Annotated in this window: 57 protein-coding genes and 6 tRNA genes (2 of these 63 cut by a window edge); 22 read left to right on the top strand and 41 right to left on the bottom strand. The window is 52.2% G+C overall.

The features are described from left to right. The 3 genes in view from ABLV07_RS05020 to cmoB are tightly spaced (at most 39 nt apart) and all read left to right on the top strand, a layout consistent with a single transcriptional unit that may run on beyond the window. Positions 1-210 carry the 3' portion of an MAPEG family protein gene (locus ABLV07_RS05020; RefSeq protein ID WP_015365982.1) on the top strand. It extends 186 nt beyond the left edge of the window, so the window shows 210 of its 396 coding nt (coding positions 187-396); the start codon falls outside the window, past its left edge; it ends in the stop codon at positions 208-210. Between the two features lie 39 nt (positions 211-249). Next, complete coding sequence (cmoA, locus tag ABLV07_RS05015; RefSeq protein ID WP_015365981.1) at positions 250-993, top strand: carboxy-S-adenosyl-L-methionine synthase CmoA; 744 nt, start codon at positions 250-252, stop codon at positions 991-993. Next, the gene (gene cmoB / locus ABLV07_RS05010) at positions 990-2,006 is read left to right on the top strand and encodes a tRNA 5-methoxyuridine(34)/uridine 5-oxyacetic acid(34) synthase CmoB (protein ID WP_047055866.1); all 1,017 of its coding nucleotides are present in this window, start codon (positions 990-992) and stop codon (positions 2,004-2,006) included. Before cmoA ends, cmoB begins: the two co-directional genes overlap by 4 nt. A gap of 128 nt (positions 2,007-2,134) precedes the next feature. Here cmoB and cutC read toward each other — a convergent pair whose 3' ends face one another. Continuing rightward, on the bottom strand, positions 2,135-2,875 hold the full coding sequence (cutC, locus tag ABLV07_RS05005; protein WP_015365979.1) for a copper homeostasis protein CutC: 741 nt from the start codon (positions 2,873-2,875) through the stop codon (positions 2,135-2,137). Positions 2,876-2,954: 79 nt separating this feature from the next. Then, positions 2,955-3,524 (bottom strand): VOC family protein, encoded by a 570-nt coding sequence (locus ABLV07_RS05000; protein ID WP_015365978.1) that lies wholly within the window; start codon positions 3,522-3,524, stop codon positions 2,955-2,957. A 229-nt stretch (positions 3,525-3,753) separates the two neighbouring features. Between ABLV07_RS05000 and argS the strand changes: the two genes are divergently transcribed. Next, positions 3,754-5,487, top strand: a complete 1,734-nt coding sequence (gene argS / locus ABLV07_RS04995) for an arginine--tRNA ligase (RefSeq protein ID WP_015365977.1) — start codon at positions 3,754-3,756, stop codon at positions 5,485-5,487. A gap of 80 nt (positions 5,488-5,567) precedes the next feature. Here argS and ABLV07_RS04990 read toward each other — a convergent pair whose 3' ends face one another. Further along, entirely contained in the window at positions 5,568-6,707 is a 1,140-nt protein-coding gene (locus ABLV07_RS04990; protein WP_042893377.1) for a glycoside hydrolase family 105 protein, read from the bottom strand. 4 nt (positions 6,708-6,711) lie between these two features. Further along, positions 6,712-8,295, bottom strand: coding sequence for an MFS transporter (locus tag ABLV07_RS04985; RefSeq protein ID WP_042893375.1), 1,584 nt, complete (start codon positions 8,293-8,295; stop codon positions 6,712-6,714). A 357-nt stretch (positions 8,296-8,652) separates the two neighbouring features. Between ABLV07_RS04985 and uspC the strand changes: the two genes are divergently transcribed. Then, positions 8,653-9,075 carry a universal stress protein UspC gene (gene uspC, locus ABLV07_RS04980; RefSeq protein ID WP_015705964.1) on the top strand — a complete coding sequence of 141 codons (423 nt, stop codon included), beginning with the start codon at positions 8,653-8,655 and terminating at the stop codon, positions 9,073-9,075. A gap of 28 nt (positions 9,076-9,103) precedes the next feature. On the opposite strand, the gene otsA is transcribed toward uspC, so the two are convergent. The 5 genes from otsA to ABLV07_RS04955 all read right to left on the bottom strand — a co-directional run bounded on the left by otsA (position 9,104) and on the right by ABLV07_RS04955 (position 15,010). Beyond that, a complete protein-coding gene (otsA, locus tag ABLV07_RS04975) occupies positions 9,104-10,519 on the bottom strand; it encodes an alpha,alpha-trehalose-phosphate synthase (RefSeq protein ID WP_015705965.1) in 1,416 nt (471 codons plus the stop codon). Continuing rightward, the gene (otsB, locus tag ABLV07_RS04970; RefSeq protein ID WP_348853568.1) at positions 10,494-11,297 is read right to left on the bottom strand and encodes a trehalose-phosphatase; all 804 of its coding nucleotides are present in this window, start codon (positions 11,295-11,297) and stop codon (positions 10,494-10,496) included. The genes otsA and otsB overlap by 26 nt, the downstream gene beginning before the upstream one ends. A 161-nt stretch (positions 11,298-11,458) precedes the next feature. Beyond that, the gene (gene araH, locus ABLV07_RS04965; protein ID WP_015365969.1) at positions 11,459-12,439 is read right to left on the bottom strand and encodes an L-arabinose ABC transporter permease AraH; all 981 of its coding nucleotides are present in this window, start codon (positions 12,437-12,439) and stop codon (positions 11,459-11,461) included. A 14-nt stretch (positions 12,440-12,453) separates the two neighbouring features. Continuing rightward, positions 12,454-13,968 (bottom strand): L-arabinose ABC transporter ATP-binding protein AraG, encoded by a 1,515-nt coding sequence (araG, locus tag ABLV07_RS04960; RefSeq protein ID WP_032714840.1) that lies wholly within the window; start codon positions 13,966-13,968, stop codon positions 12,454-12,456. A gap of 61 nt (positions 13,969-14,029) precedes the next feature. Then, positions 14,030-15,010 carry an arabinose ABC transporter substrate-binding protein gene (locus ABLV07_RS04955; protein WP_015705967.1) on the bottom strand — a complete coding sequence of 327 codons (981 nt, stop codon included), beginning with the start codon at positions 15,008-15,010 and terminating at the stop codon, positions 14,030-14,032. 779 nt (positions 15,011-15,789) lie between these two features. Between ABLV07_RS04955 and ABLV07_RS04950 the strand changes: the two genes are divergently transcribed. Beyond that, positions 15,790-16,293 carry a non-heme ferritin-like protein gene (locus tag ABLV07_RS04950; protein ID WP_032711938.1) on the top strand — a complete coding sequence of 168 codons (504 nt, stop codon included), beginning with the start codon at positions 15,790-15,792 and terminating at the stop codon, positions 16,291-16,293. 57 nt (positions 16,294-16,350) lie between these two features. Here the strand turns inward: ABLV07_RS04950 and ABLV07_RS04945 are convergent, their stop codons facing one another. Further along, positions 16,351-16,602 carry a DUF2766 family protein gene (locus tag ABLV07_RS04945; protein ID WP_015365964.1) on the bottom strand — a complete coding sequence of 84 codons (252 nt, stop codon included), beginning with the start codon at positions 16,600-16,602 and terminating at the stop codon, positions 16,351-16,353. Positions 16,603-16,729: 127 nt separating this feature from the next. On the opposite strand from ABLV07_RS04945, the gene ABLV07_RS04940 reads away from it, so the two are divergent. Then, on the top strand, positions 16,730-18,154 hold the full coding sequence (locus tag ABLV07_RS04940) for an MFS transporter (protein ID WP_026612266.1): 1,425 nt from the start codon (positions 16,730-16,732) through the stop codon (positions 18,152-18,154). Positions 18,155-18,198: 44 nt separating this feature from the next. On the opposite strand, the gene ABLV07_RS04935 is transcribed toward ABLV07_RS04940, so the two are convergent. Then, positions 18,199-18,837, bottom strand: a complete 639-nt coding sequence (locus ABLV07_RS04935) for an RpiB/LacA/LacB family sugar-phosphate isomerase (RefSeq protein WP_015705970.1) — start codon at positions 18,835-18,837, stop codon at positions 18,199-18,201. A 384-nt stretch (positions 18,838-19,221) separates the two neighbouring features. On the opposite strand from ABLV07_RS04935, the gene ftnA reads away from it, so the two are divergent. Then, positions 19,222-19,719, top strand: a complete 498-nt coding sequence (ftnA, locus tag ABLV07_RS04930) for a non-heme ferritin (RefSeq protein WP_015365960.1) — start codon at positions 19,222-19,224, stop codon at positions 19,717-19,719. 35 nt (positions 19,720-19,754) lie between these two features. Here the strand turns inward: ftnA and ABLV07_RS04925 are convergent, their stop codons facing one another. Continuing rightward, the gene (locus ABLV07_RS04925) at positions 19,755-19,994 is read right to left on the bottom strand and encodes a YecH family metal-binding protein (protein WP_015365959.1); all 240 of its coding nucleotides are present in this window, start codon (positions 19,992-19,994) and stop codon (positions 19,755-19,757) included. 192 nt (positions 19,995-20,186) lie between these two features. On the opposite strand from ABLV07_RS04925, the gene tyrP reads away from it, so the two are divergent. Further along, entirely contained in the window at positions 20,187-21,398 is a 1,212-nt protein-coding gene (gene tyrP / locus ABLV07_RS04920) for a tyrosine transporter TyrP (RefSeq protein WP_032714843.1), read from the top strand. A 28-nt stretch (positions 21,399-21,426) separates the two neighbouring features. On the opposite strand, the gene ABLV07_RS04915 is transcribed toward tyrP, so the two are convergent. The 9 genes from ABLV07_RS04915 to uvrY all read right to left on the bottom strand — a co-directional run bounded on the left by ABLV07_RS04915 (position 21,427) and on the right by uvrY (position 27,571). Then, complete coding sequence (locus ABLV07_RS04915) at positions 21,427-22,095, bottom strand: YecA family protein (protein WP_348853567.1); 669 nt, start codon at positions 22,093-22,095, stop codon at positions 21,427-21,429. A gap of 120 nt (positions 22,096-22,215) precedes the next feature. Beyond that, complete coding sequence (locus ABLV07_RS04910) at positions 22,216-22,782, bottom strand: DUF805 domain-containing protein (protein WP_015705974.1); 567 nt, start codon at positions 22,780-22,782, stop codon at positions 22,216-22,218. Positions 22,783-22,931: 149 nt separating this feature from the next. Next, positions 22,932-23,816, bottom strand: a complete 885-nt coding sequence (locus ABLV07_RS04905; protein WP_045365628.1) for a dihydrodipicolinate synthase family protein — start codon at positions 23,814-23,816, stop codon at positions 22,932-22,934. Between the two features lie 222 nt (positions 23,817-24,038). Then, a tRNA-Leu gene (locus ABLV07_RS04900) sits at positions 24,039-24,125 on the bottom strand. A 13-nt stretch (positions 24,126-24,138) separates the two neighbouring features. Then, a tRNA-Cys gene (locus tag ABLV07_RS04895) sits at positions 24,139-24,212 on the bottom strand. Between the two features lie 40 nt (positions 24,213-24,252). Beyond that, positions 24,253-24,328, bottom strand: a tRNA-Gly gene (locus tag ABLV07_RS04890). Between the two features lie 151 nt (positions 24,329-24,479). Beyond that, positions 24,480-25,028, bottom strand: a complete 549-nt coding sequence (gene pgsA, locus ABLV07_RS04885; RefSeq protein WP_015365912.1) for a CDP-diacylglycerol--glycerol-3-phosphate 3-phosphatidyltransferase — start codon at positions 25,026-25,028, stop codon at positions 24,480-24,482. Positions 25,029-25,085: 57 nt separating this feature from the next. Continuing rightward, the gene (gene uvrC, locus ABLV07_RS04880) at positions 25,086-26,918 is read right to left on the bottom strand and encodes an excinuclease ABC subunit UvrC (protein ID WP_015705977.1); all 1,833 of its coding nucleotides are present in this window, start codon (positions 26,916-26,918) and stop codon (positions 25,086-25,088) included. Further along, positions 26,915-27,571 carry a UvrY/SirA/GacA family response regulator transcription factor gene (gene uvrY / locus ABLV07_RS04875; protein ID WP_015705978.1) on the bottom strand — a complete coding sequence of 219 codons (657 nt, stop codon included), beginning with the start codon at positions 27,569-27,571 and terminating at the stop codon, positions 26,915-26,917. The genes uvrC and uvrY overlap by 4 nt, the downstream gene beginning before the upstream one ends. Before the next feature lie 465 nt (positions 27,572-28,036). Between uvrY and ABLV07_RS04870 the strand changes: the two genes are divergently transcribed. Then, the gene (locus ABLV07_RS04870; protein ID WP_015365908.1) at positions 28,037-28,261 is read left to right on the top strand and encodes a DUF2594 family protein; all 225 of its coding nucleotides are present in this window, start codon (positions 28,037-28,039) and stop codon (positions 28,259-28,261) included. A 68-nt stretch (positions 28,262-28,329) separates the two neighbouring features. Here ABLV07_RS04870 and sdiA read toward each other — a convergent pair whose 3' ends face one another. From sdiA to tcyJ, 5 genes are all read right to left on the bottom strand, one after another. Further along, positions 28,330-29,052 carry a transcriptional regulator SdiA gene (gene sdiA, locus ABLV07_RS04865; protein WP_020078446.1) on the bottom strand — a complete coding sequence of 241 codons (723 nt, stop codon included), beginning with the start codon at positions 29,050-29,052 and terminating at the stop codon, positions 28,330-28,332. Positions 29,053-29,287: 235 nt separating this feature from the next. After that, a complete protein-coding gene (gene tcyN, locus ABLV07_RS04860; protein ID WP_032708677.1) occupies positions 29,288-30,040 on the bottom strand; it encodes an L-cystine ABC transporter ATP-binding protein TcyN in 753 nt (250 codons plus the stop codon). Beyond that, on the bottom strand, positions 30,037-30,705 hold the full coding sequence (tcyL, locus tag ABLV07_RS04855) for a cystine ABC transporter permease (RefSeq protein WP_059304996.1): 669 nt from the start codon (positions 30,703-30,705) through the stop codon (positions 30,037-30,039). Before tcyL ends, tcyN begins: the two co-directional genes overlap by 4 nt. Before the next feature lie 15 nt (positions 30,706-30,720). Continuing rightward, on the bottom strand, positions 30,721-31,707 hold the full coding sequence (gene dcyD / locus ABLV07_RS04850; protein ID WP_015365903.1) for a D-cysteine desulfhydrase: 987 nt from the start codon (positions 31,705-31,707) through the stop codon (positions 30,721-30,723). Positions 31,708-31,801: 94 nt separating this feature from the next. Next, a complete protein-coding gene (tcyJ, locus tag ABLV07_RS04845; RefSeq protein ID WP_015365902.1) occupies positions 31,802-32,602 on the bottom strand; it encodes a cystine ABC transporter substrate-binding protein in 801 nt (266 codons plus the stop codon). Positions 32,603-32,803: 201 nt separating this feature from the next. Between tcyJ and amyA the strand changes: the two genes are divergently transcribed. Next, complete coding sequence (gene amyA / locus ABLV07_RS04840; RefSeq protein WP_047739425.1) at positions 32,804-34,291, top strand: alpha-amylase; 1,488 nt, start codon at positions 32,804-32,806, stop codon at positions 34,289-34,291. Positions 34,292-34,331: 40 nt separating this feature from the next. On the opposite strand, the gene yedD is transcribed toward amyA, so the two are convergent. Continuing rightward, the gene (gene yedD, locus ABLV07_RS04835) at positions 34,332-34,751 is read right to left on the bottom strand and encodes a lipoprotein YedD (RefSeq protein WP_162184289.1); all 420 of its coding nucleotides are present in this window, start codon (positions 34,749-34,751) and stop codon (positions 34,332-34,334) included. Between the two features lie 454 nt (positions 34,752-35,205). Between yedD and rcsA the strand changes: the two genes are divergently transcribed. Beyond that, complete coding sequence (gene rcsA, locus ABLV07_RS04830) at positions 35,206-35,838, top strand: transcriptional regulator RcsA (protein WP_015365899.1); 633 nt, start codon at positions 35,206-35,208, stop codon at positions 35,836-35,838. Positions 35,839-35,880: 42 nt separating this feature from the next. Here rcsA and dsrB read toward each other — a convergent pair whose 3' ends face one another. After that, positions 35,881-36,069: a protein DsrB gene (gene dsrB, locus ABLV07_RS04825; RefSeq protein ID WP_015365898.1), complete on the bottom strand. Its 189-nt coding sequence runs from the start codon at positions 36,067-36,069 to the stop codon at positions 35,881-35,883. A gap of 134 nt (positions 36,070-36,203) precedes the next feature. On the opposite strand from dsrB, the gene yodD reads away from it, so the two are divergent. Then, positions 36,204-36,431, top strand: a complete 228-nt coding sequence (gene yodD, locus ABLV07_RS04820; protein ID WP_015705984.1) for a YodD family peroxide/acid resistance protein — start codon at positions 36,204-36,206, stop codon at positions 36,429-36,431. A 326-nt stretch (positions 36,432-36,757) separates the two neighbouring features. Here the strand turns inward: yodD and dgcQ are convergent, their stop codons facing one another. The 3 genes from dgcQ to ABLV07_RS04805 all read right to left on the bottom strand — a co-directional run bounded on the left by dgcQ (position 36,758) and on the right by ABLV07_RS04805 (position 39,692). After that, on the bottom strand, positions 36,758-38,425 hold the full coding sequence (dgcQ, locus tag ABLV07_RS04815; protein ID WP_015365896.1) for a cellulose biosynthesis regulator diguanylate cyclase DgcQ: 1,668 nt from the start codon (positions 38,423-38,425) through the stop codon (positions 36,758-36,760). Between the two features lie 99 nt (positions 38,426-38,524). Next, positions 38,525-38,704, bottom strand: a complete 180-nt coding sequence (locus ABLV07_RS04810; protein WP_015365895.1) for a DUF2158 domain-containing protein — start codon at positions 38,702-38,704, stop codon at positions 38,525-38,527. Between the two features lie 76 nt (positions 38,705-38,780). Then, positions 38,781-39,692, bottom strand: coding sequence for a DUF808 family protein (locus tag ABLV07_RS04805; protein ID WP_015705985.1), 912 nt, complete (start codon positions 39,690-39,692; stop codon positions 38,781-38,783). Between the two features lie 183 nt (positions 39,693-39,875). Between ABLV07_RS04805 and yedA the strand changes: the two genes are divergently transcribed. Beyond that, entirely contained in the window at positions 39,876-40,787 is a 912-nt protein-coding gene (yedA, locus tag ABLV07_RS04800; RefSeq protein ID WP_032711950.1) for a drug/metabolite exporter YedA, read from the top strand. Here yedA and ABLV07_RS04795 read toward each other — a convergent pair. Genes ABLV07_RS04795 through drpB form a run of 4 tightly spaced genes read right to left on the bottom strand, consistent with a single transcriptional unit; the run spans position 40,762 to position 43,730 of the window. Continuing rightward, complete coding sequence (locus tag ABLV07_RS04795; RefSeq protein ID WP_047040777.1) at positions 40,762-41,247, bottom strand: very short patch repair endonuclease; 486 nt, start codon at positions 41,245-41,247, stop codon at positions 40,762-40,764. The genes yedA and ABLV07_RS04795 overlap by 26 nt on opposite strands. Then, complete coding sequence (locus ABLV07_RS04790) at positions 41,231-42,652, bottom strand: DNA cytosine methyltransferase (protein WP_015705987.1); 1,422 nt, start codon at positions 42,650-42,652, stop codon at positions 41,231-41,233. The genes ABLV07_RS04795 and ABLV07_RS04790 overlap by 17 nt, the downstream gene beginning before the upstream one ends. Before the next feature lie 57 nt (positions 42,653-42,709). Continuing rightward, positions 42,710-43,405, bottom strand: a complete 696-nt coding sequence (locus ABLV07_RS04785) for a phosphohydrolase (RefSeq protein ID WP_058675532.1) — start codon at positions 43,403-43,405, stop codon at positions 42,710-42,712. Between the two features lie 43 nt (positions 43,406-43,448). After that, positions 43,449-43,730: a cell division protein DrpB gene (drpB, locus tag ABLV07_RS04780; protein WP_015705988.1), complete on the bottom strand. Its 282-nt coding sequence runs from the start codon at positions 43,728-43,730 to the stop codon at positions 43,449-43,451. A gap of 547 nt (positions 43,731-44,277) precedes the next feature. Here drpB and ompC point away from each other — a divergent pair. Then, entirely contained in the window at positions 44,278-45,420 is a 1,143-nt protein-coding gene (gene ompC, locus ABLV07_RS04775) for a porin OmpC (protein ID WP_032711953.1), read from the top strand. 320 nt (positions 45,421-45,740) lie between these two features. Here ompC and ABLV07_RS04770 read toward each other — a convergent pair. Next, positions 45,741-45,830: transfer RNA gene (locus tag ABLV07_RS04770), tRNA-Ser, on the bottom strand. Between the two features lie 90 nt (positions 45,831-45,920). Here ABLV07_RS04770 and mtfA point away from each other — a divergent pair. Continuing rightward, positions 45,921-46,721 (top strand): DgsA anti-repressor MtfA, encoded by an 801-nt coding sequence (gene mtfA, locus ABLV07_RS04765; RefSeq protein WP_020078434.1) that lies wholly within the window; start codon positions 45,921-45,923, stop codon positions 46,719-46,721. Between the two features lie 100 nt (positions 46,722-46,821). After that, positions 46,822-46,897, top strand: a tRNA-Asn gene (locus tag ABLV07_RS04760). Between the two features lie 54 nt (positions 46,898-46,951). Here ABLV07_RS04760 and ldtA read toward each other — a convergent pair. From ldtA to nac, 3 genes are all read right to left on the bottom strand, one after another. Continuing rightward, complete coding sequence (gene ldtA, locus ABLV07_RS04755; protein WP_015365885.1) at positions 46,952-47,893, bottom strand: L,D-transpeptidase; 942 nt, start codon at positions 47,891-47,893, stop codon at positions 46,952-46,954. Between the two features lie 76 nt (positions 47,894-47,969). Beyond that, positions 47,970-48,920, bottom strand: a complete 951-nt coding sequence (cbl, locus tag ABLV07_RS04750; RefSeq protein ID WP_015705998.1) for an HTH-type transcriptional regulator Cbl — start codon at positions 48,918-48,920, stop codon at positions 47,970-47,972. Between the two features lie 106 nt (positions 48,921-49,026). After that, positions 49,027-49,944: a nitrogen assimilation transcriptional regulator NAC gene (nac, locus tag ABLV07_RS04745; protein WP_015365883.1), complete on the bottom strand. Its 918-nt coding sequence runs from the start codon at positions 49,942-49,944 to the stop codon at positions 49,027-49,029. A 314-nt stretch (positions 49,945-50,258) separates the two neighbouring features. Between nac and ABLV07_RS04740 the strand changes: the two genes are divergently transcribed. The 3 genes from ABLV07_RS04740 to ABLV07_RS04730 all read left to right on the top strand — a co-directional run bounded on the left by ABLV07_RS04740 (position 50,259) and on the right by ABLV07_RS04730 (position 52,167). Next, positions 50,259-50,334: transfer RNA gene (locus ABLV07_RS04740), tRNA-Asn, on the top strand. Positions 50,335-50,453: 119 nt separating this feature from the next. Continuing rightward, on the top strand, positions 50,454-51,167 hold the full coding sequence (locus ABLV07_RS04735) for a 4'-phosphopantetheinyl transferase superfamily protein (RefSeq protein ID WP_338319456.1): 714 nt from the start codon (positions 50,454-50,456) through the stop codon (positions 51,165-51,167). Between the two features lie 67 nt (positions 51,168-51,234). After that, positions 51,235-52,167 (top strand): nucleoside recognition domain-containing protein, encoded by a 933-nt coding sequence (locus ABLV07_RS04730; protein ID WP_020078391.1) that lies wholly within the window; start codon positions 51,235-51,237, stop codon positions 52,165-52,167. Here ABLV07_RS04730 and ABLV07_RS04725 read toward each other — a convergent pair. Continuing rightward, positions 52,078-53,646: an alpha/beta hydrolase gene (locus tag ABLV07_RS04725; RefSeq protein WP_032706255.1), complete on the bottom strand. Its 1,569-nt coding sequence runs from the start codon at positions 53,644-53,646 to the stop codon at positions 52,078-52,080. The genes ABLV07_RS04730 and ABLV07_RS04725 overlap by 90 nt on opposite strands. Positions 53,647-53,803: 157 nt before the next feature. Here ABLV07_RS04725 and ABLV07_RS04720 point away from each other — a divergent pair, with 157 nt between their 5' ends. After that, a complete protein-coding gene (locus tag ABLV07_RS04720) occupies positions 53,804-54,043 on the top strand; it encodes a histidine kinase (RefSeq protein ID WP_071647701.1) in 240 nt (79 codons plus the stop codon). A 128-nt stretch (positions 54,044-54,171) separates the two neighbouring features. Further along, the gene (locus tag ABLV07_RS04715) at positions 54,172-55,626 is read left to right on the top strand and encodes an AMP nucleosidase (protein WP_015365878.1); all 1,455 of its coding nucleotides are present in this window, start codon (positions 54,172-54,174) and stop codon (positions 55,624-55,626) included. Between the two features lie 50 nt (positions 55,627-55,676). Here the strand turns inward: ABLV07_RS04715 and ABLV07_RS04710 are convergent, their stop codons facing one another. Beyond that, a protein-coding gene (locus tag ABLV07_RS04710) for an MFS transporter (RefSeq protein WP_032711956.1) crosses the window boundary here: on the bottom strand, positions 55,677-56,329 show its 3' portion. The gene runs 556 nt beyond the window's last position; 653 of the gene's 1,209 nt are visible here — the last part of the coding sequence; its start codon lies beyond the right edge, outside the window; its stop codon occupies positions 55,677-55,679.

The raw sequence follows: 56,329 nt of genomic DNA, 5'->3' as shown, positions 1-56,329 counted from the left end.
TTCATGGAAATGAACGGCGCGCTAACCTGGATGGTGCACGTTTGCGGTATTTTGCTGATTGCCGGACGCCTGATGCACTCGTACGGTTTCCATCATCGCCTGTTCCGCTGGCGGCGTTCCGGAATGAGCGCCACCTGGTGCTCGCTGTTGCTGATGGTGCTGGCTAACCTGTGGTATATGCCCTGGGAGTTGGTTTTCTCCCTGCGTTAGCGCACAATACGCCGTTTTCGTTTTTTCGGGTTTAACGTTATGTCTCACCGCGACACGCTTTTTTCCGCGCCGATCGCCAGTCTCGGCGACTGGACCTTTGATGAACGGGTAGCCGAAGTCTTCCCGGATATGATCCAGCGCTCTGTTCCTGGTTACTCCAATATTATTTCGATGATCGGCATGCTGGCTGAGCGTTTTGTTCAGCCAAACACTCAGGTTTACGATCTCGGCTGCTCGCTCGGCGCCGCGACGCTTTCCGTGCGTCGCAATATCGCGCATCCGGGATGCAAAATTATCGCCATTGATAACTCCCCGGCGATGGTAGAACGCTGCCGTCGTCATATTGATGCCTATAAAGCGCCGACGCCGGTTGAGGTTATTGAGGGCGATATTCGCCATATCGCCATTGAAAATGCCTCCATGGTCGTGCTGAACTTCACTATTCAGTTCCTCGAGCCGAGCGAACGTCAGGCGATCCTGGATAAAGTCTATCAAGGGCTCAATCCGGGCGGCGCGCTGGTGCTTTCCGAAAAATTCAGCTTTGAAGATGCCAACGTCGGCGAACTGCTGTTTAACATGCACCATGACTTCAAACGCGCCAATGGCTATAGCGAACTGGAAATCAGCCAGAAGCGCAGCATGCTGGAAAACGTCATGCTGACGGATTCAGTGGAAACCCACAAAGCACGACTGCGCCAGGCGGGGTTTGAACATGCCGAACTGTGGTTCCAGTGCTTTAATTTTGGTTCATTGGTGGCGGTTAAATCCGAGGAACGGGCATGATCGACTTCAGTAATTTTTATCAGTTGATCGCGAAAGGACCGCTCTCCCACTGGCTGGAAACGCTGCCCGCTCAGGTCGCGGCCTGGCAACGCGAAGCGCTGCACGGCAAGTTTCGCGAATGGGAACGCGCCGTTGAGTTTCTGCCCGAGCTGGCGCCCTGGCGTCTCGATCTATTGCATAGCGTCACGGCGGAAAGCGAAACGCCACTCAGCGAAGGCCACCAGCTGCGAATTGAGAATCTGCTGCGAAACCTGATGCCGTGGCGTAAAGGCCCTTATTCGCTGTATGGCATTAATATCGATACCGAATGGCGTTCCGACCTGAAATGGGAACGCGTGCTGCCGCATCTTTCCGATCTCACCGGTCGTACTATCCTCGATGTCGGCTGCGGCAGTGGTTATCACATGTGGCGGATGATTGGCGCCGGCGCGCATCTGGCGGTCGGTATCGATCCAACCCAGCTGTTCTTATGCCAGTTTGAAGCGGTACGCAAACTCATCGGCAACGATCAGCGCGCGCATCTGCTGCCGCTCGGCATCGAACAACTGCCGGCGCTGGAAGCCTTTGATACCGTCTTTTCGATGGGCGTGCTCTATCACCGCCGTTCCCCGCTGGATCATCTGTGGCAGCTCAAAGATCAGTTAGCCCCCGGCGGCGAGCTGGTACTGGAGACGCTGGTCATTGAAGGTGATGAGAACACCGTGCTGGTGCCCGGCGACCGCTACGCGCAAATGCGTAACGTTTATTTCATTCCTTCCGCCGCCGCGCTAAAACAGTGGCTGGAGAAGTGCGGATTCATCGATGTGCGCATTGTTGATACCTGCATCACCACCAGCGAAGAGCAGCGCCGCACCGAATGGATGACGACGGAATCACTCGCCGACTTCCTCGATCCACATGACAGCAGCAAAACGCTGGAAGGTTATCCCGCGCCGCTGCGCGCGGTGATCGTCGCCACTAAACCAGAGACGCAGCAGTCACTGGCGAAAAAAGCAGCCGCGGCCAGAGCGTAATTGACCTCGAGCGACTACTGACGCTCGCGGGATAAAAAAAGGCCCCTGTTGAAATTGCAGGGGCCTGGTACGGGCAATCATCATATTGGGCGACATGATGTGCAGCAAAAAACGGTTAGCTTCGCGGGCTAATCCCGCGCGGCAGAAATAATTTGTTTCATTTCCGCCACCGCCTCGCCGTTAACGGCATAGCGGCAATATTCATCGGCATCTGCGTCGGTGGACATCGATAACCCCGGATTACGAAAGCGCATCGGCGATGGCAACCACTGCCCCGCTGAGCTATGCACCTCTTTGAGGCCTGCCTGCAGAAACTTTTGCAGATTGGCAGCCCGCACTCCCGCTCCGGCCATAATGATTGGAGTATCGCCCAGCGCAATTAGTTCCATAATTTTTGCAAGACCTTGCTCCGCCGTTGGCCGTTGTCCAGAAGTGAGGATACGCGCAACCCCCAGTTCAGCAAGCGAATGCCATGCCTGACGCGGGTCGGCGCACATATCAAAGGCCCGGTGGAAGGTCACCGCCAGCGGCCCCGCCGCCGCCATAATTTTTTGCATGCGGGGGATATCCACCTGGCCGTCAGCATCGAGTACGCCGATCACCAGACCAGCAAAACCCAGATCTCTGACCGTCGCTACATCATCCAGCATGGCGGCAAACTCGCCGTCGGTGTAACAAAAATCGCCGCCGCGCGGACGGATAATCGGATGAACCGGAATCGAGATATTGTTTCGCACCGAACGCAGCACGCCCAACGACGGCGTTAACCCGCCCTCCTGCGGCGCGGCGCAAAGTTCAATGCGATCGGCGCCGCAACGCTGCGCCTCCAGCGCGCATTCCATGCTATAGCAGCAAACTTCCAGTAACATCGATTCCTTCTCCATTTTCATCACGGGCAACACAGCATGTCACGATTTTTCCCCGCAGACGCCGCGCGGCTTCACACTGTTAAGTATCGGATCGCTCGCTGGCGACGATTTGCTCGATCGACCAGGGGTGGAATTTAATGGTCACTTTGCCGTCCGTGACCGCCAGCGTCGGGTTCGGCAAACGTTCACGCTCCCCTTTCGGCGAACTGGTTTTCACGAAAATCCCCGGCTGGCTGAGTCCATCATCGGAAAGCAAGGCCAGCGCGCGAGCATTGAGGGTTTCCGGGTCACCCGGCAGAACGATTTCGATATGTTCCCAGCCTTCGTGCGGGTAACGTTTTTCACCCGGCCAGGGCAACTCCACAACCGTAAAGCGCCAGTGGGCGACACAGATAGGTTCGGCAAGCTTAAATAAGCAAATGGGGCGGCCATTAATGATATTTTCCGATAGTAACGTGCCGCAACGCTCCAGCCCCTGCCGCCAGCGCTCCGCCGTCGTATTTTGATGACAACGCAGCGAAATATGGTCGGCGTCCAGCGGCGCAAGCTCCAATCCCAACCGTTCGGCCAGCGCTTGCAGCGCATCGCTAAAACGCGGTAAATCCGCCGAAATATCATTCAGTTCATCAATTTGCTGCCAGTTCGCCATCTTGCGCCTCGGTGATCGCTAAAAAGGCTAATTTATCCTGTTTCGCCGCCCCGACCAACCGCCAATCCGCGCGCCGAAACAACGAATGGTTATTGATTAAGCGTGCTGCCCGGCAACTTACGTGTGGTGCTGACGACGGGGCGCAAATGCAGTATACTCCCGCCTTAATTTGTCCATGTTCCGGCGCCGCCCCACAGGGGTTCTCGCGCCTTAAAAGTAAGGTATTCCGGTGAATATTCAGGCTCTTCTCTCAGAAAAAGTCAGCCAGGCCCTGATCGCGGCAGGCGCGCCTGCCGATTGCGAACCTCAGGTCCGCCAGTCAGCAAAAGTTCAGTTCGGCGACTATCAGGCCAATGGCGTGATGGCGGTGGCCAAAAAACTGGGCATGGCGCCGCGACAACTTGCAGAGCAGGTACTGTCTCATCTCGATCTGAACGGCATTGCCAATAAAGTCGAAATCGCCGGACCGGGCTTTATCAATATTTTCCTCGATCCAGCCTTCCTGGCGGACAACGTCAATCTCGCGCTGCAGTCCGAGCGCCTGGGCGTGGCGAAACCACAGCCGCAGACCATCGTTGTTGACTACTCCGCGCCGAACGTGGCGAAAGAGATGCACGTCGGCCATCTGCGTTCAACCATCATCGGCGATGCCTCGGTACGTACTCTGGAATTCCTCGGCCATCGCGTTATCCGCGCCAACCACGTTGGTGACTGGGGTACCCAGTTCGGGATGCTGATCGCTTATCTGGAAAAGCAGCAGCAGGAAAACGCCGGCGAAATGGCGCTGGCCGACCTCGAAGGTTTCTACCGCGAAGCGAAAAAACACTATGACGAAGACGAAGCATTCGCCGAGCGCGCGCGTAGCTACGTGGTTAAGCTGCAGGGTGGCGACGAGTACTTCCTGCAGATGTGGCGCAAACTGGTCGACATCACCATGTCGCAAAACCAGATCACCTACGATCGCCTGAATGTCACCCTGACCCGCGATGATGTGATGGGTGAAAGCCTGTACAACCCGATGCTGCCGGGGATCGTTGCCGATCTGAAAGCAAAAGGCATGGCCGTCGAGAGCGAAGGCGCGACCGTGGTCTTCCTTGATGAATACAAAAACAAAGAAGGCGAACCGATGGGCGTCATCATCCAGAAAAAGGATGGCGGCTACCTCTACACGACTACCGATATCGCCTGCGCAAAATACCGTTATGAAACGCTGCATGCCGACCGCGTGCTCTACTACATCGACTCTCGTCAGCATCAGCATCTGATGCAGGCGTGGACTATCGTCCGTAAAGCAGGCTATGTACCGGAATCCGTACCGCTGGAACATCACATGTTCGGCATGATGCTCGGTAAAGACGGTAAACCGTTCAAAACACGCGCCGGCGGTACCGTCAAACTGGCCGATCTGCTGGACGAAGCGCTGGAGCGCGCACGCCGCCTGGTGGCTGAGAAGAACCCGGATATGCCGGCCGATGAGCTGGAAAAACTGGCCAATGCGGTGGGTATTGGCGCGGTGAAATATGCCGATCTGTCGAAAAACCGCACTACCGATTACATTTTCGACTGGGACAACATGCTGGCGTTCGAAGGTAATACCGCGCCTTACATGCAGTATGCCTATACCCGTGTGCTGTCGGTGTTCCGTAAAGCCGGTATCGACGAAAGCGCGCTGGCTGCCGCGCCGGTAGTTATTAGTGAAGATCGCGAAGCGCAGTTGGCTGCCCGCCTGCTGCAGTTCGAAGAAACGCTGGCCGTCGTCGCCCGTGAAGGTACTCCGCACGTAATGTGCGCCTACCTGTACGATCTGGCCGGTCTGTTCTCTGGTTTCTACGAACACTGCCCGATCCTCAGCGCCGAAAGCGAAGAGGCCCGTAATAGCCGCCTGAAACTGGCGCTGCTGACGGCGAAGACGCTGAAGTTGGGCCTCGATACTCTGGGTATTGAGACCGTAGAGCGGATGTAAAAAACAAACCCGGTGAAAGCCGGGTTTGTTTTATTAGTCGCCCCGGTACGCGCAACGCGGCCGGGGAATCTATGCCGCTATCAGAAATATTTGCGCAGATACTCCGTCAGACAAAGAATCGCCATCGCCTGGCCGTACGGCATAGAGGTGAGCGGAATTTGCCGGTAAAAATCGAGATCGGAGCCCATCCCGGTACCAAACGAGGTTTGCAGCAGTTCCCCCTCTGGTGAAATATTTCGCACAATCCCGCGTATCGCCTTTTCGGCAACCTCGGTGTACTCCGCCCCGACATAACGCTTACGTATCGCTTTCAGGATGCCGTAAGCGAAGCCCGCCGTCGCCGACGCTTCAAGATAGGAATGCGGATCGTCGAGCAGGGTATGCCAGAGCCCACTCTCATCCTGACATTTCGCTAACGCGGCAATTTGCGCATTCAGTACCTGTAGCAGATAGCGGCGCACCGCACTCCCCTCTGGCAAATCCACCAGCTCAAGGAAGTCCGGGATCACGATGGTGAGCCAGCTGTTACCTCGCGCCCAGCGCGCACGCGCAAAGTTGTGTCGGCCGTCATAACTCCAGCCGTGGAACCACAGGCCTGTCTCTTTGTCCATCAGGTTCTGTACATGCAGCAAGAACTGATAGGTTGCTTCTTCAATGTATTGCGGACGATTTAGTAATTTACCGATTTTGGCTAGCGGCAGCACCGTCATCATTAGCGTGTCATCCCACATCTGCTGATGGTTCTCTTCCGCCAGGGTAATGTGCTGCATGCCTCCCTGCTCGGTGCGCGGCATCTCATGCATCGCCCATTCGGCCCAGCTATCGAGCCACGGTAGATACTCCTGGCGCCCGGTCTCTTCATAGCGATAAGCCAGCGTCAAAAACGGCGCCATGGTATTAACGTTTTTGGTGGTTGCACCTTCGGCGAAGCGATCGGCGAACCAGCCGTCAATGATATCGCGCATCGCGGTATCGCCGGTTTGTTGATAATACTGGTAGATGCCGTACAGCCCAACGCCGTGGGTCCACTCCCAACCGGCCCAACCTTTGGTATCGATGACTCGCCCATCGTCCAGCCGCAGTAAAAACTGCCCGTTGTCATCCTTAATATTCACCAGGTTTTGCGTCACATTACGGATCAATGCCTGAAGCTCGCTGCGAGCGATAAAGCGCTCAGGCTGACGCAGTAATGGGCTATGTTTGACCGGCCAAACTTTCATGTTCTTAACCTCTGGTATATGTCGAATTCAAAGTGCCGCCCTGATTCAGCGCCGGGGCGGCAGGTTTATTGCGATTCAGGTAGCCAATGTTGTTATTACCCCACAGGCAGTCGTAAGGCATCCCCGCCAGCAGCTCAACCACCGCGCGGTTTTCGGCAGTCGTCTGCTCGGGCTGTGCGTAACCGATATCACGCATCACCATCGTCTCGGCGCGGAGCACGCTGTGCGTATGCAGATTGAGTTTAAAGCGCAGGGAGACCAGGAAGCCGCAGGCCAGCACCACCAAAGTACCGACGCTTAGGATCAACAGAATGGTATGACTGACGCCTGCCGGCTGAATTTTTTGCCCGGAGACAAAGCCCGATAGTTGCATGATAATGCCAACCAGCATCACCGCCCCCGCCTGCGACGCTTTGCGGGTCAGCGTCATGATTCCGGCGAAAATGCCCTCCCGACGCTGGCCGGTAATGACTTCGTCGACATCGGCAATATAGGTGTAAGTATTCCACGGCACGTAATTAATGCCGCCGCGCCCCAGACCCGCGATAGCGGAAATGAGCAGTAATAATGAATAGACGTCGCTTAGCCCCGCGTAATAGAGCACCGCATAAGAGAGAGAGCTCAAACCAAACAGCACCACTACCATGCGATATGAAGGCGCCGGGCCAAAGCGAATGCATAGCGGGATCATGGCGATAACCGCGATGAACTGGAAGATAGCCATCGTGCCGAGTAAGTTAGAGGCGACAGAAGCGTCCTGCATCAGCACAAAGACCACGTAATAGGTAAACACGGCGTTGAACACGTCCTGCGCGATATAACCGCCCAGATACATACCAAGATGTTGGCGGAAGATTTTAATTCGCAGCGTAGAGCTGAGCTCAATAAACAGACGATTAAGACTCTGCGCGAGCGTTAAGTTGCGCTTTTCTTCTTCCGCGCGTAACGCTGCTTCAGACCACGCTTCCCGCGGACGTTCCCAGGTGAAAAACCAGACGAAGGTCAGCATTAGCGCGCACAGGACCGAAAAGACCAGGCTCGCGTAAAAAAATGAGCTGGCGTTATCTTTACCCAGTTGGGTGAGCAGGATCCCCGGTAAAAACGAGGCTAATATCGCCGACATTTGCGCCATGGAAATACGCGCGCCGGAAAATTTGGTCTTCTGTTTGAAATCATCGGTCATCTCCGGTACCAGCGTCTCGTAGGGCACCAGAATCATGGTATAGACAATATCAAACAGCAGATAAGTTGCGAGGTAGTACCAGAACCCCATATCGCCTACCCACATCATTGAGTAGCTAAAAACGCAGGGAATACCGAGCAAAATAAAAAATTTGCGTCTGCCGAACCGCTTACCCAGCCAGGTAGAGCCAAAGTTATCGGTTAAGAAGCCCATCAGCGGGCTGACGACCGCGTCGAGCACGCGCGCGGTGGCGAAAATGAGCGTCGCCTCAATGGGCGATAGCCCGCAGAAGGTGGTGTAAAAATAGAGTAGCCATGCTGCGGTCAGCGCGGTGGTTCCCGCGCCGAGAAAATCGCCGGAACCATAGGCGAGATAATTAGCCAAACCGATTTTTCGTGTTTTCATCGCCGTAAATCCTGTCTCTTTTTATTAGATAACTTCGGCCTTACCACGGGCTATACCGAAGTTTTGCGGATACATGGCTACAGTAAGATCATGAAAACCGGCTTACCTTTGCGTTTTTGCCAGTACCAATCATTCAGTGGCAAAAAAACAAAGGGGCGGGCAACATGCGTCACCGATTTATAAAACAGCGTTTCTTTTAAAGCAAAAGAGAGAATCATTTTTGCGAGTCGGCTGCCAGAATCTGATACCACACGATCAGAGAAAGGCGTTTTTAACCGCGCGAATAACCCTTGTGGAAAAATGGAATTAGGAGTAAAGAAGGAAGAAAGGTCCCGTTGCGTATCTCAAGGAGGCTAGATGCCCTACTCTCATCTGTTAGTCGCCGTCGCCCCAACGCCGGAAAGCCGCATGTTGGTTAATAAAGCGGTGTCTATCGCACGTCCGTCCAATGCGCAGGTCAGCCTGATCACGCTGGCGACAGATCCGGAAATGTATAATCAGTTCGCCGCGCCGATGATGGAAAATTTGCGAGAGATAATGCAGGAGGAGACCCGTAGTTTTCTTAATGAACTCGCCGCCCAGGCGGACTACCCTATCAGCAAAATGACCATCGCCAGCGGCGAACTTTGCCACCACGTGAAGGATTTTTGCCTACAGCATCACGTCGACCTGGTCATCTGCGGCAACCATAACCAGAGCCTGTTTTCCCGCGCTACCTGTTCAGCGAAGAATATCGTCGGCAGCAGCGGAGTCGATGTGCTGTTGGTTTCCCTGGAATAAGCTGATGCCGAAGCATCAGCCGTTTTGACTACGCGGAGGGAGTAACTACGGTTGGCTGCTGGCAGCTATCTTCAGGCGACTTTACCCGCTTTAGATCGGCAACGAACTGCGCCTGCCAGTTATCAATATCATTACTCTCGATCGCCTTGAGCATTTTGCCATGGCGAATAATTCGCTCGGCAAGCGGCATCGTTAGCGCGCGATCCAGCGCCGCCGCCACTTCATCGCGATCGTAGGGGTTGACGATGAGCGCGGAAGTCAGTTCATTCGCCGCGCCAGCGAACTGCGATAACACCAGCACCCCAGGGTTTTCAGGGTCCTGTGCGGCGACAAACTCCTTGGCCACGAGGTTCATGCCGTCGCGTAGCGGTGTGACCAGGCCCACGTCGGAATAACGAAATACCTTCATGAGCAGTTTGCGATCGAAGTGCTGATTCAGATAATACAGCGGCGTCCACCCCAATTGACCATAGTGGCCGTTGATGCGTCCCGCGGCGGTTTCCAGTTGGTGGCGGATATCCTGATAAGCCTGTACATCCCCCCGCGAAGTGGGCGCTATCTGGGTATAGCGAATTTTCCCACGATGCTGGGGGTAGTTTTCCAGCAGCGCTTCGTAAGCCTGAAAACGCTCTGGCAACCCCTTGGAGTAATCCAGGCGCTCAACAGAAAAAATATTCTTCACCCCTTTCAGTTCAGCTTTCAACTGAGCCAGCTTCGGCGGCAATGGTCCGCTGGCGCTGCGTGCGACCTCTTGCGGCTCAATGCTAATCGGGTAGACGGCAGTACGGAACGTCTTGCCCCAGGCGCGATATTGTTGGTGGCCCACTTCGCTTAATGTGGTTTGCTGGGCAACGCAGTCAACAAACGCCTGCCGGTCGTTTTCGGTTTGAAAGCCCAAAAGGTCATAATCACACAGCTGCTCAAGTAGTTCGGCATGCGGGGGCAACGCATTGAATATTTCAGGCGTTGGAAACGGAATATGTAAGAAGAAACCAATGCGGTTCTTCACACCGTTTTTGCGTAATTCGCTGGCAAATGGCAACAGATGATAATCATGAACCCATACCATATCGTCATCGGCTAGCAGCGGCAGCAGCTTTTGCGCCACGGCGGCATTAACCCGCAGATACCCCTCCCACGCCGGACGCTGAAAATTGACTAAGTCGAGACGATAGTGAAATGCGGGCCATAGCACCGCATTGGAAAACTGATTGTAGTAGAGCTCGTGATCTTCTTCGCTAAGGTTGAATGAGGCCCACGAAATATCCCCTTTACTCACCTTCTTCAACGGCTGGCTATCATCACCGATTTCCCCACTCCAACCAAACCACGTGCCGCCGCTCGCTTTCAGCGCACCTAAAATACCCACCGCCAGGCCGCCTGCGCTGGCCTTTTTATCATTTGGCGTTGCAATACGGTTAGATACTACGACTAAACGACTCATGGTCATCCCTCCCGTTAGTGAATACATCCAGGCTTTGCATATTGCCGACAACATGGCGTAACCACTTATGTACGGCGGCAACATTCGCCAGCCGCCAGCGCGCCTGTGTGTCGCCTTGTCCAACTTTAATCGATACTCCGCCTAATTGATTAACCATAGTAAAACCCGCCTCATCAGTCAGGTCATCGCCGATAAATACCGGCTTTCGTCCCGCAAAAGGCGCTTCCCGCATAAACGCGGCGATTGCTTCACCTTTGTTAATGCCACGTGGTTTGATCTCAACGACACACTTCCCTTGCTGAATGGCCAGAATCGGATAACGCTGCACGATATCCTGCGCCAGCGCCAGGATGGCGCTCTGGTGTTGTGGTGCCTGACGGTAATGCAGCGCAAAAGCGATGCCTTTATCCTCCAGTTCGCTGCCAGGCAGCGCCTGTAGCGCCGAAGTTAATGCTTCGCCGACCTCACGGCTCAATGCCGGCGGCAGTGATACATCGTGCCTTTTTCCATTGATATCGCGGCGTTCAGCCCCGTGGACGCCGGCAAGCGGCAGTCTCCAGTGACGGGTTAGTTCATCAAGCTCTGTTAGTGAGCGCCCTGAAATCAATGCCACAGCATCATGTTGTCGCTGTGCCAGTAATCGCAACATCTGAAGGACGTCTTCGGGGATAACAACCTGATCGGGATGAGGTTTGATATCGGCAAGCGTGCCGTCAAGATCCAGAAAAAATGCGTGGTTTCCGGTTAGCTCAGGCGGTACAGATATCTGGTCAGCCACCCTGTGTTCCTCCTTATCATGGCCAGCATTACGCTGGTTGTTAACTAATTGTTAGCCATGTAAGTATAGACAGTGTGACCAGCCTCGCCATTTTGATAGTCACCGCCAGCGCAGCGGGCGCCGGCGGCACATTATGATGTAGACTTAAAAGTTGCGCGCAATTAAACCGCACGTTTCGCTTTTTGCTTGTATCGGTCGAAGATAACCGCTGCCAGCAATATTACCCCGCGGACTACATATTGTGAGAATGGCGAAATGTTCAGCAGGTTCATCGCGTTCTCCACGGTACCCAGGATTAGGATCCCGGCCACCACATAAGAGATCTTACCGATCCCGCCTTTTAGCGATACGCCGCCCAGGACACATGCCGAGATCACAATCAGTTCATAACCAATTGAGGTCATAGGCTGCCCGCTGGTCATGCGCGAAGCCAGGATAATCCCCGCCGCCGCCGATACCAGACCTGAAAGAACAAAGATGATGATCTTGGTACGAACAACCGGCACCCCTGCAAGTCGCGCCGCCTCCTCATTGCCCCCTATGGCCAGCGTGTTGCGGCCAAAGGTGGTTTTATTCAGCAGCAGTCCAAAGACGATCAGGCAGGCAACCGTCAGCCAGATTGGCGCTGGCAGCCCCAACCAGTTGGCATAACCCAGAGTAAAGAAACGTTCATCCTCAATGCCAACCGCTTTACCATCGGAAATAATATAGGCCAGCCCACGGACGATTTGCATGGTAGCCAGAGTTGTGATCAGCGCGTTGATCTTCAAACGCGCAATAACAAAACCATTTACCAACCCGCTGACAGCACCCAGCAAAAGCCCGGCGGCAATGCCAATCCATAAGCTTTCGGTCAGGTTAATCACTACCGCCGTCGTCACACCGGCGCAGGCAATGACCGAAGCGACTGACAAATCAAAATCCCCGGAGGCCAGGCAGAACAACATGCCGCAGGCCACCATTCCCGACATGGAAATCGCCAGCCCCAGCCCTTTCATATTGACGAAAGAGGCAAAGTTGGGAACAAAGATCACGCAGCCGATGAACAACACGGCGAAGACCACCAGCATACCAAACTGATCCCAGATTCGGCCGAAGCTGAAGGAGGATCGTGCGGCGCTCGGCGTAGTTACAGATGACATCATTCACTCCTTACTCAGGCTACGGCCTGGCTGACTTTAGGCATCGCAAGGCTCAGCGCCTGCTGTTCATTCGCATCTTCATGCAGCAATTCACCGGCCACTTCACCTTCACGCATCACCACGATGCGGTCGGCGACGCCGAGCACCTCTGGCAGGTCGCTGGAGGCAAAAACAACCGCCACGCCAGAAGCTGCCAGCGCATAGATAACGTTGTAGATTTCATGCTTTGCGCCGACATCAATGCCGCGGGTCGGTTCATCAAGCAGAATCACCTTCATCTCTTCCGACAACCAGCGGCCCAGAATGGCTTTTTGCTGATTACCACCGGAGAGATTCATAATTAACTGCTCAGCTCCAGGGGTTTTGATATTGAGCGATTTGATATGTTGTTCGGCATTACTCGCTTCCCAGGCATTGTTAATCAGGCAGCCGGCATGAATATGCTTACGCCGCGCGCTGATATTGATGTTGTCACGCACCGAATGTACCGGAATGATGCCCTCGGCTTTACGATCCTCCGGACACAGCATCATGCCCGCCTGAATCGCCTGCGCCGGTTTGCGAATATTTATCGCCTGACCATCAATATAGACCTGACCGCTGGTAATTCTGCTGCCGCCAAACAGCCCCTTCATTAGTTCGCTGCGCCCGGCGCCGACCAGACCAAACAGGCCGACAATTTCACCGCTGCGTACCGATAAACTGATTGGCATTCTGACACCTGGCGCTTTAACCTGATCCAGTCGCAGCCGCTCGCTGCCATATTCACGCGCTTTCCAGCCATAGATATCGCCAAGATTACGCCCCACCATCGCCTGCACGAGAGCATCGTGATCCACCAGCCGCATGTCGTCAAAGGTCCGCACATAGCGGCCATCTTTAAACACGGTAATGGCATCGCTGAGGGCGAAAATTTCCTCCATACGGTGCGAGACGTAAATAATCACTCGCCCTTCTTCACGCAGCTCGCGAATCACGCGAAAAAGGTTGTCGATTTCGCGCGCAGAGAGTGAGCTGGTTGGTTCATCAAACGCAATAATCTTCGCGTTACGCGCCAGCGCCTTGGCGATCTCCACCATCTGCCACTGGCCGATCGACAAATACTTCAGCGGCGTTTCCGGGTCGATATCCAGCCCCAGATGTTCCAGCTGCAGCCGCGCTTCATAATTCAATAAAGACCGATTCACAATGCCGCCTTTATGCGGCAACTGACCAAGATAGATATTCTCGGCAACGGTCATTTCCGGGATCAGATGAAGTTCCTGATAAATAATCGCTACACCAGCATTTAGCGCAGCGGTAGTATTCGTAAATGCTATTTGCTGACCATCAATTTGCAGATGCCCGGCAGTTGGAATGTAGTTACCGCTGAGAATTTTTAAGAGGGTGGACTTCCCGGCGCCGTTTTCACCCATCAACGCGTGGATCTGCCCGCGATAGCAGTCAAAGCTGATGTCAGACAGTGCTTTAACGCCCGGGAACGTCATGGTGATACCGCGAAATGAGAGATAAGGGATAGATTGTTGCATAACGACTCCGCTCTTCTACGCATAACCTCCCGCCAGAGCGGGAGGCAGAATGAACCCGGCCTTACAGCCCTTTCTTCGCCAACTCTTGTTTAAAGTTGTCGCGGGTAATCAGCACCACGTCAGTCACGGCGGTAAATTTCGGCGGCTCGGTGCCTTTGGTCACCCAGTTGTAGAGCATCTCACTGGTTTTATAGCCATGGATATCCGGGCTTGGCAGCAGAGATCCATAGAACCCCGTCGGCTGGGCTTTCGAAAGCTCATTCACCGCGTCGACACCGTTAATACCGATGCCGATAACATCCGGCGCTTTAAAGCCCTGGCCTTCAGTTGCCCTTACGCCGCCCAGCACGGTGTTATCGTTCATACCCACGATTAACCAATGCTTAACCTGTGGATGCTGCACCAACATGGAGTTACCGGCATCGAACGCTCCTGGAATGTCGTTAGATTTGGTCGGTACACGATAGATCTGTTTTTCCGGGAACCCCGCTGCTTTCAGCGCGTCAATCGAGCCAGTGGTACGGCGTCGGGCAGTATCCAGTTCATCGGCAGTAATCGCCATCACGCCGGTATCTTTCACGTCCCAGCCGCGTTTTTGCATCTCTTTATACAATTCCTGCCCCTGACGAGCGCCGATTTCGCTTGCGGCCATCATGACCAGCGGCACGCTCTCCATCGGCTTACCTTTGGCATTAACAAACTGATCGTCAACGGTGATAACTTTCATGTCATAGCCGCGAGCCTTCGCAACAATCGCCGACCCCAGTTTTGGGTCCGGCGTGCAGATGACAAATCCCTTCGCGCCGCTGGCGGCGAGACTGTCGATCGCATTAAGCGTCTTTTCACCATCTGGCACCGCGATTTTAATCACCTCAAAGCCCAAATCCTTACCGGCTTTATCAGCAAATTTCCACTCGGTCTGGAACCAGGGCTCCTCCGGTTGCTTCACCAGGAAACCGAGCTTGAGGTTTTCAGCCATAGCTGATTGTGACATAACCGCCGCGAGGCCAATGGCCGCCAGCGCTTTAGTAAATTTGTGCATGGTAAACTCCAGCTTTAATTCGCTTTTCTGTAGGGGAAAATCGGACTTAAATTTTTTATCGGTCTTAAAACAAGGCATTAGAAAAATCGCAATCAACATTGCCGTTGTTAAAATAGTTTTAACTGGAAATTATTTATCCATACGAGAGCGTCATCACACCGCAGAATTACAGTAGTTGCGTACATAAATTCAGCAAAAAATGACATAAAAAAAACGCTAATTGTCAGACAATTAGCGTTATGCGTGGCACAATAATCCATATCACCAGCAGACTTATCCTTGTAGGTTCGCTAACGCCATCCCGGGCTACTCTGTCCTGCGATTTGCCGCCAGCTTATATGTTATTCTTCCACTTCTAACAAAAGATGATCTATCACAAGTTCATTATCCTCTCGCTATTTTCGAATAATGAATAAGCTATGATCGATATATGAATTTACCGTTAAATCAACTTCATTAATACAAATTTACTAGCCCTACGAACCCTTAAATATAACCATTTAAATTCAATACATTACGATTTAAAAACCACAAAAAAGACAATTAAAACAAGCAGTAAAACTGATGTTGTAACAAATCGTAAATAACGCATATTGAGAGTTTTCTTATTCGGAACATAAGGGTATTCTTGATGTATCGGCAGATATAAATAAATAGTCACGTGCAAATGGATTGCACCGTGTTTATTTCCTGCCTATTGCGTTGCGCTTGCAAAACTCGCCTGTGCGTGGCGATGGTAGCGCGTCATACTTCCCTTGCGGATAAATAAGGATATTGTTATGGCAGTTCCAGGAATGGTTCAGAAATTAAATACCCAGATTAATCTTGAGTTTCACGCATCAAATGTTTATCTACATTTAGGTGAATGGTGCGCGCAACAGCGTCTCAACGGCACAGCAACCTTCTTGCGCACCCGTGCGCAATCCAGCGTGACGTTAATGATGCAGGTTTTTGACTATATGAAAAAGGCCGGCGCCTGGCCAATTGTCAAAGCCGACGAAAGCTATCCCCCGCAATGCACAACGCTTGAAGAAGTGTTTGCCAAAACTCTCGAAGAGTATCAGCAACGTAGCAGCATGCTGTCCGGCCTGGCGCAGGAAGCAAAAGCGCAGCGCGATGACACGACGTGGCGTTTTTTGACCCTGCTGGAGAAAGAGCAGCAGCAAGATGGGCTGTTACTGCAAACCGTCCTTGAAGAAATACGCACTGCTGATAAAGCCGGGCTCGGTATGGAGCAGACAGACCGTCGACTACTTAATCTCATCTCGCCACAACAGCACTAGCTGAATTTGGCCGTTCCAGACTGGAACGGCCAGACAATCAACTTCTCAGAGTTAGAGCTAGTGCGCTTCACCCTGCGGGGTAAATTTCAGTTCAATCAGTGCAATTGCTTTTTGTACTGCGCGCAGCGTCACCGGATCCGCCGAAGCAGGGTTACTCGCAAAATCAATCGCTTTTAACTGCGTCGCCATTTTTTCGCGCACTTCGACCGGGGCGATAACGTCAATCACATCAAGGATCTGTTTGATGACCAGCTGGCATGCGACGACATCGGAAACCAACTCATCTTGTTCAGTGAAAGGTTGAGACATTTTTTACTCCTATTTTCAGGAGCGTAATAGTAACCTAAATCGCACCAGATAAAAAAACATGTGCGGGAGCGGCGAAAAGAAAACGTACCGCAAAGATACTTATTCATTTTGCTATGGCAACGACACAATGGGTACAACAACAATTACGCCAAAAACAGGCGCTTTTTCCGCCCCGGCATTATTGGTGGCTGGCGCTTTCTTTATGGAATTTCTCGATGGCACGGTCATCGCTACCGCCCTGCCTGATATGGCGAAGGATTTTGGCGTAGCGGCGGTCGCGCTCAATATTGGCATCAGCGCCTACCTGATCACCCTCGCGGTACTGATCCCCGCCAGCGGCTGGATCGCCGACCGCTTCGGCGCGCGGAAAGTGTTTACTCTGGCCCTCGCCATTTTTACCCTCGCCTCCGTATTCTGCGGTTTATCGCGCAACATCGAAAGCTTTGTGACAATGCGCATTCTACAGGGCGTTGGCGGCGCGCTGATGGTCCCCGTCGGGCGCCTGGCGGTATTGCGCACCACTCCCAAAGATCAGCTCATCAAGGCAATAGCCACGCTGACCTGGCCGGCATTGGTCGCACCGATAATCGGCCCGCCGCTCGGGGGTTTCATTACCAGTTACGCCAGCTGGCACTGGATCTTTTTTATTAACGTGCCGCTCGGGCTACTGGCGATGGCGCTCTCGCTACGCATCATTCCCAATATCCGTGAAGAAGAACGCCGCCCCTTCGATCTACCCGGTTTTCTGACGACGTCACTGGCGATGATAAGCCTGGTGGCAGCGATGGAACGACTCGGCGACCGACAGCCACAGAGCTGGCAAACGCTGGCGCTCATGGCGACAGGTATCGGCTGTATGTTTTTCGCTCTACGCCATTTCCGCCGCGCCGCCTGGCCAATGGTACGGTTGGACGCTTTGCAGGTTCCTACATTCCGGGTAACCATGTACGGCGGTTCACTGTTTCGCGCGTCGATAAGCGCCGTCCCATTCCTGCTTCCATTGCTATTCCAGGTGGGTTTCGGCATGGATCCTTTTCATTCTGGACTGCTGGTGCTGGCCGTTTTTGTCGGCAATCTCACTATCAAGCCTGCAACCACGCCGCTCATCCGCTGGTTGGGGTTTCGCCGCTTATTGCTGATTAACGGTGCGCTGAATGTCGCCTCGCTACTTGCCTGCGCGCTGTTAACGCCGCAAACGCCGGTATGGCTGATAATGTTGATCCTCTATCTTGGCGGGGTGTTCCGTTCCATCCAATTTACCGGCGTCAGTACGCTCGCTTTTGCCGACGTTCCTTCCGCGCAGATGAGTTATGCCAATACGCTGTTCAGCACCGCTTCACAGCTGGCGGTTGGGCTCGGTATCACTCTCGGCGCCATCGGCATCCGCATCGGTGAACAGTTGAGCGAGTGGTTGAATCTGACGACTCTACCGGGAATTAGCTTCCGCTTGGCGTTTGTCTTTATTGCGCTGATTTGTTTGGTAGGGATGATTGATACGCTACATCTTACGCGAGATGCCGGCAGCACGGTATCCAGTAAAACACGACCATAACAAACAGGCCCGCGTAGTGATGCAGGCCTGTTTGAAAAGCCCTATTAGCCTATAATCTGGCGTACGAAAGCTTCGATTTCTTTATCCTGGCAGTTTTCGAAGAAGCATTGCTGGAACCGCGGCCCGGAAACGGCGGTTTTTACCAGTTCCGGATCGATAGCTCGTAAGGTATCAAGATAATTTTCTTTCACCACCGCCGCTTTCACTTTATTCAGGATCCCGGCATTGCGGACCTGCGGCTCTTTACGTTCCGGCGGATACCCCTCCCCATTACGGCCGGTGAACGCCTTCTCAAAAATAAAGCGCACGTTCAATTCCGCCCCCCAGCCAAAGCCTTTAGCAAAAGGCAGAGACAACGCGTTACCGTTGTTGATTTGGGCAAACAGGAAGGCATCCGCAGGGTCAATACAATAACCACAGACCACTCCCGGATGGATATTCAATGACATCAGCGCCCCCTGGCCAGTGCCGCAACCGGTCACCACGAAATCGACCGCTTTAGAATTCAGCAGGATGCTGGCCATGATTCCCAGATGGATATAGGTGAGATGATGATCGTGCTCATCGCTCATTCCTACGTTGTAAACCGGGAAGCCTTTTTCATCGGCAACGGCGTTTAACTCGTTGAGGATGATGGCATTTTTGCTGGCCTGGCTGTTTTCCATCATCAGTGCGATTTTCATGCTTCACTCTCCTGAATGCTCTGCGGGCACGGCCCGATAGTTCGTTAGCGTTAACAGGACTCTACTACTTCATAAATGCGTTTTCAAACTTTATGAAAAGCTGTTTTACAAAAATCTTAGCGCGTCACATTTTGAGCCTCCCTCAGCCCAGTTTTCCCCTTTCAGGTTCAGAACATTAAATATTCGTCGTTTCGCTTCACGCGATAATTTACGAAATAAATATCAAATTAAAACCATTCTCATTTATTATTATATTGCCAATGCGTTTTATTCCCATTTGCATTTTTAATAATTAATTTTTTAATTTACTTTTTGCAAATAAATTACTAACAAATTATAGTGACGGCACATTATGATTTAATCTTTATTTCCGGAGTGGACGCCATGCTGAAAGCAGAAATGATCGAAAAACTTAATGAGCAAATGAATCTTGAGCTTTATTCTTCTTTGCTTTATCAGCAGATGAGCGCATGGTGCAGCTACCATAGCTTTGAAGGTGCAGCCGCCTTTCTCCGCCGCCACGCGCAGGAAGAAATGACGCACATGCAGCGCCTGTTCGACTATTTGACCGATACCGGCAGCCTGCCGCGTATTAACGCCATTAGCTCGCCGTTTGCCGAATATGCTTCACTTGATGAACTGTTCCGCCAGACCTATGAACATGAACAGTTAATTACGCAAAAAATTAATGAACTGGCGCATGCCGCGATGACTAATCAGGATTACCCGACCTTTAATTTCCTGCAATGGTACGTAGCAGAACAGCATGAAGAAGAGAAATTATTCAAATCTGTTATTGATAAACTGACCCTTGCCGGTAAAAGCGGTGAAGGCCTGTACTTTATCGATAAAGAACTGGCAACCCTCGACACGCAAAACTAATTCCCACAGCGGCGGCCGCCCTGGCCGCCGCGCGCTCAATGACGGCAAATTTTACTCTCGCTGGTATTGAAACCCTCTTCCACCGCAATGAATTTACCTTTCTGCTGCAAAAACGTCACCAGCTGCGCCGCGTCCAGATCCTGCGCCGAGCAGGTGTGAAAGCGAGCATCTTCGCCAAATTGCCTCTTAATGGCCGCTTCGAGACTGGCAACGCTGTACGACTCGCCCGATGCGATCATCATCTGTAATACTTCATGACCGTGAATAGATGACATAACTCCTCCTGTAAAGCAGGCAGCATATATCAGCATGCGCCTGGCGGCTTTGCGCCAACGCAGTCTTTTCTGCCCTCCAGAGACGTAAAGATATAATTACACCACTTGTAACCATCATTTGACGAAATCACTCATTTCACATACTCTGCGCGACATAATTATTCGTTCCTTCCTTCATAGATAGAGAAAAGCGTGAAGAACCGCACTCTGGGTAGTATTTTAATCGTTGCCGGCACCACCATTGGCGCCGGTATGTTGGCGATGCCGCTCGCTTCGGCGGGAGTCGGTTTTGGCGTCACCCTGGTATTACTGATCTCGCTGTGGGCGCTGATGTGCTATACCGCCCTGCTGCTGCTGGAAGTCTATCAGCATGTCCCTGCGGATATGGGGTTAGGCTCACTGGCGGCGCGCTATCTCGGCCGCTACGGCCAATGGGTCACCGGTTTCTGTATGCTTTTTCTGATGTATGCGCTTACGGCGGCCTATATCAGCGGCGCTGGGGAGCTGCTGGCCTCCAGTCTGAATCAGTGGCTGAACTGGAACCTACCGCCTTCTGCCGGCGTATTGCTCTTTACCGGCATTGGTGGCGCGGTGGTGTGCATAGGGACTTCTCTGGTCGATCTGTTTAACCGCTTTTTATTCAGCGCCAAAATTATCTTCCTCGCGGTGATGCTGGTGCTGCTGCTGCCGCATATTCACCAGATAAATCTCCTGACTCTGCCGCTACAGCAGGGCCTGGCGCTGTCCGCTATTCCGGTGATTTTCACCTCGTTTGGTTTTCACGGTAGTATTCCCAGCATCGTTAGCTATCTGAATGGCGATATTCGTAAGCTGCGCCGCGTCTTTATCATCGGTAGCTTTATTCCGCTGGTCGCCTATATTTTCTGGCAACTCGCCACGCTTGGCAGCATCGACTCTCCGGCCTTTACCGCCGTGCTAGCGCAGAATTCCGGCCTGAACGGCCTGCTGGCAGCAATCCGCGACGTTGTCGCCTCGCCGCATGTAGAGGTGGCGGTACATCTGTTCGCCGACTTCGCTCTGGCGACGTCTTTTCTCGGCGTCGCATTAGGTTTGTTTGATTACCTGGCAGATTTGTTTCAGCGTAAAAACACCCCTGCCGGACGTATACAGAGCGGCGTCATCACTTTCCTGCCGCCGCTGGCCTTCGCCCTGTTTTATCCGCGAGGTTTCGTGATGGCGCTGGGCTACGCCGGCGTGGCGCTCGCCGTACTGGCGCTGATGTTGCCATCATTATTAGTAATGAAAAGCCGAAAACTGCACCCACAGGCAACCTGGCGTGTTCCGGGCGGCTCGATTGCGCTCTGGCTGGTATTGGGCTGTGGAGTGGCGATAGTGGCCATTCAATTCTGCATTGTGGCAGGATTATTACCCGCTGTGGGGTAAACAAAAGGGGCCTGGTTGGCCCCTTTTGTTATTTAGCTAAACAACACTGCTTATACTTTTTGCCGCTACCGCAGGGGCAAGGATCATTACGCCCCACCTTGGTCTCATTTCTTACCGGTTGCTGCACTGCCGTCGGCTGAGCGTTCTCCATCCAGTAATTATATAAAGCCAGCGCGGCGGGCTTGATGCTATCAACGCTTTCGACAAATTCATCCGCGGTCAGCGTATCGAGCGCTTCGAAACGTTCTTCCGTTCCGTGTAACGCAATGGCATCAAGCTGTGGCTGCAGTTCCGCAGGTAACGTCGACCAGTCGCAGAGGGCAACGCCACGCATATAGCCGAAGCACCACTCTTCAACAATGGTCAGTTCCTGGCCTTCAAACTCGCGGATGCCAAACAGCGGATCAAACTGCTCCGGATAGTCAGCCAGGCGTTCGGCGATGTCGCTCATATGCTGCAGCGTCAGGTTAACGAAACGGTCGCGCTCGCGATCGTTAGCCCAGCGCGGTACATTATCCGCCCCGCCCCAGATAGCAAGCAGCCACTGCGCTGGTTCGATTTCGCTCGGCCCGGATAAGATAGCCGTTAACAGACCATCAAGTTCGGAGACATCAAGGATGGCGCCCTCGGTGGCATATTTCGACAGGATCTCATCCAGCCACTCAAGTTCACTTTCGTTCAGGGGTCCGGTTTTCATTACAGGCTCATGATGGTAGAAAAATGGCGCTTACAGTAGCGAAAATGGGAGGAGAAAACCACCCGCTCTCGCTCACACAGGTGAATTTATTAACGCCGGGCAAGCCCGGCGGCGGATCGGTTACATATCTTTAATGATATTAGCACGCATCACTTCGTATTCACTTGCGCTAATAACGCCGTCATCAAGCATTTTCTTAGCCTGTGCCAGGCGCTCTCTGACATCATCCGCGGCAGAACTCTTGCCCATCGTATTACCGCCGCTGTTGTCATCGTTCTGTTCATCACCAAAGCGGTTGCTGCCAACGGTACCACGGGTAAAAATCATCCAAATCGACATTACCAACGCGGCCAGGCCGCCCAGCGCGATCACCCATACCCATACTGCGGCTCTACCCTCTTCGACGGTAGCGGCAATACCAATCAGACCGATCAGCATAATGCCGTAGGGCGCCAGCAACCACCAGCCGGATTTGTTGAGATCGTGCAAACGACGCACCGCAACCGCGATCCCCGGAATGATAATAATTAACCCGAAGATACCGCCAACGACGGGGATCAATCCCAGGATCGCGGACAATATAAAGTTAGCAATGGTAAAAACCACATATTCCTGGCGCGCGGATCGGCCGCGGAAAGTGGCATATTTTCGAAAACAGTTCCCGTAGCTTTCAAGCAACGTGGCCATAAGATCCCTCATATATAGTTATCATTGCCATAAAGGCATCACATCCCCAAAGAATATCAATACAGCGTTAACATTAACGCCAGTGATATATTACCTTAAATGGCTTGCGGATTTCCTGATAAACATAGGTAAGGGAAAGGCGGTAAACTTCAGCGTAGATCCAGCTTATCCATGACCGATTTGACATCGTTAATGGCCTCCGCGGAGAGCGGGGCCAACGGTCGCGGTAAACACTCTACTTCGGCTAGTTCAAGAATAGAGGCGGCAGCGGCAATCACTTTGAGACTACCGTGCTGTCTGAACAATGCCCATAATGGCTCCAGCCGTTCGCTTAGTGCCGATGCCTGCTGCCGCTCGCCGCTCAACGCTGCTGCGGTAATATTTTGGGCAATTTGCGGGAACAGACCGGCGCAAACGGAATACCACAGATTACAGCCGCCGTTTAACCCTGCTGCGGCAAAAGCGTCGCCGCTGACGCCAATACTCACTCGCTGCGGCAATCGCTGACGAAGCGTCGCCACTCTGACGCCAGCCTGGTCGGCCGGCAAACCGGGGATCTTGATTGATGCGATATTGGATAACGAAGCAATACGCTCAACAAGCGCATCAGAAAAGGCTCTGTGGGTGGTGCGCGGGTTATCATAGATACAAATAGGTACCGACACATGGCGGTTAACCGTCTGGAACAGTGTAAACACCTCATCATCCGTCAGAGGCTGATAGTTCAGCACTGGTAGCAGCACAGCATTCGCCCCCGCCTGCTGAGCATCCTCAGCAAGACGTAGAATCATATCCGTCGCCATCGCGCCTATCCCAACCATCATCGGGACCCCTTGCGCATGCTGTTTTGCCGCCAGGACCACCATTTTGCGCTGCTCGCGGCTCAAATAGGCGTAGCTGCCGGTTGAGCCCAGAATGCCCAGCGAATCAACTCGCGCCGAGACCAGACGTTCGATGATTTTTATTAGCGCGCGACTATCTACTTCATTGTTGCGCATCGGCGTCAGCGGAAAAGCACACAATCCGGTAAACATATTTCCCCTACTCCTGTTGCCTGGTTCGAAAATCCCGTTAAGCGTAGCAAGCACCGCAGGTTTTGTCATAGGACAAATAACGTTTATAGCACTCAGAGTCTATCTCTGCAGGTGGAGTATATTAGGAATGATGTCAGGAAATGACGCTTCGGAAATGAAAAAACCACCCGGAGGTGGTTTCACGACACTGCTTATTGCTTTGATTATTCTACTTTATCCCAATGGTACCCGGAGTGGGACTTGAACCCACACAGCGCGAACGCCGAGGGATTTTAAATCCCTTGTGTCTACCGATTCCACCATCCGGGCTCGGGATATAAAGTGGAGGCGCGTTCCGGAGTCGAACCGGACTAGACGGATTTGCAATCCGCTACATAACCGCTTTGCTAACGCGCCTTTAATACCTGAACACCCGCTACTGCCGATGCTTTTAATTTGGAGCGGGAAACGAGACTCGAACTCGCGACCCCGACCTTGGCAAGGTCGTGCTCTACCAACTGAGCTATTCCCGCATCATCAAGTAGATTAGCTAATCACTTGATTTTGTTATCGTCTGGAAGACTGTGCCGCCGTTCGATGCGTTGCATTCTACTTATCTCACGCGGTGAGTCAACGGTATTTTTCGCTACTTCGTGTCGTTTGCTGAAATTTGCGTCGAAACGATCACTGTTCAAGCAAATCGCCGCGCGCAGCGTTCAAATATTGTAACATTGACCACAGCGTCAACACCGCAGCAACCATGAACAGAACGATACCAGCCCACTCCACCCACACATTAGGCCGCCACAGCATCCAGACCAGCGCCGCCATCTGGGCCGTCGTTTTCACTTTACCAATCCATGATACGGCTACGCTGCTGCGTTTACCCAGCTCAGCCATCCACTCGCGCAGAGCAGAAATAATAATTTCACGCGCGATCATTGTCGCTGCCGGCAAAGTCACCCACCAGGTATGATAGTGTTCTGCGACCAACACCATGGCAATAGCCACCATCACTTTATCCGCAACCGGATCAAGGAAGGCGCCAAAGCGAGTGCTCTGGTTCCAGCGACGCGCCAGATAGCCATCAAACCAATCGGTAACAGCGGCAACAAAGAAAATCAATGCGCAGACAAAAGGCGCCCAGCTAAAAGGCAGATAGAACGCCAGCACAAAAAACGGTATCAGAATAACGCGAAACAGAGTGAGCAACGTCGGAATATTAAATCGCATGGTAACGGGTAACTGTATGTTGTAAGTGTTAATTAGCCCTATGGTGCTACAGAGCCCCTAATGTTTCAACGAGTAGTAGATCTTTTCTGCCAGTCCGTGAGATATACCCGGTACTTGCGCAATTTCCTCTACGCTAGCTTTCTGCAACCCCTGCAGGCCGCCCATATATTTCAACAACATTTGTCGGCGTTTCGGGCCAACACCTTCAATCGTCTCAAGTGTACTGGTACTTTTCACCTTCGCCCGTTTTTTACGATGCCCTGAGATAGCGTGATCGTGTGATTCGTCGCGAATGTGCTGGATAACATGCAGAGCAGGAGAATCCGGCGGCAGACTAAAGCCCTCACCTTCTGGCTCAAAGAATAACGTCTCCAACCCGGCTTTACGATCGCTCCCCTTCGCCACCCCCAGCAGTAGCGGATGATTTTTATCCCATGGCACATCCAGTTCGGCAAACACGGCTTTGGCCTGACCAAGCTGGCCCTTACCGCCGTCTATCAGGATAACGTCCGGGATTTTATTCTCTTCAATTGCTTTACCGTACCGGCGTCGTAATACCTGATTCATGGCCGCGTAATCATCACCAGGGGTAATACCGGTAATATTGTAGCGACGGTATTCCGCCCGTAGCGGACCATTGCTATCGAACACCACGCAGGATGCGACGGTTTGCTCCCCCATGGTATGGCTGATATCAAAGCACTCCATCCGCGTCACCGCCGGCAGCTTAAGTAGTGTCGCCAGAGCCTGCAGACGTTGGCTGACCGTTGATTGTTGCGACAGTTTGGTAGTAAGCGCAACGGCGGCGTTGGTGCGCGCCAGCTTCAGATAACGCGCGCGATCGCCGCGGGGTTTAGTCTGCACATTCACCCGACGACCGGCCAGCTCGGACAACGAATCCGCAAGCAGGGTTTTATCGCTCAAGTTGAAATCGAGTAAAATTTCCCCCGGTAAGGTTCGCATCTGGCTGCCCTGTAGATAGAACTGCCCCACAAAGGTTTCCACTACCTCACCCAACTCAGTGCCACCCGGAACTTTCGGGAAATAACTGCGGCTACCGAGAACCTTACCCTGGCGAATAAACAGCACATGCACACAGGCCATTCCGGCATCAAAAGCCACGCCGATAACATCCAGATCGTCACCATTATTGGAAACGAACTGTTTCTCCGTCACCCGACGTACCGCCTGGATCTGATCGCGGATGCGGGCGGCTTCTTCAAATTCAAGCGCCTGGCTGGCCTTTTCCATCCGGGCAATCAGTTGCGTCAATACCTGATCGTCTTTCCCGGCGAGAAACAGCCGCACGTATTCTACCTGCTGCTGGTACTCTTCTTCACTTACAAGTCCGGCGACGCACGGTCCTAAACAACGGCCAATTTGATATTGCAGACAGGGACGAGAGCGATTGCGGTAGACGCTATTTTCACATTGGCGAATGGGGAAAATTTTTTGCAGCAGCGCGAGCGTTTCGCGAACGGCATAGCCGTTAGGGAATGGGCCAAAATATTCGCCTTTGGCGTGTTTAGCGCCACGGTGCATCGCCAGTCGTGGATGGGTATCGCCGCTGAGGAAAATAAAGGGATAGGATTTATCGTCACGCAGCAGCACGTTATAACGCGGTTGATACAGCTTGATGTAGTTATGCTCAAGCAGCAGCGCTTCCGTTTCGGTATGGGTAACGGTCACGTCAATTTGCGCGATCAACGCCACCAGAGCCTCGGTTTTACGCGAAGCCAGGTTGCTGCGAAAATAGCTGCTAAGGCGCTTTTTCAGATCTTTTGCTTTGCCAACATAAATGACGGTACCACCAGCATCATACATACGATAGACGCCCGGTTGGCTGGTCACCGTCTTGAGGAAAGCTTTTGCGTCAAAAACATCACTCACTGACTTGCTAACGACTCCGCATTGCACAGGCCATGGCGAATTGCCAGGTGAGTTAGCTCCACATCGCCATGAATGTTTAATTTGCTGAACATTCGATAACGATAGCTATTCACCGTCTTGGGACTCAGATTTAATTGTTCTGAGATCTCATTGACCTTTTGGCCCTTAGTGATCATCAGCATAATCTGCAACTCACGTTCAGACAAACTGGCAAACGGTGATTCCGTTTTTTCCGGTTCAATCTGACTGAGCGCCATCTGTTGGGCGATATCGGAAGCGATATAACGTTGACCCGAAGCAACACAACGAATCGCATTTACCACTTCCTGCGGGGCAGCGCCTTTACTTAAGTAACCGGCGGCGCCAGCCTGCATGACCTTCGCAGGCAGCGGATTTTCAGTATGCACGGTCAACATGATCACTTTGGTATCGACAATGGAGCGCGCGATTTTTCGTGTCGCTTCAAGCCCCCCAATACCAGGCATGTTCATATCCATCAGGACGACGTCCACAGGATTCGCACGGCACCACTTAACGGCATCCTCGCCGCAGCAGGCCTCACCGACAACTTTAATCCCTTTTATATCTTCCAGAATGCGTCGTATCCCTGCGCGCACTAGTTCGTGGTCATCAACAAGAAGTACGTTGATCAAAGGAATAATCTCCAGAATTAGGGATAACGCTACTGATAGTTTATCTCCCATATATTACCGGGTTTTATCGTAACTTTAAAAGCCCAAAAAGTGTCCTGAAGAAGATTTCCCTCCCATTTATGGCAATTTGTCTCCACACCAGGTGGAAACCTATACAGAACATATAGTTGGATTATGTTTCTTTTTTAACATTCACCCTACAGAAGGCGCAAAAAAAGCAACAGAACGGGTTGCGGATTAATAGGATTCGAAAGATGTAACAATAATTAACTTCCGCCAAAAGCGGCGGAAAATATTAACGATGAGCACTTAGATGAACAGATATTATTCAGTAAATTTAACCGCTCAGCGCGCAACATCAGCAACACAAATCACGCGCTCCTTTTTTTTCTACCGCTTGTGGTATACTGCGCCGCCTTAACATTTAGTATTGCGCGACAGCGCTGATAGCAAACGAGGATATCGATGAGCACACCAGATTTTTCCACTGCAGAAAATAATCAACAGTTGGCGCAGGAAGTCTCCTGCCTGAAAGCCCTGCTGACGCTAATGCTTCAGGCTATGGGTCAGGCAGATGCTGGCCGCGTGATTATTAAAATGGAAAAGCAAATCGCGCAGATGGAAGATGAGGCTCAGGCTGCCGTATTCTCCAGCACCGTTAAGCAAATTAAACAAGCTTACCGTCAGTAAGAAAGGACCGGCTGAAAGCGATCGCTGACAGCCGGTTTCACGTCTGACACGCAGAACGAGCGATTCGCTCAAATTAATCCTGTTGCGACGGCATAACAGGCAATTTGCGTTTTGTTGGGGGCGTTAAATTTCCGCTGCATATTCTTCTGATGAAAATTGACCGTATTTTCTGAAATAGACAATATCATCGCCACCTCTGCCGAGGTCTTTCCTTCTGCGGTCCATTTTAGGATCTCCAGCTCGCGCCGGCTAAACTTCATCTCCGGCGGCATCACCATTTCATCCTCCAGCCGCAGCAACGCCAGCAGGCTAAGCTCGGTCAGCGTTCTTAGACGTAACTCTAATTCGTCCTCGTGATACGGACCCGGCTGCGCATTTTTAGCAGAAACCGATAAGAAGCCCAACGCATGATTTGGCAAGGTCAGACACTGCGTCACGCCTTTATTTAAACCATGATCGCGCGCGCCATTCCACAATTCTGGGGTCTCGCAAAAAAGCTGGTCATTCCATGGTAGATGTCCACGAAGAAAATTTTCTCTGCGTAATACCGGATCAATAGCAAAATAATTCTCCGCCTGATAATGTGACATCCAGGCCTGAGGATAAGTTGATTGCAACGTCAGTTTCGGGCGTGTAAAAGGCACCGGATGGCGCACACAGAGTGCGTAGTAGTCGTATTCCAGTTCTTCTGTTTGCTGTTGGAGAAGGTTATAAACCGAATCCCCATCATGAGTTGACTGGAATTGTTGCAGCATTTCCCGCCGCCAGCTGAAAAAATCAATGTCCCTCATAGCCTACCAAATAACCCCTGATTGATAATCATTATTATAAATACATAAAACTAACACATAAATCTTATTTATATGTATAAAATAACGTAGCCATCGCATTATTCGATTTTCGCTGACGATTATTTATCGAACTAAGGAAGAAAATATGTTCTGCCACGCCAGCAACGGCGGTGATTGGCAGGTTGTCCGATCGCGGCCCCCAGCCAAATGTGAGGACCACGATGAGAGAGAAGTGTTATTGCATGAGAAATTTTTCGAGGAACTGACGAGTACGCGGCTGCTGCGGGTTAGCAAATAGCTCTCTGGCCTTACCTTGTTCGACGATACGCCCCTGATCCATGAAAATGGCGCGGTCGGCGACATCGCGAGCGAAACTCATCTCATGGGTGACAATAACCATGGTGCGCTTTTCCTGCGCCAGTTGACGGATGGTGTTGAGTACCTCGCCCACTAACTCTGGATCCAATGCAGAAGTTGGCTCATCAAAAAGAATAACATCCGGGCGCATTGCTAACGCGCGGGCAATCGCCACACGCTGCTGCTGCCCGCCGGATAAACGACGCGGATAGCTATTCTCTTTTCCCGACAGCCCTACCTTTGCCAGCAGTTCACGCGCCAGAGAAATAGCCTCGTTCTTATCTTCGCCTTTGACGATAACCGGCCCTTCAATAATATTTTCCAGCACCGTTCGGTGCGGAAACAGATTGAAGTTCTGGAACACAAAGCCAACATGCTGTCGCAAACGGCGGATCAACCCTTTTTGCTGGCCAATACTACGCGAAGTATCGATAGTCACATCGCCCACGCGAATGGTACCACTTTCGGGGTGTTCAAGCAGGTTAATGCTGCGCAACAGCGTGGTTTTACCAGAGCCGCTTGGGCCGATAATCGCCACGACCTCCCCTTCCTGAACCTCAAGATCGATACCGTGCAGCACGGTCTGCCCGTGGAATTTTTTCACCAGTTTTTTGACTTCAATCGCACTCATTTTGGATCACGCTCCTGGCGATTCAGCTGATTTTCAAAATAATTCTGCAAGGTTGATAGTACGGTCGCCATCACCCAATAGATCAGCGAGGCGGCCAGATACATCGTAAATACTTCCAGCGTACGTGAGGTAATTAACTGTGCCTGGCGGAACAGTTCCGGTACCTGAATCGTCGCCGCCAGCGAAGTATCTTTGACAAGGCTGATAAAGCTGTTAGAGAGCGGCGGCAGCGCCACGCGGGCAGCCTGCGGTAAAATAGCCCGACGCAAAGTCTGCCACGGCGTCATGCCGATACTGGCGGCGGCTTCCCACTGCCCTTTGTCTATAGAGGCAATCGCCGCGCGCAGCGTTTCCGCCGCATAGGCCGCTGTATTCAATGACAGGCCAATCATCGCCGCCGGAATCGGATCCAGCTCAATGCCGAACTGCGGCAAACCGTAATAGATCATGAACAGTTGGGCAATCAGCGGGGTGCCGCGGAAAATCGAGATATACATCCGCGCCAGCCATCTGACCGGCCAGATTGGCGACATGCGCATCAGTGCGAGGATAAAGCCCAGCAGCAGGCCGAAGAACATGCCACCGATGCTCAGCTGTAACGTAAAAACCGCGCCCTTTAACAGGTAAGGCGCGGAGTCAATGACCAGTTGGATACTTTCTTGCATTCGATTTATTCTGCATTAGACGTGCGGATGATAAGCAAACAGCGCAGGCGCGCCACCGGTATGGATAAACAGAATCGGCCCCTCATCCTTAAAGCGGTTCTGATTAATGCCGTCAATCAGCCCGGCCATGGCCTTTCCGGTATAAACCGGATCCAGCAGGATACCTTCCAGCTGCGCCAGCAGTTTCACCGCTTCCATGCCTTCTTCATTGGGCGTACCGTATCCGGGAGCAAAATAATCATCCCACAAGGTAATCTCCGCTTTGGCCTGCAGCTCAAGACTGTTGGCAACGGCCTGCTGCAGCGTCACCACCTTAGGCAACTGGTCGGCAACGCTACGTGACACGGTCACCCCTATTAATTCTGCATTTGGCATCAGCTGTTCCAGGCCTACCGCCAGCCCGGCATGAGTACCCGCGCTACCGGAGGCAACCACTACCGAAGAGATCTCCACCGCTCCTTCACATTGCTGGGCGATTTCCAGTGCGCTTTCGACATAACCTAACGCGCCCAGGGCGTTAGATCCGCCGACCGGAATGACATATGGACGGTATCCCTGAGCTTCAATACGTGTCGCCAGCTCTTCAAGCTGCGCGTTGGGATCGGTTAATGCATCACACATCTCAACCTGAGTATTGAACAGATCCAGCAGCAGGCGATTACCGTTGGTCAGATAATTTTCAGCACGCGTGCCTATCGGATTTTCCAACAACGCGACGCAGTGCAGTCCCAGTTTCGCAGCCACGGCTGCCGTCTGGCGCACATGGTTCGATTGAATTGCCCCTGCGGTGATCAGCGTATCAGCGCCCTCGCGCAGCGCATCGGCGGCGAGGAACTCCAGCTTACGCAGTTTATTTCCTCCCATCGCCATGGGGGTGACATCATCGCGTTTTATAAAAATATCCCGTCCGAGATGATCGGACAGGCGTGGTAGATATTCCAGCGGCGTCGGCGCGCCAATAAACTCCAGGCGCGGAAAACGCGTTAAATTTTGTAGTGACATGGCACCTCCAGACTCAGTTATCCTTATTATGCACGCAGTTGCTGGCGAAATAAAAAAAGGCGCCGTTATCAGCGCCTTTTTTCATCTTCAGACGTTACTTAGTGACGTCAGCACCAAACCATTTTTCTGAAAGCGCCTTCAGGCTGCCATCTTTCTGCATATCTGCAATAGCGGTGTCCACCGCTTTCAGCAGATCTTCATTTCCTTTACGTAACGCCACCCCGGACTCCTGACGGGAGAATGCTTCACCGGTTACAGCCAGAGTGTTGTTCGTTTTCTTGACCAAATCCAACGCTGCCAGACGGTCAACCAAAATGGCGTCAATACGGCCTACGCGCAGGTCCTGATATTTTGTCGGGTCATCATCATAGGTGCGGATATCAACGCCCTGTACGTTCTGGCGCAACCACTCTTCATAATTGGTACCCAGGCCAACGCCGACTTTTTTACCTTTCAGGTCCGCCGCGGTTTTAATCACGCCTTCGTTACCCTTTTTCACCAGCGCCTGAACACCAGAAATAGTATAAGGGGTGGAGAAGTCGTATTTTTTCTTGCGCTGGTCGGAAATAGTGACCTGGTTAATCACCACATCAATACGTTTAGAATCGAGAGAAGCCAGCATGCCGTCCCATTTGGTGGGTTTGAGATCGGCTTTCACCCCGATGTGTTTCGCCAGTTCATTGGCAAACTCAACTTCAAAACCGGTCAATTTGCCATCATCGCCTTGATAACTAAACGGCGGGTATGTACCTTCCAGGCCAACGCGTAGCGTGCCGCGCTCTTTGACCTGATTAAGCAGATTTTCAGCGGCGAAGGTTTTCACGCTTACACCAGCCATCAATGCTACGGCCATTGCGCCCATCAGCGCCTGACGACCCAGAAGTGCTAATTTCATAGATACCCCGAATATAATGAGATTTTCGTGTAGTGTAAGGCGTTTAGCAGCAGCCTACCAACATCTATCCGCTACATCTTATGCCAATTTATTATATATGCGGCTATTTAGGGTATAGCGAAAAAGCAACGAAATTATTCATATTTGCCAGTTATCTCCCATACTGCAAAGGTCAGCTTGATGACGCCAGGAGCATGGAAGATGAAAAATCCCACGTTGTTGCAATGTTTTCACTGGTATTACCCGGAAGGTGGCGAGTTATGGCGGGAAGTAGAAGCCCTTGCGCCAAATCTCAATGAAATTGGCATTAATATGATTTGGTTGCCGCCCGCCTATAAGGGCGCTTCCGGCGGTTATTCAGTTGGCTACGATAGTTACGATCTTTTCGACCTCGGTGAATTCGATCAGAAAGGATCGGTTGCCACCAAATACGGCGATAAAGCTCAGCTGTTAGCGGCGATTAATGCGCTAAAAGAACATCAAATTGCCGTACTTCTTGATGTCGTCGTAAACCACAAGATGGGCGCCGATGAGAAAGAACGCATCCGCGTACAACGCGTTGATGAACAGGACCGCACGCAAATCGCGGAAGAAATCATCGAATGTGAAGCCTGGACCCGCTATACCTTTCCGGGCCGCGGTGGCAAATATTCACAATTTATCTGGGACTATAAATGTTTTAGCGGTATCGACCATATCGAAAATCCCGATGAAGATGGCGTATTCAAAGTTGTTAATGACTACACCGGCGATGGCTGGAACGATCAGGTCGACGATGAAATGGGCAACTTCGATTATCTCATGGGCGAAAATATCGATTTCCGTAACCATGCCGTGACCGAAGAGATAAAATATTGGGCCCGCTGGGTCATTGAACAGACCGGCTGCGATGGTTTCCGCCTGGATGCCGTCAAACATATTCCGGCATGGTTTTATAAAGAGTGGATTGAGCATGTACAGGAGTCCACCGATAAACCGCTATTCATTGTTGCCGAATACTGGTCACACGAGGTGGATAAGCTACAGCAGTACATCGACCTTGTTGACGGTAATACCATGCTGTTTGATGCGCCGCTGCAGATGAAATTCCATGAAGCCTCGCGTCAGGGCCGCGATTACGACATGAGTCAAATCTTCACCGGGACGCTGGTGGAAGCCGACCCATTCCATGCGGTCACGTTGGTCACAAATCATGACACCCAACCGCTTCAGGCGCTGGAAGCGCCGGTCGAGGCCTGGTTTAAGCCGCTAGCCTATGCGCTGATTTTACTGCGTGAAAACGGTGTTCCCTCGGTATTTTACGCCGACCTGTTCGGCGCAAGTTATGAAGATACCGGCGGAGATGGCCAGACATACTCCATCGAGATGCCGGTTATCGAGCAGCTTCACGAACTCATCGATGCGCGTCAGCGTTTCGCCCACGGCGTACAAACGCTGTGGTTCGATCATCCTAACTGTATCGCCTTCAGCCGCAGCGGCACCGATGAACATCCTGGCTGCGTAGTGGTGCTCTCCAACGGCGACGATGGCGAGAAAACGTTACCGCTTGGCGAGAATTATGCCAATAAACGCTGGAAGGATTTTCTCAATAATCGACAAGAGGTTATTGAGACTGATGACGAGGGCAATGCCGTATTCACCTGTAATGCAGGCAGCGTAAGCGTGTGGGTGATTGAAGAGGTGCTTTGAGGTCAGCGGGCTGGCTTTATAGCCGGCCCGCCAATATCGATTACTGCGCGGTTGTACTCACCGTCTGGTTCTTTTTCCAGGCCTGCTCGCATTCCGGCGTTAAGCGTTCAACACGGGTTAACGTCATTCGATCGTATTCCAACGTGTTTCCATTACGTTCAATAGGATAAATATCGAGGCTGCTGGTCACATTATAAACCTGATTGTCGCGGTTCATTAATTTTCCCGGCTCAGCAATCACCCGCTGCCACTGACGGCAATCGAGAGTATCTCCGTCTTTGGTAACGATAAACGTCGCAATCGCCTCAGGACTTACCATTGCGCTCTGCGGTCCCTTCGATTGCCAGAACCCTTCCAGCCCTGCAGGCGCCGGCGCTTTGACCACATCCTGATAGGTATCAACCTGAACGCATCCGGCCAGGGTAAGCAGCGCGCCAGCCATAACAATCTTTTTCATCATCCATCCCACAAACCGATAAAAAAGTATTGTGGCATTAAAGCGTTAAGGCCGCCACCCCTGCGCAATGCTTCCGTTGCTTAGCCTCGCCGTCAATCTCAGCATTTATTCTTACCGATTATTATTCGTTGTATGAAACCTGAATGACAAATGCATTTTTTGAATAGAATACAGCCAACGCCAATTTAATAGGCCGCCCCTCCATAAGGATAATCCGAAAATAAATTACAATTCTGGCGACGACATGCCGCGACACCGGGCATTATTACTGTCAGGGTCTGTTTATTCTTTTTCTATAGCTTTACTTTGAGAATATTCCTGGCAAATTATGAGTATTATTAGCGAATAGTTTAGCCTGGCTAATGCTTTTCGCATAAAGTCAGGTGTTACAAAAATGGACTTCATCACACGGCCTGGGCCAGATGAATTATCGTTACGTGTTGATTGAGGATGGGTCATGTCAACGATTATCATGGATTTGTGCAGCTATACCCGGCTAGGTTTAACCGGATACCTGGCAAGCCGGGGAATAAAGAAGCGCGATATCATTGAGGTGCGTAGCGCACAGAGTTTGAAAGAGCGCTGCGAATCGCTGCGTCCGGCGGTTGTGTTTCTCAACGAGGACTGTTTTATACATCACGAAGAGAGCAATCAACTTATCCGCGACATCATTACCACCTACCCCGATACTCTATTTGTTATTTTTATGTCGCTGGCCAACATCCATTTTGATCACTATTTACTTGTACGCAAGAATTTACTTATCAGCTCAAAATCCCTTACGCCGAAAGACCTTGATAACATACTGGGTAATTATCTGCAGACCGATAGCGCCAATAATCTAAACCAATTACGCACCCGCATTCCCACTCTATCGCTCAGTCAGGCCGAATCGAATATGCTGCAAATGTGGATGGCCGGCCACGCTACTTCACATATTTCCAGGCAGATGAATATCAAAGCAAAAACCGTTTCGTCACATAAAGGTAATATTAAGAAAAAAATCCAGACGCACAATAAACAGGTGATTTACCACATTGTTCGGTTGGCTGAAAACATTACTTCCGGCATTTACGTCAATATGCGCTGATGGCAAACTGGCGGCGATTACCGCCAGTTTCTGAATGGGGGCCTACTCTGCTTTCTCAACAAAGATGCCGTCCGGGTGCCCCACTTCATTGAAAAACCAGATCCCCAGCGGGTAATCTTCCAGCGCCACAAGATACATGGTTCCTTCACTAAACGACTCAATTGCCAGTACTACCCCCGATCGACGTGGGCCACCGTCGGTCTTTACCGTGACACGATCGTTTACCTGCATAACTCGCCTCCTCTCGTTTTGAGCCAGTGTAGAACAAAAGCTGACTTCACGCAGCGTTCAGCCAGCGCAACTGGCGTTTTTATAGACCGTCTATACTTAAAGAGGCCCTTTCAGAGCCGAGCGAGGTAGTGATGATGAAATCCGCTAAAGACCACGGTGTGATGAATACCGACGGGATTGACGTTAATGTCGATGCCCTGCTGGCGGCGATCAATGAGATTAGCGAAAGCGAAGTACATCGTAGTGAAGATGATCCGCATCATGTCAGTATCAATGGCCGTGATGAACACACATGGCGCGAGCTGGCCGAAGCCTTTGAGCTTGATATTCATGACTTTAGCGTTACTGAAGCCAATCGCTAAGCTCAGGTGAAAAAAATCCCGGCTCGCAGGAGTCGGGATCAAACTTGCTAATGCAAGAAGCACTTGAAAATTCGTTACACCGGGAAATCCGATGCATGGAAGACATTATCCTCAATTATTTTGCATGACAAGAAGTATTCATGATGAGAATTATTGAGAAATGCGGCTTATATGTACAACTTATTTAATAACCCAGGCGCGACAAGGCTTGCCTGTCATCGTTCTCATACGAACGGTATGCTTGAGCCGTGCGTTTTTTAAGAATTTTCCCATACCGAAGAGCAACAACGCGGCAATAAAGGTGAGCATCCTCACATTACCAGGCCCTACCCAGCCGAACAAACCCGATTACGTCCATTCTGCTTTGCCAGATACAGGCGATGATCGGCAATCGACTGCAGCTCCTCAAAGTTAAACTCATCTGATGTCTCGCTACTACTTATCCCCAGTGAGGCGCTGATCCGCAAACTAACGCTATTGTGCAACAATATCTCCCGGCTATGGATACGCAGACGAATACGCTCAGCAATCGCACGCGCTTGCGGCAGTTGGGTATTGGGTAGAACGATACAGAACTCTTCACCACCAACGCGTCCGGCAATATCCTGCTCGCGAATCTGTCCCATAATAGTACTGCCAACCAACGTCAAAACACGGTCCCCTGCCTGGTGACCATGTTTATCATTGATGCCTTTAAAATAATCCAGATCCAGCTGTATGACGGATATCGGTTGATTATTCCGCCGGCAGCTTCGGGCCGCCGCGATCGCCCGTTCAAACAGAGCGCCGCGATTTAGCAGCCGCGTTAATGCGTCATGCCAGGCCTGCCACTCAAGGGACGCCTGCAACACGCTCATGTTGATGACCATACGGCGAATAACCCCCCACGACACAATCAACATGAGGGTAAACATTAACCACATCAGGGTCAGGGCGATGGAAATGGTCCCGAAATCACCACGCACCCCCTCTTTCAAAGTATGAATATGCAACAATACGCCGTCAAAGTTGCGGATCTTTTCCCAACTGATATAGCGAGTTAACTGACGTATGCCGCCATGGTTATCATTGGTCAACGCATAACGAAGTTGTTCTTGTTCCTTTGGCGAGAGCGGCGTCAGGACATCATCCGGCGCCGAAGAGGCGAGCAAATTGAGCTGCTTGTCATACAGTTGATACTCGCCCATTTGCCCTCCTTTTACCGCACTGACCAGAAAATTCTGCAGGTCGCGGATGGAAAAATCCATCGCCAGCACCCCCAGCCAGTAGTGCTCATAATCAAGAGGAATCGAGGCCGTAACCACCTGCGGTTGCGTATACCCGTCTTCTTGTTGAGTCGTTTGCCAGAGGATCCCTCGCCCTGGATTATCACGCTGGGTTTGCCGCATAAACCATGCTGACCCAGTATCTCGCGAGAACTGCGCCAGCACCTGGCTGGAACTGCGCGGGGCATCGGTAGTGGTATAAAACCCGCTGCGAGAAACGTAGGACATGCGCTCGCTGAAAATTCTGTTGTTATTGGTCAAACGCAGAAGATAGCCCAGCTCAAGGGTAGCCATCAGTTCATTGCTGGCCTGAGGATTATTACGCGATAACAGATCATCAGCGTCGACAAAAGAATCTGAAACCCCGTATACCGTCAGAGTACGCCGGTTGTTTAGCTCGACTGACCAGATGGGATCATGACGTTTACTGATGTACTCCTGTTCGGCCCGGCGCAGAATCGCGAAATCCAGCGGATTCTCCAGTGCTGATTGCATGCTGTTGCGGAAAAAGAGCAGACGATTGAGATTAAATTGCAACAGCCCATCCATTTCATGGGCCACGTTCTCAAGATTATTACGTTGGTTGGCGACGTAGGCTTCTTCCAGTACGCGGATTTCTCGCCAGATGAGCAACGTTGAAAAGAACAGCACCACGATGAAACAGATATTGACCACTCGCCCCGGATTGAAGAGGCGATGAAACTTTTTTGGCCAGAGCGGCTTATCCATTATTTACTCGCAGTACGGTCAAAGAAACCAACAACATCAACGCTCCTTGTCCAAACGTAATCAATATTAAAAGCGCCCGCACCAGCGGGCGCTGCACATCTAATTATGCTGCGAATGTTGCCCTTCGCCGCGGACCAACTCATCTTCACGGAAGGCTTCACGCTGTACGACCTGTCCGTCATACCACCGGCACTCGACCATATCGTCGGCAATGCCGGTGACGACCATCCGCGGTCCGCCGTTTTTTCGTCTGACTTCATCACTGACCAACAAGACCATTTTTGCCTCCGGTATCAGGAAGAAACTGTTTCACCTTAGACGACCCCGGCCCATTTTGCGTAGCCGGCGCAGGGATTTATTTCGCTTTACCGCGTAACGCGGTGATAGCTTTAACGACGCCAAAGACGATAGCGCCAATGATAAATCCTAGCACCAGATTAGCGGCCACAGGCAATGTGGATGCCAGCATTCCGCTTAGCCCATGGGCAAAATTCTCGATGAAATGATGCAGCGGCGCTACGCCGTGAACCACGATACCGCCGCCAACCAGAAACATCGCCAGGGTACCGACGAAAGTCAGAATTTTCATCAATCGCGGCGCGATGGCCAGGAGCGCTTTTCCAACCCACTGCGCCAGTGCGCTTTTCTTCTCCGCCAGCCAATATCCCATGTCATCGAGCTTCACAATGACGCCCACCAGGCCGTAAACCCCAACGGTCACGAGAATGGCGATGCCGGATAAAATCAGGATCTGATTAAGCAATGGCGCATCAGCCACAATACCCAGGGTAATCGCGACGATTTCGGCTGATAAGATAAAGTCGGTACGGATCGCCCCTTTTACTTTATCGCGTTCAAAGGCCTGCGGATCCTGAGCTGCAAGCGTTTCCAGCCGCTGCTGGCGCAATTTCGGATCTTCCTTATTCTTGCGCGCATGCAGGTTATGCAGCACTTTTTCAAAGCCTTCAAAGCAGAGAAATGCGCCGCCCAGCATCAATAGCGGTGTAATGGCCCAGGGAATAAAGGCGCTGATGAGTAACGCCAGCGGCACCAGAATCACTTTATTCAGGAACGAGCCTTTTGCCACTCCCCATACTACCGGGAGCTCGCGGTTGGCTCTTACGCCTGTGACCTGCTGCGCATTGAGAGAAAGATCATCGCCCAGTACGCCAGCCGTTTTCTTGGCCGCCAGTTTTCCCATGACGGAGATATCGTCCAGCAGCGTGGCAATATCGTCCAATAAGGTTAAAAGACTACTTCCCGCCAAAATGTGCTTCCTTCAATTTCTGTTTATGAAACATAGAGTATGAGGCAAAAGTGCCCTCTCGCCCAGAGATGTCATTAGTCAACAAAAATATAACAAAAAAAGCACATTGAAAGCGCTCGCCAGCACGTTAGTTTTCACGTTAACTATATGTTCCCTTTCTATCTCTTTTCGTCGCGAGGAAGTATGTCTACCCGTCAGCTGTTACCCCTTATCGGCGCGCTGTTTGCGCTGTATATCATTTGGGGTTCAACCTATTTTGCTATCGCTATTGGCGTTGCCAGCTGGCCGCCGTTGATGATGGCCGGGATCCGCTTTCTCTCTGCCGGCGGCGTGTTGCTCATCTATTTGCTGGCCACCGGCCATAAACTCCCGGCCCGCCGGCCGCTACTTAATGCGGCACTGATAGGCATTCTGTTGCTTGCCGTCGGTAATGGCTTCGTCACTCTTGCAGAACATCAGCATGTACCATCAGGCATCGCAGCGGTGATGGTCGCCACCGTACCGCTGTTTACGCTCTGCTTCAGCCGTTTCTTTGGCATTGCTACGCGCAAGCTGGAATGGTTCGGTATTGCGATCGGTCTGGCGGGAATAGTGATGCTCAATAGCGGCGGCAACCTCAGTGGCAATCCCTGGGGCGCATTGTTGATTCTGATTGGTTCCCTGAGCTGGGCGTTTGGCTCGGTTTACGGTTCCCGTATTGAATTACCAACCGGGATGATGGCGGGCGCGATTGAAATGCTGGCGGCAGGGATAGTGCTTTCCGCGGCATCCTGGTTCTCAGGCGAAAAACTCACCCAAATGCCCTCCTGGTCTGGAATATTTGCCGTTGCGTATCTGGCTATTTTTGGCTCGCTTATCGCCATCAATGCCTATATGTATCTGATACGTAACGTAACGCCGGCGGTTGCTACCAGCTACGCCTATGTCAATCCGGTTGTCGCCGTGCTGCTGGGGACCGGATTTGGCGGCGAAAGTCTCTCATTTATCGAATGGCTGGCGCTGGCGGTGATTATTTTCGCGGTCGTGTTGGTGACGCTGGGTAAATATCTCTTCCCTGCCCGCTCCACCGTTACGCCTTGTCAATCGGATCGATAAAACCAATGCCCTGAGTGTCGATCTGCGCGCAATTTCCACCGCCGCAGATCCACTCCTCCAGACGATCGCATAAAGCATCATCGCTTAATTTCTGCCGCCCGCGGAGCGCGCACTCCCAGACAATAAGCACCCGCCAACCTTGTGCTAACAACATCGCCAGGTCGCGGCGATCGCGTTGTACGTTAGCGCCAATCTTTTTCAGCCAGAAATCGGTACGGGTCGCCGGTACTTTAAACAGATAACAGTGATGATGATGCCAAAAGCAGCCATGGGTGAAAATAACGCAGCGGTAGTCAGACAGCAGAAAATCAGGCCGCCCCGGTAGCGATGCCTCCTGAACGCGAAAAGTGAATCCGGCCTGCGTTAGCAGCGTCGCCAGCCGCTTCTCAATTGCCGTATCGCGGGTCGCGATAGCGCGCATATTTTTACTACGTGTGGCCTTATCATGAACGTCCGCCATCGCTATCTCCTGCAACGCGCCGCTTTACCGCCTCGGAAATTCGCGGTGCCAGCAGCTTCGCTACCGCGGCAAACACCGGAACAATCACCGAGTTGCCGAACTGGCGATAGGCCTGGGTATCGGAAACCGGAATACGAAAACGGTATTCTCCCGGGGCTTCGAACCCCATCAACCGTGCGCATTCACGCGGCGTTAAACGCCGCGGGCGGCGCTGTTGATTTTGTGGATCGTCAAAGTGCTTTTCGCCCAATGGCTTATCCCAACCTCGATCGACCAGGATCTCAGCGCCATCTTTGTAGTAGCGCGCCGAAAGCGTTCGCGCAACGCTGCCTGGATTGGTCGGGTCGACCAGACCGTAGCCAAAACCGTTGCCACGCGCCTGGTGTTTACGCGCGTAACGGTAGAGGTACTTCCATAAAACCGGCGTCAGGATGAATTTAGCATCGACGGTGGGATCCAATAACTCGCCAAAGGTCGGCCGCTGCGGCGGGTACAGGCTGGCGATATCGCGCAGCGTAAATCCTTCATGCAATTGTAAATCGCGACGGAAACCCACCAGCACGATACGCTCACGGTGTTGGGGTAAGAAATGACGCCCATCGATCACTTTTGGATCATCGACGCCCGCATGATCGGCATCCGCCACCTCATAGCCTAGCTCATCCAGCGTCTGCATGATAATACGGAAGGTTCTTCCTTGATCGTGGCTCTTCAGATTCTTGACGTTTTCCAGCACAAAGATCGGCGGACGGCGGGCGGCAATAATTCTGACGACATCAAAAAACAGCGTTCCCTGAGTTTCACAGGCAAAACCATGAGCGCGCCCCATGGCATTTTTCTTGGATACTCCGGCGAGGGAAAAAGGCTGGCAGGGGAAGCCCGCGAGCAGTACATCATGTTGCGGGATCGCCTCACGGATAGACTTTGCCGCCTCTTCATCACTGATATCGGCGCGCTGGCTGAGAGTGATTTCGCGGATATCGGCGTTAAAGCTGTGCTCTTGCGGATCGCAATACCAGTTAGCTTTATAGGTACGTACGGCGTGTTTATTCCACTCGCTGGTAAATACGCACTGCCCACCAATAGCTTCAAAGCCGTGACGAATGCCGCCGATGCCGGCGAAGAGATCGATAAAACGAAAGGCATAGTCTGGATGATGGCGCGGCGGAGCCGGTAACAGGCTCGCCAGATGAGCGCACTCCGCGTTAGTCAATCTACTTGCCGCACGGCTCACCGTGGCCACCCGTTTGAGTATCGCCGGGCTCCAGTGCTGGTCGCCAACCGCGACCAGCTGTGCGACCAGGGTTTTGACATCATATATCGTCATCAGCTGGCGCAATAACGCCTGCGCGTGTTCCCCTGACGGTAAAGACAGGAGGTTTTCTTGGGATAAATTTTGCGGCATAACCTCAACCAGCACGGACAATTTTTGCAGAGAGTACCACAAATAGTCGCAACGGATTTAAACCGCAGGCGCAAAGCGGCGTAAAACCGCTTCATCCAACGACAACGGGTCGCCACGCAGTTCGGCGCTCAGCTTCGCCATAAATTGCACCAGAAATTGGGCGTTATGCACCGCCAAAGCTCTTCCCTGCTTCGTTTGCATGGTCTCAGGCAGACGGAGCAATTTGCTCTGGAAATGGTCGAGAGCATATTTCTTGTCATCAAGATCGCGCTGGTCAGCAAAGGGGTCGTTAGCATCAAACAAAATAGTGTTTAGCGCGCCTGAAACGGCAAAGACACGGGCCAGGCCAATTGCGCCCAAAGCTTCCAGACGATCTGCATCCTGGACAATTTTTGCCTCTACGCTTTGTGGCAGTATAGCCGCACTAAAGCTATGCGCTTCAATGGCATGCATAACCGCAGGATAACGATTGGCTGGAAAGTCGGGGAAAGCGCTTTGCAGGATAGACCGCGTTTTCTGCGCCGCCATCCGTGAAGAGTGATGACGTTGAGGATGGTTTTTAGCCAGGCTGACAATATCGTGAAAGTAGCAGGCCGTCAGGATAACCAACTCGTCAGCGCCACTCTCGCCGACCAGTTGCTGCGCGGTACTCCAGACGCGGCGAAAGTGCGAAATGTCATGCGCCGCATCTTCCTGTGCATGATGCGTATTTAACCAGTTTTCAAATCGTTGTTGCCATTCAGCTAATAACATGAGCGTTTCCTGATGCCTGGGACTAGCCACGAGCATAGCAACTTTAATCGCGCTGTTCATGTACCTGAATAGGGGGACGCGTGTACCAGGCTATCGCCCCAAGGATTAACCCCACTGCCCCCAGCACCAAAAAACCCAGCAGCGCGCCAATCCATTTGCCCGCCGTTGATCCCCATTCACCATCAATGCTGGCGCCGGGAACGCTTTGAATCCGCCCCACTATCCACCAGTACCGTACCATCGCCCACACAAAGTAAGCGCAAAAAGCGTAAAAAGCCCATAACGCCAGCTTTCCAACGGGCCCCCGTTTCGCTTTCGTGTCCATTAAATCCTTCTCCATACATCAACCACAACGCATCATCTTCGACCACACAATTGTGATGCTCGTCACATTATACAATTATCATGCTTATCTGGAAGCATGAGTGTAGTACTGAGCGCTTTTGGTCATCCGTGAACGCAGGAGCGGTACTCCCCTATATATTACGGCTGTGTTCATGCTTTTAAATAAGACGATTTGCTGAAATTCAGCGATGTTCGTTATCAAACAAAATTATTTCAAATAATAATTTATTACTTTATAACTGATGATGTTGCTATGTCATTTACAATGCGCATATCATTATTGTAGGAAATTAAAAACAGTTTAATATCAACAATAAAAATAAAACACCAATAAACCTCAGAAATACTAATTACCCAAAGAATAGAAAATACATATATTGAATATAAAATAAATATTTTGAAATATTTTAATATACTTTTATTACATTTTTTATTTAATTAAAAATGAACTTAAGCGGCTAGTATCGATTTGTCATTCCACAGGGAATTAGACAATTCATATTAATTATGATTAAAGGGAATACATAATGAAAAGAAAAGTATTGGCTATTATGCTGCCAGCGTTATTAGCAGCAGGCGCGGCGCACTCTGCGGAAATTTATAATAAAAACGGCAACAAACTGGACCTCTACGGAAAAGTTGACGGTCTGCACTATTTCTCTGACGATGCTTCTGAAGATGGCGACCAAACCTACGCGCGTTTAGGCGTGAAAGGCGAAACGCAGATCAACGATCAGCTGACCGGCTACGGCCAGTGGGAATACAACATTCAGGCTAACACCACTGAAGGTGAAGGCGCTAACTCCTGGACCCGTCTGGGCTTCGCGGGTCTGAAATTTGCTGACTACGGTTCTCTGGACTACGGCCGTAACTACGGCGTTATCTATGATGTTGAAGCCTGGACCGATGTGCTGCCGGAATTCGGCGGCGATACCTACACCCAAACTGACGTCTTCATGCTCGGCCGTACCAACGGCGTGGCGACCTACCGCAACAGCGATTTCTTCGGTCTGGTAGATGGTCTGAACTTTGCCCTGCAGTATCAGGGTAATAACGAAAACGCGGGTTCTGGCGAAGGCACCAATAACGGTGGCGATCGTAAACTGGCGCGTGAAAATGGCGACGGTTTCGGTATCTCTACTTCCTACGATTTTGGCATGGGCATCAGCTTCGGCGCAGCATATGCTTCTTCCGATCGTACCAATAATCAGGTGGCCGCATCCGCAGACAGCGCATACGCCGGCGGCGATAAAGCCGATGCCTGGACCGTAGGCGCGAAATACGATGCTAACAACATCTACCTGGCAGCGATGTACGCGGAAACCCGCAACATGACCTCCTTCGGTAAATCCACCAGCTATCTCGGCGGCGGTATTGCCAACAAGACGCAGAACTTCGAAGTCGTTGCCCAGTATCAGTTCGATGATTACGGTTTACCGCTGCGCCCATCCGTTGCATATCTGCAGTCTAAAGGTAAAGACCTGTACAACAGCGGCGACAAAGACCTGGTTAAATACGTTGATGTGGGTATGACTTACTACTTCAACAAAAACATGTCCACCTATGTTGATTACAAAATCAACCTGCTGGACGAAGATGACTACTTCTACCGCGCAAACGGCATCGCCACCGATGACGTTGTCGCGCTGGGTCTGGTCTACCAGTTCTAAGATCCCCTCATGACCAAAGCCTGCCACGCGCAGGCTTTTTTATTTTAACGGTCAGCCAATACTGCCTCGCGCGACGTCGGCATCAATTCACTGAATTCATTTAAATTTCGCCAGGGAAGTGGCTCAATAGCACTTCAGCAGCGGAAGGGATACTCGCGAGCGCACGAGAGCGGAAACGCTGAAATTTAGTCCTGGTCTGAGTCAGAAAATGAGAAGATTCTTTGGCGCCCTTGTCTGCTTCAGCGCTATGCTTTTTTGTAAAGGGATTGTCTCAGCGGGATATGCATCACTGAAAAGGATAAGCGTAAGTGATTGAATAGTGGCGGAGAGAGGGGGATTTGAACCCCCGGTAGAGTTGCCCCTACTCCGGTTTTCGAGACCGGTCCGTTCAGCCGCTCCGGCATCTCTCCGCTGTTGAGGTTGCTATAATGCCAGGTTCTTTGGCATTTTAATAGCTCCAGTCCCTTAAATTGAGTTCAAGTGACGACTTTGCGAGCGATATGATGTTTAAATGGCCGTGGAAAGCAGAAGAACAGACAGGCAATGGCGAAATCCCGTGGGAACAAGCGGTTGCCATTCCGGTTTTAGCAAACCTCACTCATCAGGAACAGCAACAGCTGTGCCAAATGGCAGCACGTTTTTTACAGCAAAAACGTCTGGTGCCGTTACAGGGATTTGAGTTAACCCCATTACATAGCGCGCGTATCGCCCTACTCTTTTGTCTGCCGGTGCTGGAGCTTGGCCTTGAGTGGTTAGATGGCTTCCATGAAGTCCTGATCTACCCAGCGCCCTTCGTCGTCGATGACGAATGGGAAGATGACATCGGCCTGGTGCATAATCAACGCGTTGTGCAATCCGGGCAAAGCTGGCAGCAGGGTCCCATTATCCTTAACTGGTTAGATATTCAGGACTCTTTCGATGCCTCAGGTTTTAACCTGGTGGTGCACGAGGTCGCGCACAAACTGGATTCACGTAACGGCGATCGCGCCAGCGGCGTCCCTTTTATTCCCTTGCGTGAAGTCGCTGGTTGGGAACACGACCTACATGCAGCGATGAACAACATTCAGGATGAAATCGATCTGGTCGGCGAAAGCGCCGCCAGCATTGATGCCTATGCGGCAACCGATCCGGCTGAGTGCTTTGCGGTGCTTTCAGAATATTTCTTTAGCGCACCGGAGCTATTCGCTCCTCGCTTCCCGGCGCTATGGCAGCGATTCTGCCAGTTCTATCGTCAGGATCCGCTACAGCGTTTACGGGAAAACGATCTACTGGATGAAGACGACGCGCGCGTTGTTCATTAAAAGCCCGCTTTGAACTAAATATCGCCAATTGAATCAGCTGGTTAAATTTAGTGTTGACACTAAAATGCGAGGCCATTACTATGCGCCTCGTTCACACGATTCCTCTGTAGTTCAGTCGGTAGAACGGCGGACTGTTAATCCGTATGTCACTGGTTCGAGTCCAGTCAGAGGAGCCAAATTTAAAAAGCCTGCTTTCGAGCAGGCTTTTTGCTTTTTAACATCCACGCCAGTTAAAAACTGCTTTCCACCGCTGAACGACTAATATTCACCGGCATCCCGGAGCGCCTCTGTAACGCTGAATCCGCGCGCCCGACATTCACGCCCGCGCCCTGTACAAACTCACGGATTGCCGGGGTATACGGCAGCGGTACTTTACGGTCTGACTGAAATTCAGCGCGATTACGCGATAACGGTTCATGCACTTCCAGCCAGCGGCTACCGTCCGGTTCAGTCGTGTATTTTACCGGCTGATCGATAATCTGTACTCGCGTGCCAACGGGCACATTATCGAACAGGTATTTGATGTCATCGTTGCGCAGGCGAATACAGCCCTGGCTCACCCGCAGGCCAATGCCAAAATTGGCATTCGTTCCATGAATGGCATACAACCTGCCAATATAGATAGCATACAGCCCCATCGGATTATCTGGCCCGGCGGGCACCATCGCCGGCAGGGTTTTACCTTCTTTGGCATACTCGCGACGGGTATTCGCCGTCGGCACCCAGGTAGGCCCTTCCTGCTTACGTTCCACCGCCGTCACCCAATTACGCGGCGTCTCGCGCCCCGCCTGACCGATACCGATCGGTAACACCTCGACGGTAGTGCCCTCAGGCGGATAATAATAAAGCCGCATCTCGGCGACGTTTATCACGATACCGCTACGTACGGTAGCAGGCAGGATCAATTGCTGTGGGATAATCAACGAGCTTCCCGATTTGGGCAGATAGACATCGACGCCGGGGTTAGCCTCCAGCATATTGCTTAGCCCCTGCCCGTACTGCGCGGCAAAGGTTTCCAGCGGCTGGGTATTACGCTCGGGCACGTTAATTTTCATCGGGCTGCCAACCAGACGACTCCCTTCCGGCGGCAACGGATAACTTACCGCCAATGCGCTGTGGCTGGCCAACATCATCACCAGAGAGCAAAGCAATTTCATACGCCGCACCATCATTTTCCCTTCCTCAGTCGCGACTCACGTGAATGAATTATAGCTGCTTTGTCGCCTCCCGCTTGCCCGCTGGCCGCACTCAGATTTGATAATCGATCGCCACTTCCTCCGGCTCCATCGCCTGGCGCTTAATCTCATCCAGCGATAGTCCAGCATTGCACAGTTCAATGAAACGCCAGACGTAGTTACGTTGTAACTGACCGCGTTTTAGCCCCAACCAAACGGTATTGGCATCAAAGAGATGGCGTGTTTCCAGCCGGGTAAAGGTATCCGCTTCGCGAGCATCGCCGGATTGTTCCGCCACCAACCCCACGCCCAAGCCAAGCTCCACGTAAGTTTTGATCACATCCGAATCCTGGGCGCTGAGGACGATATCCGGCATCAGCCCTTTACGGGTGAAAGCTTCATCAATACGCGAGCGCCCGGTGATCCCCTGACGGTAGGTAATTAACGGCCAGCGCGCAATAGCCTCGAGCGTGAGCGGCGTAACCTCAATCAGTGGATGATCTTTTGGCACTAACAGACTGTGGTGCCAGCGAAACCAGGGGAATGCCACCAGCGTCGGGTCGTTACTTAAGCGCTCGCTGGCGATACCAATATCCGCCCCGCCGTTGTGCAACAACGCCTCGATTTCCTGCGGCGTCCCTTGCACCAGTTCCAAACGCACCTCGGGGAAAAGTTCGCGAAAAGCTTTAATTACCGGCGGTAGGCTATAACGCGCCTGAGTATGCGTGGTGGCAATAGTTAATACGCCTGAAGCGTCATTGGTAAAAAGATCGGCCAGCCGGCGAACATTGCTGGCCTCGTTGAGGATCCTTTCGGCAATGGAAAGCAGCGCTTTACCGGGTTCGGTCATCCCCAGAAGACGCTTACCGCGGCGGATAAAGATTTCTATCCCTAGCTCTTCTTCCAGCTCACGAATATGGCGGCTGACGCCAGATTGCGAGGTGTACAGCATATTAGCGACTTCCGTCAGGTTGTAATCCCGACGGGCCGCCTCGCGAATAATTTTTAGTTGCTGGAAATTCACCTTTTCCCCCAGGTCTTCAGACATAACATGATGTCTATTGTTAAAGTCTGTTTACCCGGCAAACAAATAATAAAAACCAGCAACTTATTCCTTAAAAGAATATAACCTAACTGACCAGCTGTAATTCACGATTCTCCAACGAAGGACGGCTGACCAGCGACAGCAGGATATCTTTGACCGCCTGAGCCTGAGGAGATAAACCGCCGCGCGCCGAGGTATTCAGTGAGAGCGACAGGCTCATCGACGGCGTGCTGATGCGCGCCATCCAGCCATTTGCCGTAGCACACAGCGAGCGCGCCGCCGATTCCGGCAGTACGGTAACGCCCATTCCACTGGCGATAGCGGCAGTTAATGTAGTGATGGATTCGATCTCGCCGATCACTTTTGCCGACAGGCGGCGTAATGTAAAGGCTTCCGTCACCCTGGCACAGACAGCGCTATAGTCACGCGGTAAAAACAGACTCATCTCCGCCACCGCCGAGAGATCAACGCTTTGTCCCGGACAGTTTTGCGTGCCGACCAAATACAAATCCTCTTTTAGCAACGGCTGGCTGACCACTCCAGCTACCGGTGAACGTTCGTACAACACCGCCATATCCAGTTGGCCGCCAAGCAGCTTGTCATTTAAAACGCTGCCGCTACATTCCTGCAGATAGACGTTGACCTCGGGAAGCTCATTACGCACGGTCTGCAGCAACGGCATGGTGATCGCCGAAGCCGCCGTTCCCGGTGCTAGGCCAATCGCCACCTGCCCGCTCAGCGTCTGGCCCACGTTATGTACCGCCAGATGCGCCTGTTCACACTGACGCAAAATGGTTCGCGCGTGGGTATAGAGAATTTTCCCCGCTTCGGTTGGCGTGACGCCTCGTTTGGTGCGGATCAGCAGTTTCTGCTCCAGCTCACCTTCCAGGGTCGCTACCTGCTGACTCAGCGCCGGTTGTGCGATATGCAAGACTTCAGCGGCCTGGGTCAGACTGCCGATATCGACGATTTTCACAAAATACTTCAGTCGTCTTAAGTTCATTTTGCCTCCTGTAAGGGAATGCCACTACTGGCCATTAAGTTACAGGGATTTTGCAAGATGCTTGCCAGGTTTTACGTAGCCGCTCACCGCCCTGCTGGCGCGGTAAAATAAGGGTTAGTGATAATACTGCTGGCTTCCATGAGCGCATGATATGCCCCATTAGGGGTATAAATGCACCATTTCGGTGCATTTCCGCCGGCGTTTACTCTAAAAGGGTTTTGATTGTTGAAATTGTCAGCAGTCGAACGCTTTATGGCGATTCAGCCTTTGACAACACCCTAAGTCATCGATAATATGCGCCCCGTTCACACGATTCCTCTGTAGTTCAGTCGGTAGAACGGCGGACTGTTAATCCGTATGTCACTGGTTCGAGTCCAGTCAGAGGAGCCAAATTTAGAAAAGCCTGCTTTCGAGCAGGCTTTTTGCTTTTATTTGCTTTATACACCTTCTGCTTTGATTATCACTTGCGTTAAGGTAGCGTCATCGTTCGTTTCACCAGATGATCCTGCATGTTTATCGTTACCGACACCTTCCGCGATTTACCTTTTATTCAGCATGCCGAGTGCGGCTATCTTCGCGCTGACCCGGCGTTAAAATTCTGTCGGGTACGTTTCGCCAGGACACAATTACAGGACGCACTTTTCAACCAATACGCCGTCCCGTTCCCTTCTTCTCTTGCGGGCGCCGTCGTAAAACGTAAAGCCGAATATCTGGCCGGGCGCATCTGCGCGCACTATTTACTGCGACAAGCCGGCTGCTTAGAGCCGGTGTTAAGCGCCGCCGATCGCGCGCCAGTTTGGCCGGCAGGCTGGCGAGGAAGCGTCTCGCATAGCGAAGATATCGCCATCGCGGTGGTTGCCGCAGAGGCCGACGGCCGGTATCCCGGGGTCGATATCGAGCATCTGCAACCGGGGCTCATGCTGGAAAGCGCCGATATGTTTGTCTCGAAAACGGAACAGACGCTGCTTTCCTGTTGTGGGCTGGATATGGAGTGGGCACTGCTGCTGGCTTTCTCAGCCAAAGAGAGCCTGTTCAAAGCGCTATATCCGCGCGTACAGCAGATGTTTGATTTTGATGCCGCCGCCATAGTCGCAGTCGACCCGGCAAAACAGCGTTTCACGTTACGCCTCAATAAAACGCTCAGCGACGCCTTTGCCGCAGGTAGCCCGTTCAGCGGCGAATATCACTTCAGTGAAGGCACCGTTCTTACCTGCCTGTGCTAGCTGTTCATTTCGCCCCTTCGGGATTATGATGGCGCTAACTATTTGACCTGCATACAGTGATAGATAAATGGATGTCATCGGCATCATTATGTCAGCGGGGAAATCCTCCGTCGACGTAGCGCTTTATACCTTATTACCCATTATGGTCGTCATGCTGATCATAATGAAATATCTCGAAGTCCGCGGAATTCTCGACATCATCGTGCGCTGGCTGGCGCCGCTGCTAAAACCCTTTGGGTTGACCGGCATGAGCGCCTTCGCGCTGATTCAGATAAATTTTGTGAGTTTTGCCGCCCCGCTCGCCACGCTGGCGATTATGGATAAACGTGGTGTTTCCGACCGACAAATGGCCGCCACCCTGGCGATGGTGTTCGCCATGGGCCAGGGCAACGTTTTCTACCCCTTAACGCCGTTTGGCCTGCACTGGCTGGCCGCAATCACCATTTCTATTGTCGGTGGACTCTGCGCCGCAGCGGTCTGCTGGTACGCCACCGGGCGTAAGTTATCCATTGTCGAGAGCAGCCGGGCAGAAGTACTCCCGGAAAGCGAACAAAATAATCACGGGCTGATTGCGGTGATCAATAGCGCCGGCGCCGACGCTATCCGCCTGGCGCTTGGCGCCGTGCCGATGCTGATTTTATCTTTGACCATCGTCGGCCTGATGCAGGCGGCTGGCGTCATCGAAATGCTGCAGCGCGTGCTGATGCCGCTGCTGCAATGGCTACATATCCCGGAAAACTTCGTTCTGCCCGCGCTGGTGAAATGTGTGGCGGGCGGTACGGCCTATTTTGGGGTTATCTCCGAGCTGGCGCAGCAGGGAAAAGTGACGCTCAGCCAGATTAACGCCTCCGCGGGGCTGCTCATCCAGACTTTCGACCTACCCGGCATCGGCATTTTCCTTGGCGTCAGCTCAAGATTTGTGCGTCTTTTCCGCTTCGTCGCCCCTGCCGCCCTCATCGGTATTGCGCTGCGGACGGTATTGCACATCCTGGTGTTCTGAGCCCAACGGTAGACGCTGATCAATCCGCTGCAGCAGGTAGGGGAAAAACGGGTTAGAGGTGGCGCGCATTAACGTATCAAGACCGACGCTCAGCGTCGCGGTCTCGCCGCGTAGCGAAATGGTGCCAAGACTAATACCGCTAAGGTTTTTCTCCGTCGGCTCGCGGCCATACAGCGAATCGGCGATGGGGAACGGCACCGCGATATGCGAAAGCGAGTACATATCCTGCGGCCAGGACAAATGCAGCGCCTGGGTTCTCTCGGCGGTTTGCCCCGCCAGTGTCAGGCGCGCGACGGTATCGAGGGTGTGCTGAGTCGCATTCGTCACGATCGTCGTGGAGTACGGGCGCGGCGCCGGAGGTAACAAGGTATTCACCGCCGAATAAGTCGCCGGGCGAAACAGCGCCCGCAGGTTCGCCGCCTGATTAATATCGAAAATCACCAGTTCGCTGCCGTTGTCCGGCAAATAGCGGTATAACGAATCAACCACTGCTCGAGTACTGACCGTAGAATCAATCACCGACTGAAAGGTTAACACCGGCGCGATAGAAGTTAGCCGCTGGCTCTGCGCCGCCTGGATAATCTGTTTTTGTAAGGCCTGGGTCAGCAGCCACGACTGGCGCGCTGCCTTTACCGGAAATGAATTGTACTTATAAGGGTTAAACTCCGGAATGACGTTTAGCCACGCCGCGCGCGCAAAGGCGGGAAACACCGAAGGCAGGCCAGCCAGCCCGGCGAAACGGGCGAAAGCGGTGACGCCAATCATCGGCGAAAGTAGAATAATCTGCTGCGGCCTGACCAGCGATTTATCGGTCAGTTCATCAAGCGCATACTTCAACGCCAGCGCGCCGCCGTTAGAATATCCCACCAGATGCAGCGGCACATCCCCACCGGCAAGTCGCGTCGCTTCTCGTACCGCCAGGCGAGTTGTCGCCAGCCACTGTTGCCAATCAACGTGGGTTAATGCGCCAGGCGCGGTACCGTGGCCGGGTAAGCGCGGCGCCACCGCGACAAAACCTTGCCGTTGATACTCTTCCGCCAGATAGCGCACGCTGTAGGGAGAGTCGGTTAATCCATGCAGCAACACCACCGCCCCACGCGGTTTGCCGGATGGCAGTAGGATAAAGGAGCGATTCCAGTCTGGCGTAAAGCGTTGTGGGTAGACCAGGCTGTCGCGATAAAAGCGATTTAGCGGCGTTTTGTCAGCGGCTGATAGCTGGTCACTGACCTCACGCCGCAAATCAGCAAATATTTCATCTTCCCGCTTGAGATAGCTGGCAAAGCTGGCGCGGTCGATTTCACCGGCGGTCATCTCATCCCCAGACCAGGTATGCCAGCGCTGCAACGCGGGGCCGCGTTCCGATTCATAGATTCGTCCGATGAAAAACACCACCACAACAATAGCGGCGGCGACCAGCGCTTTTTTCGCCAGCGAGACTATCCTTAATCCAGATTGATTCAGAATCTTGTTAAATCGCATCAAAGCCATAGGTGTTATTTGCCTGTCCCGCTGCATCGCCGAGTTAAGATTTAACAACGTCAGCTAAACGTAAATTAAACCAATGGGTAGTTTCAGTTGTCTTTAAAACGATAACACGGCAATTATCATTCTGAGTGTAACAAGCCTGGGTGAAAACATGGAGTGGTGGGTAAAGAAAGTACGGAAAAATTCCTCTACAGCAACGACTTGCGTGGTTCTACAAAGCGGTCAGTTCGTGGTGATTGCTGAAATCGAAAGCCGATGCAGACTGCAGGAAGGCGATAAGTTAACGCCTGGCCCTAATGCGCTTTATTACATCAACAATAACGGCGCGGCGACATTAAGAGTGATAAGCGCAAGTAATTTTAGCGCCGAACGTTGGGCACAGACAGCCTGATCCTGGGTGGCTAAGCTTTTATTATCAACGAGTTTGAATATTTATCCGGGACAGTAATTTTCCTTCGCCATTTTCACGCTGTAGCATACTATCGTCAGTATCAGCAGACCTGAAACAAGGAGCGAATGATGAACCAGAAGGCCGTCAGTCTGACCCCGGAGCAGGCGCTTTCCCAGTTGGAAGCGCAGTATGAAAGAGCGGTTAACGCGTTGCGTAAGGCCATTGGCGAGTACATTCACCACAATATTCTTCCTGATGAAATAGCCCGTGCTGAAGGCTTATTTGTCTATCCTCAATTGTCTGTCTCGTGGGATGGCGCCGAGCACAAAGCCTTAAAAACCCGAGCCTGGGGGCGATTCACCCATGCAGGCTGCTACACCACCACCATTACCAATCCAAAACTCTTTCGCGCTTATCTGCTGGAACAATTAACTCTGCTGTATCAGGATTACGGCGCGCATATTAGCGTCGGCAATTCGCAGCACGAAATTCCCTTCCCTTACGTGATTGATGGCTCTGCGCTGACGCTGGATCGCTCGATGAGCGCCGGATTAACGCGTTATTTTCCGACCACCGAACTGTCGCAGATTGGCGATGAAACCGCCGATGGTCTGTTCCACGCCACCGAGTATTATCCGCTGTCGCATTTTGACGCCCGCCGCGTCGATTTTTCACTGGCACGCCTGAAGCACTACACCGGCACGCCGGTTGAGCACTTCCAGCCGTATGTCTTGTTTACCAACTACACGCGTTACGTCGATGAATTCGTCAGTTGGGGCTGTAGCCAGATCCTCGATCCGGATAGCCCGTACATTGCCCTCTCCTGTGCGGGCGGAATTTGGATCACCGCCGACACGGAGGCACCGGAAGAGGCGATTTCCGATCTGGCATGGAAAAAACACCAGATGCCGGCCTGGCACCTGATCACTAACGACGGTCAGGGCATTACATTGATCAACATCGGCGTCGGCCCGGCCAATGCCAAAAATATTTGCGATCATCTCGCGGTGCTGCGCCCTGACGTCTGGCTGATGATTGGTCACTGTGGCGGTCTGCGTGAGAGCCAGTCGATAGGCGACTATGTACTGGCGCATGCCTATTTACGTGACGACCACGTACTGGATGCGGTGCTGCCGCCGGATATTCCCATCCCGAGTATCGCCGAAGTGCAGCGCGCGCTGTATGACGCCACTAAACAGGTTAGCGGCATGCCGGGGGAAGAGGTCAAACAACGTCTGCGTACCGGTACGGTGGTGACCACCGATGATCGCAACTGGGAATTGCGTTATTCCGCCTCGGCGCTGCGCTTTAACCTAAGCCGGGCGGTAGCCATCGATATGGAAAGCGCCACCATCGCCGCACAGGGCTACCGTTTCCGCGTGCCTTACGGCACGCTGTTGTGTGTCTCCGATAAGCCGCTGCATGGCGAGATTAAGCTACCGGGACAAGCGAACCGCTTCTACGAAGGGGCAATTTCCGAGCATCTGCAGATAGGGATCCGCGCCATCGATCTGCTGCGCGCCGAGGGCGACCATATGCACTCCCGCAAGCTGCGTACCTTCAACGAACCGCCGTTCCGTTAATCCGCCCACCCGCTTTGTATGGCATCATGCAAAGCGGGTATACCGCAAATCTAGCGAGAATAAGCCAGCGTTCGGGATAAATAATATCGATACAATGAGAAGCCCCCCAGGGCTGCGGCAATTACCGAATTCACCAGCCAGACAGCTGCAAAATTAAAGTACTCGAGTATGACGCTGTTGATGGCGTTGGCCGCAAATAACCCGCCAGCCGCCACCAGTGAAATAGCGCCAAAAATCGTTCCGGAGTTAAGGTGTCCGCCAACATGAGTGGCAATATAATCCACCTGTATAGACAGAATCACCTCCCCGGTAGAAAAGGCGATAACGCCCAGCACTATCAATAACCCATAGAGCAACGGATTAGCACCTGGGAAAATTGACAGTATCGCCAGCGAGATAAAAAATAGCACCATCGCGCCCCATGCAATACCTGCACGTAATTCATTAAAAATACGGCTAAATACCGTCTGTGCGAAAATAACGAACAAGGTATTAACGAAGAAAACCACGCTAACAAAATACTCGCTATACTGGTGGGTGATAAATATTGGCAACAGGTACTCAATATGAGAGTAAAAATACATAAAGAAAAATTGCAGGGCAAAAACGGGGAATAACGCTGGATTAAACAGGCTAGCCGAGAGCTCGACTATCAGCGACCGGCGCCCCGACTCAGTCGGCCGTAATTGATACGCCTGCTTTG

It is taken from the genome of Klebsiella sp. CN_Kp097, assembly GCF_040064495.1.
Classification (GTDB): Bacteria; Pseudomonadota; Gammaproteobacteria; order Enterobacterales; family Enterobacteriaceae; genus Klebsiella; species Klebsiella aerogenes.
This window is presented reverse-complemented; position numbering and strand designations above follow the sequence as displayed.

Excerpts from the sequence above, each read along its gene's own strand:
- araH (WP_015365969.1), bottom strand. The coding sequence starts at position 12,439 with ATGTCATCTGTAACTACGCCGAGCGCCGCACGATCCTCCTTCAGCTTC.
- mtfA (WP_020078434.1), top strand. The coding sequence starts at position 45,921 with ATGATGTTTAAATGGCCGTGGAAAGCAGAAGAACAGACAGGCAATGGC.
- ABLV07_RS04735 (WP_338319456.1), top strand. The coding sequence starts at position 50,454 with ATGTTTATCGTTACCGACACCTTCCGCGATTTACCTTTTATTCAGCAT.
- dgcQ (WP_015365896.1), bottom strand. The coding sequence starts at position 38,425 with ATGGATAAGCCGCTCTGGCCAAAAAAGTTTCATCGCCTCTTCAATCCG.
- cutC (WP_015365979.1), bottom strand. The coding sequence starts at position 2,875 with ATGTTACTGGAAGTTTGCTGCTATAGCATGGAATGCGCGCTGGAGGCG.
- ABLV07_RS04915 (WP_348853567.1), bottom strand. The coding sequence starts at position 22,095 with ATGAAAACCGGACCCCTGAACGAAAGTGAACTTGAGTGGCTGGATGAG.
- uspC (WP_015705964.1), top strand. The coding sequence starts at position 8,653 with ATGCCCTACTCTCATCTGTTAGTCGCCGTCGCCCCAACGCCGGAAAGC.
- amyA (WP_047739425.1), top strand. The coding sequence starts at position 32,804 with ATGAAAAATCCCACGTTGTTGCAATGTTTTCACTGGTATTACCCGGAA.
- nac (WP_015365883.1), bottom strand. The coding sequence starts at position 49,944 with ATGAACTTAAGACGACTGAAGTATTTTGTGAAAATCGTCGATATCGGC.
- yodD (WP_015705984.1), top strand. The coding sequence starts at position 36,204 with ATGAAATCCGCTAAAGACCACGGTGTGATGAATACCGACGGGATTGAC.
- ldtA (WP_015365885.1), bottom strand. The coding sequence starts at position 47,893 with ATGATGGTGCGGCGTATGAAATTGCTTTGCTCTCTGGTGATGATGTTG.
- pgsA (WP_015365912.1), bottom strand. The coding sequence starts at position 25,028 with ATGCGATTTAATATTCCGACGTTGCTCACTCTGTTTCGCGTTATTCTG.
- cmoB (WP_047055866.1), top strand. The coding sequence starts at position 990 with ATGATCGACTTCAGTAATTTTTATCAGTTGATCGCGAAAGGACCGCTC.
- dsrB (WP_015365898.1), bottom strand. The coding sequence starts at position 36,069 with ATGCAGGTAAACGATCGTGTCACGGTAAAGACCGACGGTGGCCCACGT.
- dcyD (WP_015365903.1), bottom strand. The coding sequence starts at position 31,707 with ATGTCACTACAAAATTTAACGCGTTTTCCGCGCCTGGAGTTTATTGGC.
- araG (WP_032714840.1), bottom strand. The coding sequence starts at position 13,968 with ATGCAACAATCTATCCCTTATCTCTCATTTCGCGGTATCACCATGACG.
- ABLV07_RS04945 (WP_015365964.1), bottom strand. The coding sequence starts at position 16,602 with ATGTCTCAACCTTTCACTGAACAAGATGAGTTGGTTTCCGATGTCGTC.
- ABLV07_RS04790 (WP_015705987.1), bottom strand. The coding sequence starts at position 42,652 with ATGCCGCAAAATTTATCCCAAGAAAACCTCCTGTCTTTACCGTCAGGG.
- ABLV07_RS04950 (WP_032711938.1), top strand. The coding sequence starts at position 15,790 with ATGGCAGTTCCAGGAATGGTTCAGAAATTAAATACCCAGATTAATCTT.
- ABLV07_RS04810 (WP_015365895.1), bottom strand. The coding sequence starts at position 38,704 with ATGGTCTTGTTGGTCAGTGATGAAGTCAGACGAAAAAACGGCGGACCG.
- ompC (WP_032711953.1), top strand. The coding sequence starts at position 44,278 with ATGAAAAGAAAAGTATTGGCTATTATGCTGCCAGCGTTATTAGCAGCA.
- yedA (WP_032711950.1), top strand. The coding sequence starts at position 39,876 with ATGTCTACCCGTCAGCTGTTACCCCTTATCGGCGCGCTGTTTGCGCTG.
- ABLV07_RS04985 (WP_042893375.1), bottom strand. The coding sequence starts at position 8,295 with ATGAAAACACGAAAAATCGGTTTGGCTAATTATCTCGCCTATGGTTCC.
- ABLV07_RS04730 (WP_020078391.1), top strand. The coding sequence starts at position 51,235 with ATGGATGTCATCGGCATCATTATGTCAGCGGGGAAATCCTCCGTCGAC.
- ABLV07_RS04955 (WP_015705967.1), bottom strand. The coding sequence starts at position 15,010 with ATGCACAAATTTACTAAAGCGCTGGCGGCCATTGGCCTCGCGGCGGTT.
- otsA (WP_015705965.1), bottom strand. The coding sequence starts at position 10,519 with ATGAGTCGTTTAGTCGTAGTATCTAACCGTATTGCAACGCCAAATGAT.
- ABLV07_RS04910 (WP_015705974.1), bottom strand. The coding sequence starts at position 22,782 with ATGGCCACGTTGCTTGAAAGCTACGGGAACTGTTTTCGAAAATATGCC.
- ABLV07_RS04940 (WP_026612266.1), top strand. The coding sequence starts at position 16,730 with ATGGGTACAACAACAATTACGCCAAAAACAGGCGCTTTTTCCGCCCCG.
- ABLV07_RS04990 (WP_042893377.1), bottom strand. The coding sequence starts at position 6,707 with ATGAAAGTTTGGCCGGTCAAACATAGCCCATTACTGCGTCAGCCTGAG.
- ABLV07_RS04785 (WP_058675532.1), bottom strand. The coding sequence starts at position 43,405 with ATGTTATTAGCTGAATGGCAACAACGATTTGAAAACTGGTTAAATACG.
- ABLV07_RS04870 (WP_015365908.1), top strand. The coding sequence starts at position 28,037 with ATGAGCACACCAGATTTTTCCACTGCAGAAAATAATCAACAGTTGGCG.
- tcyJ (WP_015365902.1), bottom strand. The coding sequence starts at position 32,602 with ATGAAATTAGCACTTCTGGGTCGTCAGGCGCTGATGGGCGCAATGGCC.
- drpB (WP_015705988.1), bottom strand. The coding sequence starts at position 43,730 with ATGGACACGAAAGCGAAACGGGGGCCCGTTGGAAAGCTGGCGTTATGG.
- ABLV07_RS04905 (WP_045365628.1), bottom strand. The coding sequence starts at position 23,816 with ATGTTTACCGGATTGTGTGCTTTTCCGCTGACGCCGATGCGCAACAAT.
- ABLV07_RS04715 (WP_015365878.1), top strand. The coding sequence starts at position 54,172 with ATGAACCAGAAGGCCGTCAGTCTGACCCCGGAGCAGGCGCTTTCCCAG.
- tcyN (WP_032708677.1), bottom strand. The coding sequence starts at position 30,040 with ATGAGTGCGATTGAAGTCAAAAAACTGGTGAAAAAATTCCACGGGCAG.
- ftnA (WP_015365960.1), top strand. The coding sequence starts at position 19,222 with ATGCTGAAAGCAGAAATGATCGAAAAACTTAATGAGCAAATGAATCTT.
- tcyL (WP_059304996.1), bottom strand. The coding sequence starts at position 30,705 with ATGCAAGAAAGTATCCAACTGGTCATTGACTCCGCGCCTTACCTGTTA.
- ABLV07_RS04795 (WP_047040777.1), bottom strand. The coding sequence starts at position 41,247 with ATGGCGGACGTTCATGATAAGGCCACACGTAGTAAAAATATGCGCGCT.
- ABLV07_RS05000 (WP_015365978.1), bottom strand. The coding sequence starts at position 3,524 with ATGGCGAACTGGCAGCAAATTGATGAACTGAATGATATTTCGGCGGAT.
- ABLV07_RS04720 (WP_071647701.1), top strand. The coding sequence starts at position 53,804 with ATGGAGTGGTGGGTAAAGAAAGTACGGAAAAATTCCTCTACAGCAACG.
- rcsA (WP_015365899.1), top strand. The coding sequence starts at position 35,206 with ATGTCAACGATTATCATGGATTTGTGCAGCTATACCCGGCTAGGTTTA.
- ABLV07_RS04935 (WP_015705970.1), bottom strand. The coding sequence starts at position 18,837 with ATGAAAATCGCACTGATGATGGAAAACAGCCAGGCCAGCAAAAATGCC.
- ABLV07_RS04725 (WP_032706255.1), bottom strand. The coding sequence starts at position 53,646 with ATGCGATTTAACAAGATTCTGAATCAATCTGGATTAAGGATAGTCTCG.
- yedD (WP_162184289.1), bottom strand. The coding sequence starts at position 34,751 with ATGATGAAAAAGATTGTTATGGCTGGCGCGCTGCTTACCCTGGCCGGA.
- ABLV07_RS04925 (WP_015365959.1), bottom strand. The coding sequence starts at position 19,994 with ATGTCATCTATTCACGGTCATGAAGTATTACAGATGATGATCGCATCG.
- sdiA (WP_020078446.1), bottom strand. The coding sequence starts at position 29,052 with ATGAGGGACATTGATTTTTTCAGCTGGCGGCGGGAAATGCTGCAACAA.
- cmoA (WP_015365981.1), top strand. The coding sequence starts at position 250 with ATGTCTCACCGCGACACGCTTTTTTCCGCGCCGATCGCCAGTCTCGGC.